Source organism: Allobosea sp., assembly GCF_036675845.1.
Lineage (GTDB): Bacteria > Pseudomonadota > Alphaproteobacteria > Rhizobiales > Beijerinckiaceae > Allobosea.
In genome coordinates this window covers 1-50,130 of record NZ_JAKFED010000194.1, presented here as the reverse complement: position 1 = coordinate 50,130, position 50,130 = coordinate 1, and the positions used below count along the sequence as shown (strand labels likewise).

The following is a 50,130-nucleotide window of genomic DNA, read 5'->3' as shown; positions in this document are numbered from 1 at the left end:
GACAGGGCGTCGGCTTCCGGCAGCGAGCAGGAGACGAAATCGATGCCCGAGCCGGCGAGATCGGTGAGGGCGGTTGCGGCGCCGATGGCCGGTACCCAGGGCACGCTGCGCGGGTCGATCTCGAGCGAGCGGAGCATGCCGGCCAACGCCAGGTGCCAGCCGCCGCCCTGGCCGGCGCCGGAGGCCTTCAGCTTGCCGGGATTGGCCTTGATCGCGTCGACGAGGTCCTTCAGCGTCTTGTAGGGGGACGCGCTGTTGACGTGGATCGCCGCCGGATCGGTGTTCATGAGCGCAAGCGGGGTGTACCCCTTGTAGGTCAGGTCGGTCAGCCCGACCCAGTGCATCATGTTGATCTCGAGGGTGATGAGACCGATCGTGTAGCCGTCGGGCTTTGCCTGCGCGATCGCCTGATGTCCGACGACCCCGTTGCCGCCGGTGCGGTTGACGACGTTGACAGGCTGGCCGAAGTCCTTTTCCAGCAGAGAGGCGACGGTTCTAGATACCGCATCGGTGCCGCCGCCTGCCGCCCACGGAACGATCAATGTGATAGGGCGATCGGGAAAGGCCGCGACGGCTGGCGCAGCCAAACCCGTCACCGCCATTGCCGTTGCGGCCAGGCTTCCCAGTAAAGCTTTCCATCCCAGGTGCATCTGTCCCTCCCAAGAACTTTGTTTTGCAGTCTTGCTGCGATTTGCCGTCATCGATGCAATGTTTGGCGGCGCCGACACTGTAGCAGTCGCCTGAGCGCCTCTGCTTCACAGTGCCTTTGCCCGAGGGGAACAAATCCGGGGCTCGCCCTGCTGGCGCTGATCGGCCAGATTACTGGGCCGTTCGGGCCTGCAAGGACGATTTGCTCAATGTTCAGTTGCGATGTCGTATCATTCGGCGAGCCTCTTCAGCTCAATGAGCGCCAGACCCCGCAGCCCAGCGGCAGCGAGATCATTCTGCGCGTGCTGGCGGCGGGCGTTTGCCACACCGACCTCCACGTCTGGGAGGGTTACTACGATCTGGGCGGCGGGCGCCGGATGAACTTCGCCGATCGCGGTCTCGAGCCGCCGGTCACGCTTGGCCATGAGATCGTCGGCGAGGTGGTGGCTGTCGGCCCGGAGGCGAAGGGGGTTTCGCCCGGGGAAGTCCGTCTCATCTACCCCTGGATCGGCTGCGGGGAGTGCGCCGGCTGCGTCCGCGGCAACGAGCATCTATGTGCCTCCGCGCGCTATCTCGGGATATTCCGTCCAGGGGGCTATGCCGACCATGTGCTCGTGCCCCATCCGCGCTATCTCATCGAGATCGGTGATATCCCGCCGGCGCAGGCTGCGCCGCTCGCCTGCTCGGGTCTGACGACCTACAGCGCCCTGACGCGCGCGGGGCTCGAGACATTGCGGGAAAGCCCGATCGTGATCATCGGGGCCGGGGGGCTCGGGCTGATGAGCCTCTCGATCCTGTCGGCGCTTGGCGGCCGCGGGGCGGTGGTCGTGGATATCAGCCCGGCCAATCGCGCCGCTGCGCTGGAAGCGGGCGCGCTGGCTGCCGTCGATGCGCGGGCAGACGATGCCGCCCGGCAGGTTCTCGAGCATTGCGGCGGCGCGGTCCCGGTGGTGATCGATTTCGTCGGTGCGCCCGCTACCGTCGAACTGGGGCTCGGCCTTCTGGCGAAAGGCGGGCAACTGACGCTTGTCGGATTGTTCGGAGGGGAGTTATCGATCGCATTGCCGCTGATGCCGCTGCGCTCGACCTCGATCGTCGGCTCCTTCGTCGGCTCGCTTCCGGCTCTCAGGGACCTGGTCGCACTGGTGCGCACAGGCAAGGTTCGCCCGCTGCCGATTTCCGAATGCGCGCTGGAGGACGCCAATGATGCGTTGCTGACGCTCAAGCGGGGTGGCCAGGTCGGCCGCATCGTATTGCGGCCAAAGCACGGCGCCTGCGCCTGCGGCTAGATCGGACCGAGCCCGGCTGTCAGGCCGCCGATATTCCGACGACGGCTTCGGCGTGCAGCGCCGCGCTCGGCGCCGGAGAGAATTTCTCCGGGATCTGTCCAAGTCGTTCGACGAGGAAATCCACGAAGCAGCGAATGCGCGCCGGCATGTATTTTTGCTGGAAGAAGACGGCGAATACGCTCAGCGTATCGTTGGGGTGATAGTCGTCGAGGAGCGTGACCAGGCGCCCTTCACGGATGTCGTCGCCGATCATGAAGCTTGCAAGCCGTGCGATCCCGACGCCCGAAAGCACGAACTCGCGCAGGCTGTCGCCGTTATTGGCACAGAAGTTCCCACTCACCGGCAGCGCGAAGGAGCGCCCGTCCTTGACGAAAGGCCATTCGTTCAGGCTCGATTTGAGATTGAAGCCGAGGCAGTTATGCGATGCGAGATCGGCAGGCCGCTGCGGGATACCATGCCTTGCGAGATAGGCTGGGGACGCGACCACAATGCGACGGAAATCGAGGATCTTGCGGGCCCGCAGCGCCGAATCCTGCAATGGCCCGATCCGTACGGCGACGTCGGCGCGGCTGTCGATGAGGTCGACGACCTCGTCCGACATCGACAGATCGAGCTCTATCGCCGGGTAGCGCTGGAGAAACTCCGGCAGGATCGGCAGGAGGTGCTGCCGCGCGATCGGGACCGACGAGTTAACGCGCAGGCGCCCGTGCGGCAGGTTGCGGCGCGCGCCAAGCGTGCGCTCCAACTCGTCGATCTCGCCGACCAGCCTGAGACATTCGCGATAGTAGACCTGGCCCTCGACCGTCAGCCGGATGCTGCGCGTGGATCGATCCAGCAATTGCACGCCGAGCCGATCTTCCAGGCGGCCGACTGCCTTGCTGACGGCGGACGGCGTGAGGCTCAAGGCGCGGGCCGCACTCGAGAAGCTTCCCAGCCCTACGGCGCGAACAAAAAGCTCCATTTCCCCGGATTTGTCGGTCATGGACCATGCGATCCCTTATCCTGTGAATGGCGGTCACAAAGCCTATGCCGTTGCCGGGTCTTCAGCAATTGAGCCCCGGCGTCGATAGTCGTCGGCAATCAGAATCGTGCCGGAAGAAGGTTTGAGTCGATGAAGATTCTAGTGACGGGCGCGACAGGCTACATTGGCGGGTCGGTGGCGGCGAAACTGCTGGCGGCCGGCCACCAGATCATCGGTCTGACGCGCAGCGAGGAGGGAGCGAGCCGCCTCAGAGCGGCCGGCATCGAGCCTCTGTCGGGATCGCTGACGAGCCTACGCCTGCTCGCCGAAGCCGCGCGCGGCGTCGATGCGGTGGTCAACGCCGCCAATTCGGACGATCCGTTCGTGGTCGAAGCGATCCTGCCGGCTCTCGAAGGGACGGGAAAAGCCTTCATCCAGACGAGCGGCTCCAGCATCATCGCGGATCGTGGTGCAGGGGAGGCCAGCGACCTGGTGTTTCACGAGGATACGCCGTTCAAGCCGCTGCCCGAGCGGCAGGGGCGCCTGGCAGTCGAGCAGCTCGTGCTGTCCTATGGGCAGCGCGGCGTGCGCAGCTGCGTGGTGCGTCCGACGCTCATCTACGGCCAGGGGCTCGGCTTGCACCGCCACAGCATCCAGGTCCCGCGCATGCTCAATCTCGCCATCGCCAAGGGCAAGGCGCTGCATATCGGGCGCGGCGAGAATATCTGGTCGCATGTCCATATCGAAGACATGGCAAACCTCTATCTGCTGATGCTGGAGAAGGCCCCGCCGGGATCGCTCTTCTACGCCGAGAACGGCGAGTGCAGCATGCGCATGATCGCGGCAGCGATCAGCCGCGTGCTTGGCTATGGCGGCGGGACGGAAAGCTGGCCCATGGACGACGCGCTGAGCGAATGGGGCATTTCGGCCCAGGCCACGTTCGCCTCGAACAGCCGCGTGAACGCACACAAGGCGCGCAAGATGCTCGACTGGCAGCCGAGCGGGCCGGCCTTGATCGACGATATCGAGAACGGCTCCTACCGCGAGCTGTTGCGCGCGGAAGGCAAGCTGCCGGGCTGATCCGGGCGGATCACGATGGCTTCGGGTCGAAGAGGCCCGCAGCCATCGATAGCGATTTGGCGTGCTGTTCAGGAAGAAGCACCGTCGACGGTGACGAAACGCATCCGCACGGCACCTGCGCGCACGCTGCGGGCGTGCTTGTATTCAGGTGAATCGTACCAGGCGCGGGCAAGGTCCGGACTCGGGAATTGCAGGATGGTCAGCTTCTGAGGGTGCCAGTCACCCTCGAGGGATTGGGCCGCGCCACCCCTGACCAGATACTGGCCCTGATGCAACGCTACGGCATTCGCGCCAAGGGGCCGATATTGCTGATAGGCCGAGTTCTCGATGATTTCCTGGGTTTCTGCGATGACATAGGCCGTCATGATCGACTCCGTAGCGTTGATGGAAGGCCCGGCTGCCTGCGATGCCGTTGCCCTGTTCTACTGATGGCATCCCGGAACGTTCGCTGTGGCGTCCCTCTTCCGCAGCGGGAATTCCGCCGACAGAGCAGATTCCGGTGCGTGCTCGCGATCGGCCCACCGGGCAAAACCTAGCAGGGCCGCACTCCTCGCGGAGCGCTGCGATGGCACATGGCTTGTGAAATTAATTCGTATCGGCTCCGGGTGCCCGGGCGCTTCGCGCGGCGCCTTCGGGCAGCTTGAGCCGTGCCTTGAATGCCGGCAAACGAATGGAAAAGAACGTCGCGAGATTCGACCGTTGCGCGGGCCCTGCCGTCATGGCGAGGAGCGAAGCGACAAAGCAATCCAGGGGGCGTCGAGCGAGCCCTTTTGGATTGCTTCGCTTACGCTCGCAATGACGGGGAGCATAGGGCGCCGGTCAAAGGGGCGCGACCGCTGCTCACGACCAGTCGATACGATCGGTCCTATCGAAGATGGATATCAAAGCTTCGATCCAGAACCACATTGCCTTGCTGAAGCACCGTATAGCTGGCCTGATAAGTGCCTCGGTCCCAACCGGTTGCCGGTTTCCTGAGGCCGGAAAAGACCAGGGTTTGCGCCTGATTTCGCTCAAGCGGTTTGGCTTCATGCTTGGCGATCGCCTGACCCGAGGGGCCTTTCAGGACCAGTGATTGGACGTCGCCGGTCTTGAGGCCGATCCCGCGGACATAGGCAACGAGCGCGGGCGTATCGATGTCCGGCTGCTTTCGCTCGAATTCTCCCGCCTCCAGCGTCGCCATCGTCACGGAGGTGGCAGCAAAGCCGGCATTCAGGACCCAACGCGGCCTGTAGGCGAGCAAAGGCCGCAGCGCGGGCTGCCAGAGCATGCGACCGGCTCCGCATGAATTTGGCGACGCGCCGTAAGCGAAGGGGTCGGCAATCTCGCCGCGATGCCGGACGATGAAATGAAGATGCGGGTACTCGGTCAAGCCCGACAGGCCGATCCGCCCGATCGGCTGACGCGCCTCGACCCGGTCGCCGACGCCCACCCGCAGGCTGCCTCGGGCCATGTGGCAGTATTGCGTTTCCCAGCCATCGGCGTGCTCGATCATGATGGCATTGCCGCATTCGGAGCCCTTCACGGCCTCTCGGCCGCTGTCGCGGACGGACGTATCGGCCATGCCGTCGCGCCGCCGCAGAACCCGGCCGGCGGCCGCGGCCAGCACCTCGACCCCGACCTGCTGGGCGGCCATTGTGGGGAGGCGGAAATCCGTCCCGTTATGGCCGTCATAGGACAGGCTGCCGCACTCATAGTCCCTGGCCGAGGATGCCGGGTCGGCGTCGACATAGTTTTGAATGAAGCAGCTACGCCCCACCTCGCATGCGACCGGCATGTCGAAAAGCGGCGGCTCTTCGGCCAGGGCTCCTGTCGCGAAAACGAGAGGGATGACGGACCAGGCTGCGCGAAAGCAACGGGCCCCGACCACGAGATCAAGCCCCCTCGTGCCGGAATGGATCCAGCTTGATGGATGAATCGCGGGTATTCACTTCGTCCGGGCAAAGCTGATCCCGATACCCGTCGACGAAGGGCGACAATGTCAGAATATAGAGCAGGAAAAACTCGACCTGCCGATTGATGCCAAGCTTGAGCATGATGCGCTTGATATAGGTTCTTACTGTCGCCTCCGTCAGATCCAGCGTCTGACCGATCCTCCAGGACGGCTCACCGCGCAGGATACGGAGCACGATCCTTTCCTCGGCCCAGGGCAGGCCAAAGGCCGTCGCGATCCGCTTGGCCCCCGCCTCCGGGGCGATCTGCGGAATGATGACGAGCGACCGATCCGCATGCCGCTCGGTGGGCGCAGCACCGATCCAGGCGAAGGCAAAGGCGCGGTGGTCCGTCGACAGCGGAATGATGGTGTTCGTCCAGGCCCGCCCGGAGCGCGATGTCATCGTCTCGCGCAGCGCCTGGTGCCGCAGGTTGTTGACGAGCGAGGTCGGACCGACAAGGACGCCATGATCGAGGCGGATTGGCGTCTTCGCCGAAAGCAGTTGCCGGCCGGCATCGTTGGTTTCGAGGACGCGCAGGCGATGATCCACGGTGAAAGCCGGAAAGGCCAGCTCCTCGAGCAGCGTGTCGAAGCTCAAATCCCCGGATCGACGCTGCGTGAGACCCTGCGTCGTCGCCCAGATTGCGCTCGCCGCCCGCGAGACGCAGGCGATCTCCGTGGTCGAGAAGGTAAGCTGCCGCCAGCCGGCCGCGAAAACCAGGTCGCTCCCGTCGCCTGCAGGCAGGCGCCCTGCCAACGCATGCACGGGCTCGTCCTGCTCCCTGCCGAGCAGTTCCGTGGCGAGCGGATCGGCGGGATCGACCGCGAACAGGCTGGCGCCCTGCCATTCCGGCCTTCGTGCCAGACGCGTGATCACATCCGCCGATGGCTGCACCTTGCTGTCGAAGCCGACTCGCACGGCCTGCACCGCAAACCCGCTCGATCGGGAAAGCGTGAGGACAAAGCAGCGCTTGCATTCGAGCAGCCCGAGCATCGCCCGCCCGAAGGCTTCGAGAGCGAGAAGCGTAGCGGCCCTGCCGGGTTGCACCGGCGTGATGGAATCATCCCGCAACATCGGGTCCTCCCTCGCTCGCATTGCCCCCCGGCCGAGCTGTTCAATTCTCCTTGAAGGCTCGCTGCACACGCAGCATCAGCGGCTGCAGCAGGTATTCCGCGAAAGTCCGCTGACCGGTCTCGATGAAGATCTCGACCGGCATGCCCGGTTGAAGCGAAGCGACATAGGAGGTGAGTTCCGGCGTTTGCTGGAGATCGACCTCGGCCTTGTAGAACGCCCTGCCAGTCCTTGGTTCAATGAGCGCATCCGCCGTAACCATGGTGACCGAGCCGGTGAGCATGGGTGCGCGTCTGGAATTGAAAGCGAGAATCTGCACGCGCGCCGCCTGTCCGACGCGCACCTCGTTCCGGTCGGTCGGCCTGACTTCACCCTCTACGATCAAGCGATCCTGCGTCGGAACGATGTCGAGCAGCGTTTCGCGCGGGGGGAGTATAGCGTTCAAACTCCGCGTGTTGAGCCCGACCACTATACCTCTTTCGGGTGCCCGGATCTCACTCCGAAGGAGTATGTCGCGCGCCGCCGTGATACGATGCCTCGCGTCGGCGATCCGTTCGCGAGCGGCGTGACGCTGCTTGGCGATATCCTCGAGCCACATGTAGACGGTCTGTCGGCGCCTATCCTCCAGCTCGGCGATCTTGCCTCTCGATTGGGCCATCGACGAAGCATTCGTCGTGATCCGCGCTTCGGCGTCGGCTTCGGCCCGCTTGAGAGCGAGAGCCTTGGGCTTTCGAGCGAGGCCCTTCGCCAGGAGGAAGTCCGAATCCTTGATCTCCTCGCGGAGGAAAGTGAGCTGTCGCTCCAGGCCTTCGGAGCTGCTCTGAAGACCGCGGATCGCGTCCTCGAGCTGCAGCATCTGCTGGTCGATGAGCTTGTGCTCGCCCTGGAGCGAAGCTGCCCGTGCAGAGAATTCGGAGAGCTGGGACGCCATCGATGCCCGCGCCTCCGGGTGCGTCGTGTTGGCTTGCAGTTCCTCGGGGAACGAAATCGCGGCAGCTCCGGCCTGTTCCGCCGCCAGGCGGGCCTCCATCGCAAGATCGGCGAAGAGCTTCGCTTCGAGGACGCCGAGGCTGGCTGCGATCTGGGTCGTATCGAGCCGAGCGAGGAGCTGGCCGCGTTCGACCCGCTCGCCCTCATGGACGAAGATGGTCTTGACGATCCCGCCTTCGAGATGCTGCACCGCGCGACGCTGGGACAATACCTTCACCACCCCGGGCGCGATGACCGCGCTGGCGAGCGGCACGGTTCCGGCCCAGATGCCGAAGATGCCAAAGAGAAGCACCACGAGCGCAGCCCCCCAGCGGACGAGTGACCGCGTGTCCGCCCGCGGACGTTCCGGCGCCTCGTCGGGGCGGATGCTGATACTCCGGGTCAACGGGGCGGGCATGCCGCCATGCACCACGTTCGGCACCCATCCCGACCGAGGCTGAAGGTCGGAGCCGGGCATCAACGCCTCCCCTCTATGATGTCGGACTTGGCCGACTCATTCGCCACAGGACGCGAATGCCGCATCGGCGTGGCGCCGGCCATGGTCTGCGGGAGCACCTCGCCGGGAGGGCCGAAGGCGACCTGGACGCCGTCCCGCAGGAACAGGATCAGGTCGGCGACCGTGAAGAGCCGTGGGCGGTGCGTGACGATGACGAGCGTCATGCCGTTCGCCTTCGCTTCCCTGATCGCGGCGCACAGGGCCTCCTCGCCATCCGGGTCGAGATTGGAATTGGGTTCGTCGAGCAGGATCAGCTTGCGCTTGCCGAAAAGGGCACGGGCCAGTCCAATGCGCTGGCGCTGTCCGCCCGAAAGCTTGCTGCCATCGCGGCCGATCTCGGTCTCATAGCCGTTAGGCAGCGCCAGGATCATCCGGTGGGCGTTCGCCTGCCTGGCGGCAGCGACCACATCCTCGTCCGTCGCCGTTTCATCGAAGCCGGCGATCGCTTCCGCGACCGTGCCGCCCAGCAACTCGACATCCTGCGGCAGGTAGCCGACATAGCGCCCGAGCTGATCCGGATCCCAGTGATCGAGCGAGGCGCCGTCCAGCCGGATCGCGCCCGCCGTCGGCCTGTCGAGGGCAGCGATCATGCGCAGGAGCGTCGACTTGCCGGCCCCTGTCGGCCCGATGACGACGACGACGCTCGCCGGAGCGCAGCGAAAGCTGATGCCGGCCAGGGCTGCCCGCCTGGCGTTGGGGTTGCGGAAGGTGACGCCGCTGACATCGAGTGCGCCCAAAGGCGGCGGCAGAAGCGTTCGGCGCTGGCTCATCAGGGCGGAGGCGGCCGCATCGCGGACATGAACCCAGGCATCGCGCGCCGAGGTCAGCGTGCGCAACCCCGCGACCAGGTGCTCCATCGGCGCCAGCGTGCGGCTGATGAGGATGGCGCTCGCCATCATGCTGCCACTCAGGACCTCGTTCTGCAGCACGAGCCAGGCGCCGACCCCGATGGCCGCGACCTGAAGCACGATCCTGACCAAGCGTGCGAAGGAGGCGATCAGGGCGACTCGCTCATTCGCCTTGACCACCGGCACCAGCGTCGCGTCGTTGAGCCGGAAGAACTCGCGGATGGCGCCTTGCGTCCATCCCATCGCGCGGACGAGATTGGCGTGCCGGACGATGCCGTCGAGGGTGCGCTGCGTGCGGAGCGCCGTGCCGGACGCCTGCGCCAGTTCGGCGCGCGCGACGCGCCCGCTGACCACGGCCAGCACCACCAGGAGCAGGGAGCCGGCCAGGGCGATCAGCCCGTACCAGGGGTGGATGAGGTACAGCACGGCGATGAAGGCCGGCAGGAACGGAGCGTCGATCAGGGTCGCGGCGGTTCCGCTCGACAGGATGTTCCTGAGCTCGCGCACCCGGACCATGTCATGGGTGCCGGCCTCGCTTCGCCGCGCCGGATCGGTGATCGAAGCCTTGAGCACGAGAGGCGCGAGCAACTGCTCGAAGCCGACCGCAAAGCGGCCGAGCAGACGGCCGCGCAGAATGTCGAAGCAGGCGCTGAAGCCGAGCGCCACGACGGCAAGGGCCGTCAGCCCGACGAGCGTCTCGATGCTGCCGCTGGTGATCACCCGGTCGAAGACCTGGATCGAGTAGAATGGCAGGATCAGCAGGAGCAGATTGATCGCGACGCTGAAGACGAGGACCCACAGCAAGGCCTGCCGTCCCGGGATCGCCATGAAAAGAGTGCGACCTCTCAACAGGGCGGCATCGGCGGCGACGCTGGCGCGGAACGTTGAAGTCGTGCGGCCTGGAGACGCGTCGGACATGTGTCCTCGGACTGGCAGAAGCGTTGATGCGACTTCGCCCGAGCAGGACGCCGATGGGAAGGATCCGATTTTCGGACGAGATCATGCTCTGGCTTGATGGGGAGAGAAGGGACTCGCCCTTCAGAGCGGGCTTCGTCGCAATTCCTGCTGCAGCCATCGGCCCGCTCGTGCCGGGCCGCGCGCCAGAGGTGTCGATATCTGCGATCTTATCGTCGCCCGCGCCACCATCGCCATGATTTCGCCTCCCCTGGTTTACGCCACTCAACCCTTGTTGATTGCTACAGACACCGACACGCCGAGTGCTGCAGCCTCGCTGCCGGCCGGATTTCGGCCGGGACACGGACAGGCGAGGCTAGGCAAGGTTACCTTCCGGCATAATCCCCATTTGGTGACAGAAACGGTTTGCTGCGATCGGCGCACAGGCCCTCGCAATGTAGGGACCTGCTCTCAGGCAGTCAGATGCGTCGGCGTGGGCGGAGCGTAGCACACAGCCCTCGCGAAGACCTTCTCGAACGGGCTGCCGCAGGTTTCGAAGAGTATAAATTTGCAGCGATCTAAAGGTAAATCAAAGGATTCTGCGAAATTGTGTCAGAATAGCGTCAATGTCCTCGGTCTTTTGTCTCCAAATGGGGATTGCGCCACCCCCCTGCCTCTCCGTAGCGTCCGCTGCCTTCGCAGACTTCTCGGTCCGTGACGATCGACCCCAATGCGCACGACTACGCGCAACCGCTGTCGTGTGCCTAGGCGAGGGTTCATTTCGCAACAGGGAGAACTGACATGGCTATCATCATTGGCACACCCGGCGACGATATCATTCCTCCTCCCTCCACCGCTGGTGACGACACCATCGACGGGCTGGCCGGCAACGATACGATCGACGCCAACGGCGGCAATGACACCGTCAACGGCGGGGCGGGCGACGATAATATTCTCGGCGGTGTCGGCACTGACACCCTGAACGGAGATGCCGGCAACGACACGATCAGCGGCGGGACCGGCGACGACGTCATCAACGGCAATGCCGGCAACGACCTCCTGACCGGCGATGGCGGCAATGACACCATCGACGGCGGCTCGGGCGATGACGCCATCGACGGCGGCGCGGGCGAAGATGTGCTGAACGGCGGCGCCGGCGCCGACACGCTGAACGGCGGCGGCGGGGTCGACACGATGGACGGCGGCGCCGGTAACGACACGATGAATGGCGACGGCGGTGCCGACGTCATGAACGGCGCTGGCGGCAACGACCTCATGAACGGCGGCACCGGCGCCGACACGATGAACGGCGGCACCGGCAACGACACGATGAACGGCGAAAACGGTGCCGACACCATGGAAGGCGGCACCGGCGACGACGTCATGAGCGGCGGCGACGGCGGCGACAACCTGAGCGGCGGCGCGGGCGTCGACACGCTGGACGGCGGCAACGGCAGCGACACGCTCAGCGGCGGCAATGACAATGACGCCCTGACCGGCGGCGCGGGCGCCGACACGTTGAATGGCGACGACGGCGACGACACGCTCGACGGCGGCGCCGGCAACGACGCCCTGAACGGCGGCGCAGGCGCCGACACCATGGAAGGCGGCGACGGCGACGACGCGTTGAACGGCGGCCTCGGCAATGACGCGATGAGCGGAGGCGCGGGCGTCGATACCCTGGACGGCGGCGACGGCGATGACGCCCTGAGCGGCGGCCTCGGCAACGACGCCCTGAACGGCGGCGCCGGCGCCGACACGATGAATGGCGACGACGGCGACGACACCCTCAACGGCGGTGACGGCAACGACACGGGGTTTGGTGGCAATGGCAACGACGCCCTGAGCGGCGGCCTCGGCAACGACACTCTGTGGGGTGATGCCGGCGACGATACCCTGGACGGCAATGAAGGCGACGACGCGTTGAACGGCGGCGACGGCACCGACATCCTGAACGGCGGCGACGGTATCGACACGGCGGACGGCGGCGCTGGCAACGACACGCTCAACGGCGGCAATGACAACGACGTCCTGAGCGGCGGCGCCGGCACGGATACGCTGAATGGCGACGCCGGCGACGATACGCTGGATGGCGGCGCCGGCAACGACACGGGCAATGGTGGTGACGGCAACGACACCATGGCCGGCGGGGGCGGCAGCGACACGCTGTGGGGCGACGCCGGGGACGACACGATCAGCGGCGACGCCGGCAGCGACGAGCTCCATGGCGGCGACGGCAATGACGAGGTCGACGGCGGAAACGGCGCCGATGACGTGTATGGGGAAGCCGGTGACGACCTGCTGACGGGCGGTGCGGGCACCGACACCTTCCATTTCGGCGACGGTGCCGACAACCCGTTCGGGGATGACGAGGTCACCGATCTCAATATTCCCGACGAGGACGTCATCGTGGTCGACGTGGTCGATCCCGCGACGACCGTCGTGACGGTCGACGATTCCGGCGGCAGCGTGGTTCTGGACTTCGGCTTCGGCACGATCCAGATCGACGGCGTTTCCGGCGGCGGCACGTTCACATCGATCGAAGATATCAACGACGCGCTGGGATACGACGCCATCACGCTCGTGTGACGTCGCTTTGCCAAGGGTGGCGGCGAACCGCCGCCACCCGAAAGATCCGACCTACGCGTCTCGTTTGCCGACAAACTGCGAGATTGCCAGGAGCAACGAGGTCATCAGGATCATGATCGTGGAGATGGCGGCGATGGTCGGATCGATCTGGTCGCGCAGGGCCAGGAACATCATGCGCGTCAACGTCGCATTGTCGCCGCCCGAAATGAACAGGTTGACCACGACCTCGTCGAAGGAGGTCAGGAAGGACAGCAGGGCAGAGGTGACGATGGCGAAGCCGATCTGAGGCATCGTCACCAAGAGGAAGGCCTGCGTGCGTGTCGCGCCCAGGCTGCGAGCCACGCGCTCCTGATCGAGATCGAAGCTCTTCAGCGCCGAGCCGACGATCATCATCACGATCGGAACCGCCAGGATCGTGTGCGCGAGCACGATGCCGAGAAAGGAATTGACCATCCTGAGCTGCACATAGGCGTAGAACAGGGCGATGCCCACGAGGATGACCGGGATGATGGTGGGGGTGAGCAGCAGCAGGATCGCAAGCCCGGCAAAGCGCAGCCTCGAGGCATGCAACCCATAGGCGGCAAGCGTTCCCAGCGGTGTCGCCAGCAGTGCCGTGCAGAGGCCCGCCTTGAGCGAGGTGACCGTCCCCGCCATCCAGCTCGGCGAGGAGAAATAGGCCTCGTACCAGCGCAGAGACCATTCGCGCGGCGGAAATTCCAGATACTGCGACTGGGAGAACGACATCGGGATGACGATCAGGGTCGGCAGGGCGAGGAAGACCAGCACCAGCGCGCCGAGCCCGTAGAGCCACAACCGGGAGCGGTGGCTGATCTGCGTGTCGCTCGCGGGGCGGTCGAGCCAGCCCATGGTCAGTGCCCCCCTCCGAAAAGCCCGGCACCGCGCGACAGCCTCGCCGCCAGGACGAGGACGGCGAGGGTGATCGCCAGCAGCACCACGCCGAGCGCGCTCGCGGCACCCCAGTTGAAGAACAGCTCGATGTCGTTGGCGATGCGGTTCGAGACCATCGTCACCTTGCCGCCGCCGAGCATGGCGGGCGTCACGTAGAAGCCGAGGCAGAGCACGAAGACGAGCGAGGCTCCGGCAGCGAGTCCGGGCAGCGACAATGGGAAGAACACGGTCCAGAAGCCATGGACCGGGGGCGAGCCGAGGCTCGCCGCGGCGCGCAGGAGATTGCCGTCGATGGCGCGCATCGAGCCGTAGAGCGGCAGTACCAGGAAGGGCAGCATGATGTGGACCATGCCGATCAGCGTGCCGCCGGCATTGTGCACGAGCTGCAGCGGCTCGCTCCACAGCCCGAGCTTGATGCCCCAGGTGTTGATGAGGCCGCTGCGCTGGAGCAGCACGAGCCAGGCATAGGTGCGCACCAGCAGCGAGGTCCAGAACGGCAGCAGCACCGCGATCATGCAGAGATTCGCCGCGCGGCGGGGCAGCTGCGACAGGAAATAGGCGAGGGGATAGCCGAGCAGGATGCAGATGCCCGTGGTCGCCAGGCTGATCTCGAAGGTGGTGATGAAAGTCCGGCCATAGGAAGGCTCGGCCAGCATGCGCCGATAATGCTCGAGGCTCAGCGCCCCGTCGTCGTCGAGGAAGGACAGGCCGAACAGCCAGCCGACGGGCAGCAGCATGGTGACGGTGACGAGCAGAAGTGCCGGCGCGGCGAGGGCGGCGAGGCCGAGCCGCTCGCGCCAGTGGTCCCGCTTCAGGGCGGCGGCATGGAAATCCCCTGGCGCAGCGTCGGCGGCGGAAAGGCCTGCCGCGCTCATGCTGCCCCTCCGGCTTCGTCGGCGAGCAGCACCGTATCGGCGACGGTGATTCCGAGGCGGACGGCCGCGCCGGCCGGCGGCGGCGCGGCCTCGGCTCCTCGCGTCGCCAGCCGCAGCGAGACGGGGCTGCCATCGCCGAGGACGACCTGCAGCAGCAGCGTGTCGCCCTGGTAGATCGCGCCGCTGACCCGGCCCTCGAAGCAGTTCATCCCCTCGCCCTCGCCAGCTGCGAGCAGGCGCAGCCGCTCGGGCCGCAGCACCATGGTGCCGCGCCCCTGCCGTATCGGCAGGTGCGGCGCCAGGATGACGGCGCCGGCCGCCCGGCAGACACCGTCCGTGACCGTGACGTCGAGGAAGGAGGATTCGCCGATGAATTCGGCGACGAAGCGGTTGCCGGGCTCGTCATAGATGGCGCGCGGGGCATCGATGCGGACGATGCGTCCACGGTCGAGGATCGCGATGCGATCCGACATGGTCAGCGCCTCGCGCTGGTCATGGGTGACGTAGACCGTCGTGGTGCCGAGGCGCTCATGGAGCTGGCGCAGCTCGATCTGCATGCGTTCGCGCAACTGCTTGTCGAGCGCGGAAAGCGGCTCGTCCATCAGGATGATGCGTGGCTCGAAGACGATGGCGCGGGCCAGCGCGACGCGCTGGCGCTGGCCGCCGGAGAGCTGGTCGATGCGGCGTCCGCCGAAGCCGCCGAGCTGGAACATCTCGAGCGCCGCCTCGACCCGGCGGGCGATCTCGGTGACGGGCACGCGCCGCAGCCGTAGCGGAAAGCCGACGTTTCGCGCGACATCCATATGCGGGAACAGCGCGTAGTTCTGGAAGACCATGCCGATCTCGCGCTTGTGCGGCGCGAGGCGGACGACCTCGCGCTCGCCGAAGCGGATGCTGCCCCGGTCGGGCCGCAGGAAGCCGGCGATCGCCATCAGCAGCGTCGTCTTGCCCGAGCCGGACGGGCCGAGCAGGGTCAGGAACTCGCCGGGCCTGACATCGAGGTCGACATCCTGCAGCACCGGGACCGCGCCATAGGCCTTGCTCAGCCGCCGGACCGCGATGGGCAGCGCCGTCGCGGAACGCCCCGCCGCGCCGGCCCCGCGGCCCGGTTCCTCGTGATCGTCGGCCTGCCTCATTCGGTCAGCATGTTCTGGTAAGCGGCCGAGGCCTTGGCTTCGAACTTGGTGTACCAGTCCAGATCGATCGGCAGCTGCTTGGCGGCATTGTCCGGATGGGACGGCAGGGTCTTGGCATAGGCGGCATCGATCGCGCCGCCTTCATAGGCCTTCTTGTTGGTCGGGCCGTAGGTGATGTATTTGGTGAATTCGGCCTGATATTGCGGCTTGCTGATCTCGGCGAGGAACTTCATCGCGAGGTCCTTGTTGGGCGCGCCCTTGGGGATCGCGAAGCAGTCATAGTCGGCCAGCCCCTGGTTGAAGGTGTAGGCGACCTTGGCGCCGTCCTTGGCGGCGACGTCGAAGCGGCCGTTCCAGCCGGTGATCATGTCGACCTCGCCGTCCTTCATGAGCTGGGCGTGCTGCGCGCCGGAGCTCCACCAGACCGCGATATGCGGCTTCAGCTCGCGGATCTTCTTGATCGCGCGCTCGATGCCCTCCGGCTGCGACAGAACCTCGTAGACCTTGTTGGGCGGCACGCCGTCGGCCATCAGGGCCGGTTCGAGCGCGCCCGCCACGCCCTTGCGATAGGAGCGCTTGCCGGGGAACTTCTTGACGTCCCAGAAATCGGCCCAGCTCTGCGGACCGTTCTGGCCATAGGTCTTGGTGTTCCAGGCCAGGACGGTCGAGAAGACGTCGCCGCCGACGCAGTAGTCCTGCGCGGTTCCGGGCAGGAAGCTCGACGTGTCGATAACCTTGTAGTCGAGCTTCTCCAGAATGCCCTCGGAACCCGCCCGCGCCGCGCTGCCGGAGCCGCTGGCGACGACATCCCAGGTGACGGCACCGGCCTTCACCTTGAGGCGCAGGTCGGCGATGCTGGTGTAGGTCTCTTCCTTGATCTTGATGCCCAGCGCCTTGGCGGCAGGCTGGAAGAGCGCCTTGCTCTGGCCCTCCTGGTATGAGCCGCCGAAGGACACGACGGTCAGTTCCTGCGCCAAGGCGGGCGCAGCGCTCAACAGGCCCATGACGAGGGCAAGGGCCGTTGTCGTCGGCATCATCAGCTGGCGCGGCATGTGTCGGTTCTCCCTGTTCGGACGGTGCGTTCCCTTGGCGATGTCAGCGCGGTTGGCCGGCCTGCCGGCTTCCGCGCTCCTCCCCTTGTGCAAGGTTTGCCGAAATTGGTCTGGCCATAAGATCCACTCTGAGAATTTGGGGCGGCCAATCCGCCCGTTCAGCGAGCCAGGCGATCACGCCAGCGATAGTAGAGGATCGAAGGCGCGAGGAACCACGGATTGCCGCTGTAGAACGGGCGCGTCTGGAAGGGCAGGCCGTCGAAGGCCGTCCGGCCCTCGGCGAGGCCGAGCACCTGCTGGCCGAGGCGCATGCCGAGATAGCTCGCCATGCCGACGCCCGAGCCGCAATAGCCCATCGCATAGTGCATGCCCTGGTGGCAGCCGATATGCATCAGCTCGTCGAAGCTATAGGCGACGAAACCGCACCAGGAATGGCTGATTCTCGCCGGGGCCAGCTCTGGAAAGATCCCGCTCAGGGCGGCATGCAGCATCGGGCCGCTGCGGCGCGGATCGGTCTCGTTCAGGGACACGCGTCCGCCGAACAGGATGCGCCGCCGGTCCGGCGAGGCGCGGTAGTAGTAGACGACCTTGCGCGTGTCGCTGACGATGCGGTTGCGTGGGATCAACCTGTCGACCAGCGCAGGATCGAGCTCTTCAGTCGCGATGACGTAGCTGCCGATGGGGATGACGCGGCGGCGCAGCCAGCCGGTCAACGGGCCGGTATAGCCGTTGGTGGCGATGACGACGTTCCGCGCCCGGATGGTGCCGCGCGGCGTCGCGACCAGGAAATCCTCTCCGAGCCGCTCGATCCCGTTCGCCGCGCAATGGGGCACGATCTCGACGCCGGCGGCGACGGCACGCTGCATCAGCCCCTGATGGTAGCGTGCCGGATCGACCGAGGCATGGCTCTCATAGACCACGCCGCCATGGTAGAGGTCGGAACCGATCTCCGTGCGCTGCTCGGAGCGGGGCACGACATGGCAGGCGACTTCGAGCCCCTTGGGCTGGCTGTCGACGCTGCGCGCCAGCTCCTCGTACTTGCCTGGCGCATGCGCCGCGTGGAAGCGGCCGACCGCGCCGAAATTGCAGTCGATCTTCTCGTCGCGCACGAAATCGCCGATGAAGCGCAGCGAGTTCCGGCCCTCCTGCAGGATCGCGAAGGCACGCTCCCGGCCATGGCGCCGGGCGAGCTCCGCGAAACCGGGCTTCACGCTGGTCGAGATCTGTCCGCCATTGCGGGTACTGCAGCCAAAGCCGGCGGCTTCGGCATCGAGGACGACGGTGCGGCGCCCGCCGCGCGCCGTCTGGAGCGCAGCGTGCAGGCCGGTATAGCCCGAGCCGATGACCACGACATCGGCCTGTTGCGGCGGCTCGCCCGGCGGCATCTCCGGCCGCGGCACTGCATCCCACCAGTACGGCGCGGCCTTGAAGTCGCCGGTGAACAGTTCGTTCGGCATCGCCACGTCATCCCCCCGGATCAGATCCGTGCCACCACACTCTTGAGCTTGCAGTAACTGCGCAAGCCCGCCATGCCCTTGGCGCGGCCGAAACCGGATTTGCGGTTGCCGCCGAAGGGCATCGCGACGCCACCGGCGAAGAACTCGTTGATGTAGATCTGGCCGGCATCGACGGTTCGCGCGAAACGCCAGGCCCGGGCGTGATCGCGCGTATAGATGCCGGCCACGAGGGCGTAGGAGGTCGCATTGGCGGCAGCGACCGCCGCCTCGAAATCCGGAACGATCTGGACCGTCAGGACCGGGCCGAAGATCTCCTTCTGCACCAGCGGATCGGCCGTATCCCGCGCCAGGACGATGGTCGGCCGATAGAACCAACCGCCTCCGCATTCCTCGGGCGGCACCACCGCCCCTCCGGTCAGGATGCGGTTGCCGGCCGCGCGTGCCCGGTCGACATGGGCCGCCACGCGCGCAAGCTGCGCCGGCGAGTTGATCGGCCCGATCCCGGCATCGCTCAGGCCGTGTCCGGGCCGTAGCGCCTGCGCGCGCCCGACCAGGCGGTCGAGCAGCGGCTGCGCAATCGCCTCCTCGACGACCAAGCGCGAGCCGGCCGAGCAGATCTGGCCGGCATTCTCGAAGATCGCTTCCATCACCCCGTCGACCGCCGCGTCGAGATCGCAATCGGCCAGCACGACGACGGGGGATTTTCCGCCGAGCTCGAGCACCAGCCGCGTGACGTGCTCGGCGGCCGCCCGCATGACGCGCTGCCCCGTCGCGACCGAGCCGGTGAAGGTGATGTGATCGATGCCGGGATGGGCGACGAGGGCCGCACCGGCTTCGGGCCCGGTGCCGGCGACGACGTTCAGGACGCCGTCAGGCAGCCCGGCCTGGTGCAGGAGCTCCGCCAGCATCAGCGTTGTGAAGGGGGTCTGCTCGGCCGGCTTGACGACGAGCGTGCAGCCGGCTGCGAGCGCCGGGGCGATGCCGCGCGCCGCCGTCGACAGCGGATAGTTCCAGGGCACGATCTGGGCGGCGACGCCGACCGGCTCCTCGATCGTCAGGCCGACATGGTCGGGGCCGAGCGGCATGCTGTCGCCATGCAGCTTGTCGGCGGCGCCGGCATAATAGGCGAAGGCCCGCACGACGCCGGCGACGTCGCCTTCGGCTTCCGAAAGCCGCTTTCCCGAATCGAGGGTCTCGACCACGGCGAAGCGCGCCGCGCATTCGGCGATCAGCCGGCTCGCCCGCATCAGGATCTCGCCGCGGGCGGCCGGGCTCAAACGGGACCATGGCCCCGACAGGGCGGAGCGCGCGGCTGCGACCGCGCGGTCGACATCCTCGGCATCGCCAGCCGCGACCTTGGCGAAAGGCTTGCCGCTGCCGGGGTCGAAGCTCTCCATCTCCCGCCCCGAGGCGGAGGCGACGAAGCGGCCGGCGATGAAATGCCCGCGCGGCAGGCCGGCGAGCGTTCCCGTGCGGCGGACCTCCTCGATCAGCTGCTGACGCTCCACCGTCACGCTGCCACCTCGGTGACGTGGTAGGCGGCCTTCTCCAGCCAGGCCGGCTCGATCTCGACGCCCCAGCCGGGCCCGTCGGGGATCGCGACCATGCCGTCGCGCGCCTGTGGCGGGTTGCGCAACAGCCCCTGTTCCCAGGGGTAATAGTCCGGCCCTTCGATCGAGAATTCGACATAGGGGCCCGCATTGGCGAGCGCGCCCATGAGATGCAGCGTGAACACCGTCACCAGCGACTGGTTGGCCGAATGCGGCGTCACCGGCAGGCCGGCCTCGGCGGCCCAGCGCGCCACCGTCAGCATGCGCCCGACGCCACCGATATAGCAGATGTCCGGCTGCACCACGTCGACCACCCGCCCTTCGATCATGGCGCGCCAGACCGCGAGATCGCAATCCTGCTCGCCGCCGGTGACGTCGAGGTCGAGCGCTTCGCGGACCTGGCGCGTCCAGGGGTGCTCCCAATAGGGGCAGGGTTCCTCGAAATGGACGATGCCGTGATCCTGCAGCAGTTTGCCGACGGCGATGGCCTTGACGGGCGAGTAGCCGCTGTTGGCGTCGACGAGGAGCGTGGCGCCGTCTCCGAGCGCCGCCCTGATCCGCGGCACGATCGCCTCGGTCCGCCCCGGCCATTCGTCCCGGTCGCGGCCGCATTCGCGCCCGACCCGGAACTTGAAGGCACGATAGCCATGGGCATCGCGCAGGTGCAGGAAGCGCTCGGCCTCGGCCTCTGGCGTGATCTCGCCGCGCTTCATGCTGGAGGCATAGACCGGGAAGGGACGCGGCGTGCCGCCGAGCAGCTCGCAGACGCTCTTCTTCTCGCTCCGGCCGCGCAGGTCCCACAGCGCCGTGTCGAGCCCGGTCAGGGCGCGGCAGAGATAGGAGCCGGGGAATTTGTGCTCGCGCTCGCAAATGGTCGCCACGAGCTCGTCGACCGCGAAGGCGTCCTCGCCGAGCGCCCAACGCGCGACCTGTCGGTGGAAGACGGTCGCCGTGATGTCGGCGTTGTAAGGGGAGAACTGTCCCCAACCCTGGCTGCCGTCCTCGCATGTCGCGCGGACGAAGCCGACGTCCTGGGTCGAGAAGCTTTCGAGCCGAGTAATCTTCATCGCTGCCACTGCCAGATTCGCGATCGCCGGCCGGCGGAACCACGGGCCGAGTTCGCCGCAAGGAAGGGCTTGAATTGGTCTGACCCCAAGGTCCATTCTAACCAAAGCGACAGTCCACTATCGGACGAATGGAGTGTGCATGGTCAAACGCGAGGAAGGCGCGCTGCTTCAGTCGATCGTCCTCGACCGCGAGGGCGAGCATGGGCTGAGCGTCCAGATCTGTGCCGGTTTGCGGGAACTGATCCTGGGCGGCGCCCTCAAGGTCGGCGAGCGCCTGCCGGCGACGCGTACCCTGGCGCAGGAATTTCGCGTGGCTCGGACGACGATCGTCGAGAGTTTCGAGCGCCTGGCGGCGGAAGGCCTGATCGAAACCCGGGTGGGGTCCGGCACCTATGTCAGCCGGGCGCTGGCGAATGAACGTCCCGCGCCGGCCGCGGCAGCGGTCGCCGTGCCGACCGCGCGCGTCAAGCTGGCGCAGGCGATGAACGCCGCCTCGAAGCTGTTCGGCACGCGCCTGCCGCATCAGCCCCGCGCCTTCACGACGGCGATGCCGGCCTTCGACGCCTTTCCGATGGCGCAATGGGCGCGGCTCTCGGGCAAGTATTGGCGCAAGGCGCGCCACCAGGTGCTCGGCTATCCCGACCCGCACGGCGAACGGGTGCTGCGCCAGGCCATCGCCGCGCATCTGCGGCTCAATCGCGGCATCGCCTGCGAATGGCAGCAGGTCTTCGTGATGGCCGGGGCCCAGCAGGCCTTCCAGCTCATCGCCGCGACGCTGCTCGACCCGGGCGACAAGGTCTGGTTCGAGAATCCCGGCGCGATCGGGGCGCGCAACAGCCTGATCCAGTCGGGAGTCGATCTCGTGCCCGTGCCGGTCGATGAAGCCGGCCTCGTCGTCGAGGAGGGCTTGAGCCGCGCCCCCGAATTCAGGCTCGCCTTCGTCACGCCGGCACATCAGCAGCCGCTCGGCGCCAAGATGAGCCTGGAGCGGCGGCTCGCTTTGCTCGAGGCGGCCGAGGCCAGCGGGGCCTGGATCATCGAAGACGACTGGGATGGCGAATTCTGCTTCCAGGGCGCGCCGATGGCGACGCTCACGAGCATCGACCGCAGCGGCCGGGTCATCTATGTCGGGACCTTCTCGAAGACGCTGTTCCCTTCGCTGCGGCTCGGCTTCCTCGTCGCCCCGCCGCATCTCGTCGAGCAGGTCGGCATCTGCCTCGAAGCCTTCTCGCCCGGCGTGCCGACGGCGCTGCAGGGCATCGTTGCCGACTTCATCGTCGAAGGGCATTTCGCCACCCATGTCCGGCGCATGCGCAAGCTCTATCAGGAGCGCTACCAGGCGCTCGAGGAGGCGGCGCGCACGCATCTGGCGCCGGACCTGGAAGTGGTGCCGACCCAGACCGGCATGCATACCGTCGCGTTTCTCCGGGACGGGCTGGATGCCGTCGCGCTGACGCGCGCGGCCGCCCGGCGCGGTGTGACGGTCGCGCCGATCAGCCGCTTCTGCCTCGAGCCGGTCGCGCAGGATGGCCTCGTCCTGGGATTCAGCGGCTTCCCGCCTGCAGAGATCCGCGCCGGAGTCCTCGATCTGCGCCGCAGCATCGACGATCTCGCCACAGAGGGCGACTGGACTGGTCCTTCGGCGGGAATGGCCCTTAGCGGGGAGCCCAATTCTTCTTAGAGGCGCAAGGGAGGCCAGAGGCGCAAGGGAGGCGCGCTGGCCAGGACTCCTCGCACATCATCGGCAGGACGAGCATCTTGACGGAATGGGACGTGATCATCGTCGGAGCGGGTTCCGCCGGCAGCGTGCTGGCCGGACGGCTTGCGGAAGCCGGTCAGGGATCGATCCTGGTGATCGAGGCCGGGCCGCGCGATCTCAGCCCCTGGATCCACATGCCCATCGGCTACGGCAAGACCTTCTACCATCGCCGCCTGAACTGGATGTACCGGACCACGGCCCAGCCGGGGCTGGACGGGCGGGAAATCTACCAGCCGCGCGGCAAGGTCGTCGGCGGGTCGAGTTCGATCAACGCGATGGTGTACGCCCGCGGCCAGCCCGAGGATTTCGACGAATGGGAGCGGCTCGGCAATCCCGGCTGGGGCTGGGCGGAAGTGCTCGCCGCCTACCGGCGCATGGAGGATCACGCGCTGGGCGCCTCCGCCTGGCACGGTGCCGGCGGCCCGCTCCATGTCGAGGACATCGCGGCGCAGGTCCATCCGCTGACGACGCTTTTTGTCGAGGCCGCCGGCGAGGCCGGTCTCGCCTTCAATCCGGACCTGAACGGGGAAACCAGCGAGGGCGCCGGCATCTACCAGATCACCACCCGCGGCGGCCGGCGCGAATCGGCGGCGCGCGCCTTTTTGCATCCGGCGCGACGGCGGGGTCGCGTGAAGCTGGAGACGGACACCCTCGTGACGCGCATCCTGTTCGAGGGCCGGCGCGCCGTCGGCATCGAAGCCCGGCGCGGCGGCGAGACCCTGCGTTACCGCGCCCGAAGGGAGATCGTCCTCGCAGGCGGCGCCTTCAACACGCCGCAACTCCTGCAGCTCTCCGGCATCGGTCCGGCCGGATTGCTGGCGCGGCACGCGATTGCGCCGCTGCACGACCTGCCGGCGGTCGGCGGCAACCTGCAGGACCATCTCTGCTACGACCATGTCTACCGCTCGAAACGTCCGAGCCTGAACGACGCGCTGCTCTCCTGGCCGGGACGCATCGGCATGGCGGCGAATTATCTGCTGCGGCGGCGCGGCCCGCTCTCGCTCAGCGTCAACCAGGGCGGCGGCTTCTTCCGCAGTCGGCCGGGGCTCCGACGCCCCGACATGCAGCTCTATTTCTCGCCGCTGAGCTATGAGCGCGGCGTCCCCGGCATACGCGCCCTGATGAAGCCTGATCCCTTTGCGGGCTTCAGCCTCAGCGTCTCGCCCTGCCGGCCGCTGAGCCGCGGCCATGTCGCGATCCGCTCGCCCGACCCCCATGCCGCGCCCGAAATCGCACCGAACTACCTCGCCGAACCGGAGGATGCGCGCGCGCTTCTCGCCGGCGCGCGTTTCCTGCATCGTCTGGCGGCGACCCCGACGCTGTCCGCTCTCATCGAAGCCGAGATCAGGCCGGGACCGGAAGCCGCGGACGAAGCGGCGCATCTCGTCGCCATTCGCCGGAACGCCTATTCGGTCTTCCACCCCTGCGGGACCTGCCGGATGGGGCGCGATCCGCGCGATTCCGTCGTCGATGCCCGGCTGCGCGTGCATGGGATCGAGGGGCTGCGCGTCGCGGATGCCTCGATCTTCCCAACCATCCCGTCGGGCAACATCAACGCCCCGGCCATGATGGTCGGCCAGCGGGCTTCCGAACTGATGCTGTCCGAATGAAACTGGATTACCTGCCTGGCCGGCTCAACTTGTTGATCCGGCGCCATCGACCGGAGGAAAGACCATGATCACGCGCCATGAAGTGACCGGACGGCTCAGCAAGGTGGTCGTCGCCAACGGCTTCGCCTTCCTCTCCGGCCTGACGGCCGGCGACCGCAGCGGCGGCGTAGCCGAGCAGACGAGCGACATCCTGCGCCAGATCGACGGCTATCTCGCTGCCGCCGGGACGGATAAGACCCGCATCGTCGTCGCCAATATCTGGCTCAAGGACATCTCGACCTTCAACCAGATGAACGCTGCCTGGGAAGCCTGGGTCGACCCGGCCCAGCCCCCGGCCCGCGCCACGGTCGAATCGCGGCTGGCCGCCGAGAATATTCTTGTCGAGATCCAGGTTCAGGCCCTGGTTTAACCTTGCCAGGCTCCTTCACACCGAGCCGACACTCCCGCAAGATGGGTTTCCCCGTTCGTTAGATCGAGCTTCGAAAGCGGATCAACAGCATGACGCAGCCATACACGCTCGACGATCTGAGGACGGACACTGCGGCAGGCCGCATCGATACCGTTCTCGTCTGCCTCGTCGACATGCAAGGCCGCCTGATGGGCAAGCGCTTTCATGCGGAATTCTTCCTCGAAAGCGGTCACAAGGAGACCCATAGCTGCAACTACCTGCTGGCGACCGACATGGAGATGGAGACCGTGCCCGGCTATGCGGCGACCAGCTGGGCTGCCGGCTATGGCGACTACACGTTGAAGCCGGACCTCTCGACCCTGTGCAGGATTCCCTGGCTGGAGGGGACGGCGCTCGTCCTCTGCGACGTCCTCGACCATCACGGGCATGAGGACGTTCCGCACTCGCCGCGTGCCATCCTGAAGAAGCAGGTAAAGCGGCTGGAAGCCATGGGCCTGAAGGCCTTCATGGCCTCGGAGCTGGAATTCTTCCTGTTCGACCAGAGCTATTATGATGCCCGCGAAAGCGGCTATCGCGACCTCAAGACCGCCAGCGGCTACAACGAGGACTACCACATCTTCCAGACGACCAAGGAAGAGGCGGTGATGCGGGCGATCCGCAACGGCCTGCAGGGAGCCGGCATTCCGGTCGAGAACTCCAAGGGCGAGGCGTCCGCCGGCCAGGAGGAGATCAATGTCCGCTATGCCGACGCGCTGACCATGGCGGACCGGCACGCGATCATCAAGAACGCCTGCAAGGAGATCGCCTGGTCGCACGGCAAGGCCATCACCTTCCTCGCCAAGTGGAGCAACGCCGCCGCCGGCTCGTCCGCCCATATCCACCAGTCGCTCTGGAGCAGCGACGGCAGGACGCCGCGCTTCCTCGACCCGGAGGCGAAGCACGGCATGTCCAGCCTGATGCGCAGCTATGTGGCCGGGCTGCTCGACCACGCCTCCGAGATCACCTATTTCCTCGCGCCCTACATCAACTCCTACAAGCGCTTCGTCGCCGGCACCTTCGCGCCGACCAAGGCGATCTGGAGCTGCGACAACCGCACGGCCGGATACCGGCTCTGCGGCGAGGGCACCAAGGCGATCCGCATCGAATGCCGGGTCGGCGGATCGGACCTGAACCCCTACCTCGCCATGGCAGCCCTGCTCGCCGCCGGCATCTCCGGAATCGAGCGCAAGCTGGAGCTGGAGGAGCCCTTCGTCGGCGACGCCTATGGCGGGCGGGACATCCGCGAGATCCCGAAGACGCTGCGCGACGCCACGGCCACGCTGAAGGGCTCAGGGATGCTGCGCGAAGCGTTCGGCGACACGGTGATCGACCACTATGTCCGCGCCGCCGAATGGGAGCAGGAGGAGTATGATCGCCGGATCACCGACTGGGAGGTGAAGCGCGGCTTCGAGCGCGCATGAGCCGCCCCTCGGTTTGGCCATTTCCCGACCGCCGAGGCCGGCTGCCGCGTTCGCCGTGCCCGACGCCGCCTTCCGACCAACCAACTGGACGTCGATGATGACCATGATCCAATGCGTGTCGCCGGTCGATGGCTCGGTCTATGCCGAGCGCCCGGCGCTGAGCCCGGGGGACGCGGAGGCTGCGGTCCTGCGCGCCCGCAGGGCCCAGAAGAGCTGGGCGCGCCGCCCGCTCGAGGAACGCGTCGCCCTCGTGCTCGCGGGGGTGGCGCGGCTCAACGCAATGGCCGGCGACGTCGTCACGGAGCTCGCCTGGCAGATGGGCCGGCCGGTGAAATACGGCGGCGAATTCAAAGGCTTCAACGAGCGCTCCAACTACATGGCCGCGATCGCCGGCGAGGCGCTGGCGCCGCTCGTCGTCGAGCGCAGCGCCGGCTTCGAGCGCTACATCGCCCGCGAGCCGCAAGGCGTCGTCCTCGTCATCGCACCGTGGAACTATCCCTATATGACCGCGATCAACGCGGTTGCTCCCGCCTTGATCGCCGGCAACGCGGTGGTCCTCAAACATGCGAGCCAGACCCTGCTGGCCGGCGAGCGGCTGGTGCGGGCCTTCAACGAGGCCGGCGTGCCCGAAGACGTGTTCATTAACGCCTTTCTCGATCACGACACGGCCTCGCGCCTGATCGGCGAAGGGCAGTTCGACTTCGTGAACTTCACCGGTTCGGTCGCGGGCGGGCGGGCGATCGAGCGCGCCGCTGCCGGAACCTTCACCGGCATCGGCCTCGAGCTCGGCGGCAAGGACCCGGGCTACGTCATGGAGGATGCCGATCTCGACGCAGCGGTCGACACGTTGATGGACGGGGCGACCTTCAATTCGGGGCAATGCTGCTGCGGCATCGAGCGCATCTACGTCCATGAGAGCCTCTACGACGCCTTCGTCGAGAAGTCGCTGGCCTGGGTCTCGAACCACCGCCTCGGCAATCCGCTCGACCCGCAGACCACGCTGGGCCCGATGGCGCACAAGCGCTTCGCCCGCATCGTGCGCGAGCAGATCGCCGAAGCCGTGGCCAAGGGCGCGCGGACGCTGGTCGACGGCGCGCTTTTCCCGCAGGACGATGGCGGCGCCTATCTCGCCCCGCAGATTCTCGTCGAGGTCGACCATTCCATGAAGATCATGACCGAGGAGACCTTCGGCCCGGCAGTCGGCATCATGAAGGTCCAGGGCGATGCCGAGGCGCTCGCGCTGATGAACGATTCCCGCTACGGCCTCACCGCCTCGCTCTGGACCCGCGATGCCGAGCGCGCGGCCCGCCTCGGGCGGGAGCTCGAAACCGGTACCGTTTTCATGAACCGGGCCGACTATCTCGACCCGGCACTGTGCTGGACCGGCGTCAAGGAGACCGGCCGCGGCGGCTCGCTCTCCGTCATCGGCTTCCACAACCTCACCCGCCCGAAATCCTACCACCTCAGGAAGGCAGGCTGATGCCGATCACCGCGAACTGGAGTTATCCGACCGCCGTCAAGCTGGGCGCCGGACGGATCAGGGAACTGGCCGAGCACTGCAAGGCACTCGGCATGAGGCGGCCCCTGCTGGTCACCGATCGCGGCCTGGCGAGCCTGCCGATCACCGCGAAGGCGCTCGACTTCCTGGAGGCCGGCGGCCTCGGCCGGGCGCTCTTTGCCGAGGTCGACCCCAACCCGAACGAGCGCAACCTGGAAGCCGGCGTCAGGGCCTTCAAGGACGGCGGCCATGACGGCGTCGTCGCCTTCGGCGGTGGCTCGGGCCTCGATCTCGGCAAATGCGTCGCCTTCATGGTCGGCCAGAGCCGGCCCGTCTGGGATTTCGAGGATGTCGGCGACTGGTGGACGCAGGCCTCGGTCGCGGGCATCGCGCCGATCGTTGCGGTGCCGACCACGGCGGGAACCGGCTCCGAGGTCGGCCGCGCCTCGGTGATCACCAATTCGCAGACCCGAACCAAGAAGATCATCTTCCATCCGAAATTCCTGCCGGGCGTGACGATCTGCGACCCGGAGCTTACCGTCGGCATGCCGAAGGCGATCACCGCCGGCACCGGCATGGACGCCTTCGCGCATTGCCTGGAAGCCTATTCCTCGCCCTTCTATCACCCGATGAGCCAGGGCATCGCGCTCGAAGGCATGCGCCTGGTGAAGACCTATCTGCCGCGCGCCTTTGCGGACGGCACGGATATCGAGGCACGGACGCAGATGATGGCGGCCGCGGCGATGGGCGCGGTGGCCTTCCAGAAGGGGCTGGGTGCGATCCATTCGCTTTCCCACCCCATCGGGGCGGTCTATCACACCCATCACGGCACCACGAATGCGGTGGTGATGCCGCCGGTGCTGCGCTTCAACCGCCCGGCGATCGAGGAGCGGATCGATGCCGCCGCGGCCTATCTCGGCATCGCCGGCGGCTTCGACGGCTTCTACGATTTCGTGCTGGAGCTGCGCGCCGGCCTCGGCATTCCCGACAGGCTCGCGGCGCTCGGCGTCGGCACCGACCGTCTCGACGAACTCGCCGAGGCGGCGGTCGCCGATCCGTCGACCGCCGGCAACCCCGTCGAGCTCACCGTCGAGGCGGCCAGGAAACTGCTCAGCGAGGCGATTTGAGACGCCTCGCTCCAATGGGGCAGCTGCCGCCGCCGCGGTTGTCGACCTTGCGCAGCGGTTCGCGTTCGAGCGCGTGGCTCTTCACCGAAGCACGACGACTTTGGTGCCGGTCCTGACCCGGTCGTAGAGGTCGATGACGTCGCGATTGGTCATCCGTATGCAGCCCGACGATACCGCAGCGCCGATCGTATCGGGCTCGTTGGAGCCATGAATGCGGTACAGGCTCGATCCGAGATAGATCGCCCGCGCCCCGAGGGGATTTTCCATCCCACCGGGCATATGGCGCGGCAGATCGGGGCGGCGTTTCAGCATTTGCGCAGGGGGCCGCCAATCCGGCCATTGGCGCTTCATCGTGACGCGTTTGGTTCCCGACCAGCTGAAGCCCTGCCGGCCGACGCCGACGCCGTAGCGAAGCGCCTGCCCATTTCCGAAGACGTAATACAGCCGCCGCTGGCTCGTCGAAATCACGATCGTGCCGGCGGCATGCTTTCCCTTCCAGGGCACGACCTGGCGCGGAACCGGCTGTTCACTGAAGATATTGAGGAAGTCCGCGAGCCCGCGGCTGATCGGATTATCATAGGCACGCGCAGGTGCCGAGAGAACGAGAACGGTAACGACGAGAACAATGGCGCGTAGCATGACTGGCCCTACGACGCCCCCCAGCCAAACTAGCGCGGAAACGGAAAGCGAGGTCAAGAGAGGGGTTGGCCGCGGCGCGAAGCGCGCTTGGACCCGTCACAGGTCCCAGGGCAGGCTTCCTTGAAACCGGCGGCGCCTTACGCAACCGCTTCCTTCGTCAAAGCGGTGCTGTCCAGATCGCGACCGGGAATCGAGGCGAGCAGCGCCTTGGTGTAGGGGTGCTGCGGCTGGCCGAACACCGTGCCGATCGGGCCGGTCTCGACGACTTCGCCGTCCTTCATCACCGCGACGATATCGCAGACCTGCGCCGCGACGCGCAGGTCATGGGTGATGAAGACGATCGACAGGCCAAGCCGGCTGCGCAGGTCCGCCAGCAGCGCCAATACCTGCGCCTGCACGGAGACATCCAGCGCCGAGACCGGCTCGTCTGCGATCAGGACACGCGGCTGCAGCGCCAGGGCGCGCGCAAGCCCGATCCGCTGGCGCTGGCCGCCGGAGAATTCATGCGGGTAGCGATTGGTCGCGGCGGGGTCGAGCCCGACCAACCCGAACAGCTCGCAGGCGCGGGCGAGCGCCTCGGGGCGCGCCATGCCGTGGACGATCAGCCCCTGCGCCACCGCCTCGCCGGCCTTGCGGCGCGGATTGAGCGAGGCGAACGGGTCCTGGAACACCATCTGGATATGGCGTGTCTGCGCCCGCACCTCAGCGCGCGTGAGGCTGGCAAGATCGGTGCCCTCGATCCGGATGGCGCCGCTTTCCGGATCGATGAGCCGGACGAGGCAGCGCGCCAGCGTCGACTTGCCCGAGCCGGATTCGCCGACGATGCCGAGCGTCGCGCCCCGCGGCAGCACGAGCGAGACGTCCCGGACGGCATGGGTGACGCGCTGGCCGCGGCCGAGGAAGCCGCCGGTGCGGTAGGTCTTCGAGACATGCTCGATGGTCAGGATCGGCTCGGAGGCGAGTTCGCGCGGCGGCGGAGCCTTCAGCGGCGGCACGGCGGCGATGAGCTGCCTGGTATAGGCGTGCTGCGGGTTGCCGAGCACGGCCTTTGCCGTTCCCTGCTCGACGACGCGGCCCTGGCTCATCACCGCGACGCGGTCGGCGATCTCGGCGACGACGCCGAAATCATGGGTGATGAACAGGACGGCCGTGCCCTTGCGCTTCTGCAGGTCGCGGATGAGCTCGAGGATCTGGGCCTGGGTGGTGACGTCGAGGGCCGTCGTCGGCTCGTCCGCGATCAGCACCTTCGGGTCGAGCGCGAGCGCCATCGCGATCATGGCGCGCTGGCGCTGCCCGCCCGAGAGTTCGTGCGGGTAGGCCTTCGCGGCCGCCACGGGATCGGGGATGCGGACCTCTTCGAGCAGGGCCTGGACCTTCGCCCTGACCTGCGCCCTGCCGAGATCGGTGTGGAGCTCGAACATCTCGCCGATCTGGTCGCCGATGGTGCGCAGCGGGTTCAGCGCCGTCATCGGCTCCTGGAAGATCATGGCGATGCCGGCACCGCGGACCTTGCGCATCTCCGCTTCGCTCAGGGTCGCAAGATCGCGGCCCTCGAACAGGATGCTGCCGCCGTCGATGGCGACGCCGGGGGGCAGGAGCCGCATCACGGCATTCGCCGTCATCGACTTGCCCGAGCCGGACTCGCCGACGACGCAGAGGATCTCGTTGGCGGAAAGTTCGAGCGAGACCTCGCTCATCGCATGCGGCCGGTCGGCATTGCGCGGCAGCCGCACGCTGACCGCGGCGAGGGAAAGGATCGCGCTCATCTTCCCTTCAGCCTCGGGTTGAGGGCGTCGTTGAGCCCTTGTCCGACAAGCGAGACGGCGAGCACGGTGACGAGGATCGCGACGCCGGGGATGGCCGAGACATACCACTGCACCCGCAGCACGTCGCGGCCGGCGCCGATCAGATTGCCCCAGGAGGCGACGTTCGGGTCGGAGAGCTTGAGGAAGGCGAGGGCGCTTTCGAGCAGGATCGCGATGGCCATCACCACGCTGGCATAGACGATCACCGGGGGCAGGGCGTTGGGCAGGATCTCGCCGAAGATCAGCTTGAAGTCCCGGAGTCCGAGCGTCCGCCCCGCCTGCACGAATTCGCGGTTGCGCAGCGACAGGAACTCGGCCCGCGTGAGGCGCGCCGAAGCCGGCCAGGAGACGATGCCGATCGCGATCGTCACCGTGGTGATGGTCGAGCCGAAGACCGCGACCAGCACCAGCAGCAGGATGAAGTTCGGCAGCGTCTGGAAGGCCTCGGTGACGCGCATCAGCGCGGTGTCGACCCAGTCGCCGTAATAGCCGGCGAAGGCGCCGATGGTGATGCCGATCAGCACCGAGATCGCGGTCGCGACCAGGCCGATCAGCAGCGAGATCCGGGCACCGTGGAAGATCTGGGCGGCGATGTCGCGGCCGGAATTGTCGGTTCCGAGCAGGAAGCGCGGATTGCTGAACGGCCAGATCAGCGGCCGCCCGGCCAGCGCCAGCGGATCGCGCGGGTAGAGCCAGTCGGCCGTCGCCGCCATCGCCAGGACGAGGATGAGCAGGACGAGGCCGATCACCGCCGGCGGACTGCGGAAATAGAGCTTCAGGAAGGCCACCGCTCAGCCCCCCGTCGTGATGCGCGGGTCGAGCCTGGCATAGAGCAGGTCGACGATGAAGTTGACGGCGATGACGACCAGCGCCGAGACGAAGACGATGCCGAGCAGCGTGTTGAGATCGCGCTGGATCACCGATTCATAGGCGAGACGGCCGAGGCCGGGCAGCGAGAACACGCTCTCGACGACGACCGAGCCGCCGAGCATCGTGCCGGCCTGCAGGCCGATCAGCGTCACCATCGGCAGCAGCGCGTTGCGCAGCACATGGCGGACGACGACGCGCGTCTCGTCCATGCCCTTGGCGCGGGCGGTGCGCACGAAGTCGAGCGTCAGCACCTCGAGCATCGAGCCGCGCATGATGCGCAGATAGATCGCCATGTAGAACAGGCCGAGCGTCACCGTCGGCAGGACGAGGTGGCTCGCGATGTCGAGCGTGCGGCGCCAGCCGGTCAGCCCGACCGTGATGTCCTCGAAGCCGCCAGCCGGCAGCCATTGCAGATAGATCGAGAAAACGACGATCGCCATCAGCCCGAACCAGAAGGTCGGCATCGCGTAGAAGACGAGGCCGAGCGTCGAGATCAGCGTGTCGGGCCAGCGGTTGACCCCGCGCGCCGCGGCGACGCCGAAGATCAGGCCGAAGAAGAAGGCCAGCGAGAGCGAGGCGGTCATCAGCAGGATCGTTGCCGGCAGGCGCTCGGCGATCACGGTCGCGACCGGCTTGCCGTAGATCGCCGAAAAACCGAGATCGAGCCGGACCAGGCGCCAGAGATAATTGCCGAGCTGGGCCCAGGCCGAGACGTTGAGCCCGTAATGCTCGCGCAACTGGCGGGCGGTCTCCGCGTCGCCGCCGCCCATCTGCGCCATCAGCGCATCGACGGTGTCGCCCGGCGCGAACTGCAGCAGGACGAAGACGCCGATCAGGATCAGCAGGAGGGTGGGGATCGAGGCGGCGAGCCGCCGCCCCGCAAGTGTCAATACACGCATCGCTCACGCCGTGCGGTTGAAAGAACCAAGCTGCGACATTCGTCGAGATTGATGGAACGGCCGCTCCCAAAAAGCGAGCCCCCATCCTGCGGGAGGCGGAATTGTGCCGCGCCTAGAGCCGGATCCGATCAGATCGAACCGATCTGATCGGTGAATCCGCCTCTAAACATAAGTGAGAGACCGTTTTTCCGATCAGCTTGCGGTGCAAGCTGATCGGAACGGGCTCTAGGGATGAGGGCCCTGCCTGTCAGAGCCGGAGCGTCACTCCGCCAGCCAGAGATCGTGCCAGGAGCTCGAACCCCAGCGCGGCGTGTTGGAGTGGTTGCGCGCCTTGGCGCTGATCGCCGTCAGGAAGATCTGCTCGATCGGCGTCCAGATCGGCAGCTCGCTGTTGGCGCGGCGGACGAAATCGCCATAGAGCGCCTTGCGCTTGGCGGTATCGACCTCGGTCGCCGCGTCGTCGATGATCTTGTCGATCGTCGGGTCGGTCCAGCCCCACTGGTTGGTCCAGGGCGCGCCCTTGGGCTGGCCCGAGCGGTACCACACCGTCGTCGAGACGGCCGGGTCGTTGCGGTACTGGTGCCAGCCCGTGGCGAGATCGAAGGCATGGTCGTCATAGACCTGCTTCAGGAAGCCGCCGCCATCGGTCCGCACCACCTCGACCTTGATGCCGATTTCGGCCAGCGACTGCTGGATGAAGGTGGCGAAGAGCGAGATGTCCTCGCCCCAGGGGGCGGGCAGGAGGCGCAGCGAGAAGCGGGTGCCGCCGGCGCCGGCCTTGAAGCCGGCCTCGTCCAGGAGCTTGGCGGCGAGCTTCTTGTCGAACGCGTATTGCGGGCCGTTATCGGCCGGGTAGAAATCCGTCGAGACCGAGGGGATCGGGCCGGTGCCGGGCTTGGCGAAGTCGCCGAGGAAGTTGTCGATGAAGAACGGGATGTCGAGCGCATGCGCGATGGCGCGGCGCACCCGGATATCGGCGAGCTCCGGACGGCGGAAGTTGAACTCGATCGTGTTGGTGCGGGCGTTGCCCTCATTGCCCTTGGTCGAGACGATGAAGCGCGGATCCTTGCCGAGGCGCGCCGAGTCCGAGATCGTCAGACCCGAGAACGGGCTGTAATGGATCTGCCCGGCCTCCATCTGGGCCGCGGCCGCGGCGCGGTCGGTGACGACGCGCCAGACGATCCGGTCGAGATAGGGCGCGTTCGGGCGCCAGTATTCGGGGTTGCGGTCGGCGATGACGTGCTGGCCGCGCTCATAGGAGACGAACTTGAACGGGCCGGTGCCGATCGGCGCCAGATTGACCGGGTTCTGGCGGATGTCGCCCTTGCCCTCGTAGAGATGGCGCGGCGAGACGTAGCCGAGGTCCGGCAGAGCCCGCAGCAGCAGGCCGAGCGGCATCGGGCGCTCATAGCGGAACACCGCCGTCAGCGGGTCGGGCGTGTCGACGGCGGTGAGGAAGAGCTGCAGCGTGGTGCCGTAGTTCAGGATCTTCTTCCACATCTCCATCGCGGTGAACTGCACGTCCGCTGAGGTGAAGGGCTTGCCGTCATGCCATTTCACGCCTTCACGCAGCTTGAAGGTGATGGTCTTGCCGTCCGGCGCCGCTTCCCAGCTCGTGGCGAGCACCCCAACGGGCTGGCCGGCGGCATCGAGGTCGACGAGCTGCTCCTGGATCTTGCCGCCGATGATGTAGACGCCGGTCGAGGCCTGCAGGCTCGGGTTGAGCTGGCGCTGCTCGGCGCCGTAATGGACGGTGAAGGCACCGCCCTTGCGCGGCGTCTCCTGCGCGAAGAGCGAGCGCATCGGGAAGGCGACGCTGGACGCGATGGCGGCGCTGGTCAGAAGCGCGGCGCGACGGGTCATATCCATGGCAATCTCCGGATGTCTTTTCGTGTCATGCACCGGCTCCATCGGGAGGCCGGCGTGAAAGTCCTGGTTGGTCGGATCGTCAGCGAACGAAGCTCAGGATGACGCCGTTGGCAGCCTCCGCCGGCACGCTGACGGCATCGCCATGGCGGATCGCGGCAGGCCCGAGTGCCGCCCCGGCGCGCTCCAGATCGGAGGTGGCCAGCACGATGGCCGTGGCACCGCCTTGCGCCGCACCGGCGCGCAGCGCCTCAGGATAGCGCCGCGCGAAGCCGGCCGCATCATAGAACAGGAAATCGGCCCGCTTGCCGCCGGAGGGCACGCGCCAGGCGTCCTCCTGCTGCGTCGCCGGCTCGTCGATCAGCCGGCTCAGATGCTCGGCCGCCGCCTTGGGATCGGCGGCCAGGACCTCGAGGCGGACGATGCGCTGCGCGCCATTGGCGTGGCTCTGGAGCTCGGGAATCCAGACCGTGTCGCGGGTCAGATGCTGGCAGGCGAAAATGCGCAGATCGCCGGGGTTTTCATCGAGGGGCCAGCGGAAGACGTTGAACTTCGCCTCGCCGGTGCCGCCACCCGGCAGCTCGACCGGGCGGCCGAAATGGACCGGGCCGAGCGCCTCGAGGCCGCGGCTCTTCAGTTCGGCGGCGCCGGCGGCGGCATCGTCCGTGGTGAAGGCCGCGCGTTCGAGGCCCTCGCGCTCCTTGAGAAAGTCGCGGGTCGGCTTGTTGTGCTCGGTCTCGGCCAGGATGCCGAGCAGCTCGACATAATCCTCGCCGAACATGATCGTGTAATTGCCGCTGCCGAGGATCGGCGAATGCGTGCCGCGCGGCGAAACCGTGAAGCCGAGGCGCTGCCATCGGCCGGCGGCGGCATCGAGATCGCGAACGGTGACCACGACATGATCGAGGCCGAGAACATGCTTGAGCGGCATAACGCCCCCTCCATACAAACCTATCGGGGCTGAATGCATCCGAAAGGACGGCGCGAGGCAACCACCCCGCTCCCGGCATCGATGGCGCCCCGCTGCTCCCCACATAGCCATGAGGGGATGAAAGTTCCAAGAAAAGAATGGGTGCGACCATGATTCAGAAGAACATGTTCGTTCTATCCTTGATGCATGGAATTTTAGTCTCCTCCTGATGCAGCCGATAACTGCGCCGACCTGCCTCGACTCGGCAAGGCGGCAAGGGTAAGCGGGAGATCTGCCGCGCCATCCCCAATGCCGACGGAATGGAGAGCCATGACAGCCGCCGATCCCATCATCTGGCCGCCCTCGCTCTGGGCCGCGACCGCGCAGCCGGGGCCGGCGCTGAGCCCGCTGGAAGGCGACGTCCAGAGCGATGTCGTGGTAATCGGCGCCGGCTTCACCGGATTGTCGACCGCGATCCATCTGCGCGAGGACGGCGTCGAGGTGACCGTGCTGGAGGCGGCCGAGCCCGGCTGGGGCGCGTCGGGCCGCAACAACGGGCAGGTCATCCCGACGCTCGCGGGCCATGATCCCTCGGCCATGGTGAAGCGCCATGGCGAGGCGGGGGAGCGCTTCAACGCGCTGCTGCGCGACAGCGCCCAATACCTGTTCGATCTCGTCCGCAAACATGAAATCCCGGCCGAGGCCGAGCAGACCGGCTGGATCCAGCCGGCCCATTCGCCGGGGCGCTTCAAGCTCGTCGAGAAGCGGGTGCGCGAATGGTCGGCGATCGGCGCGCCGGTCGAATTGCTCGACCGTGCGACGCTTGCCGGCATGCTCGGCTCGGATGCCTGGTTCGGCGGCTTCTGGAACCGGACCGGCGGCCATATCAATCCGCTGGCGCTGTCGCGCGGCCTGGCCGAGGTCGCGCTGAAGCTCGGCGCCACGATCCATGCGCGCTCGCCGGCGATCTCGATGCGGCACGAGAACGGGCGCTGGCTGGTGAAGACGCAAGCCGGCTCGGTGACGGCGCGGGCGCTGGTGCTGGCGACCAATGCCTATACCGGCGAGTTCGCGCCCGATCTCGCCCCCGGGATCGCCGGCGAGGTCATTCCCGTCCTGTCCTGGCAGATGGCGACCAAGCCGGTCAGCGACAACATCGCCAAGACCGTGATCCCCGGCCGGCAGGCGATGTCGGACACGCATCGCGAGCTTTATTTCGCGCGCTGGGACGCCCGCAATCGCCTGGTCACGGGTGGCGCGGCGGTCCTGCCCGGCGCGGGCGGCGCCAATCTGCGGCCGCAGGTCGCGGCCCGGCTGAAGCGTCTCTGGCCGCAGCTCGGCGATGTCGAATTCGACTATGTCTGGTCAGGCTATGTCGGGATGACGCCGGACAACCTGCTGAAGCCGCAGGTGCCGGGCTTTCCGCGCATCCACCGGCTCGGACCGGACGGCTTCGCCTGGGTCGGCTGCAATGGCCGGGCGGTCGCACTCTCGCTCTCGCTCGGACGCGATCTTGCCAGGGCGGTGCAGGGAACCTCGCCGGATTTGCTCGGCCTGCCGCTTTCGGAGCCGAAGCCGCAGCCCTTCCAAAGCTTGGTGCGACGGATCGCGCCGCTGGCCCTGCCGCTCTATCGCAGCCTGGACGCCAGGGAGGTCTAGAATCTGCGGCGCTGGAGCCGGATGGTTTCAGCTGGAACCACGCCGTCATCCTGGGCGAAGCGCAGCTTCGTCCCGGGATCCATCATGGAGCGCCGTCGCTCCCTATGATGGATCCCGGAGCTGCGCCGCTTCGCAGCTTGTCCGGGATGACGCCGGTGGTTCCAAGCAAAACCATCAGGCGCTAGCCGCCGGCCCGCCGAAGGGGCGGCGCGACTTGCAGCCAGCGCCTTTGGGTCGATGAGGCGACCGCGCATTCGATGAAACGCACGCCGCGCGCACCGTCGCCGACGCCCGGAAAATCGGCATCGAGCGGGTCGATCTTCGTGCCGTCCCGCCGGCCCCTGATCTCCGCGAACACGCCGCGATAGATATTGGCGAAGGCCTCGATGAACCCCTCGGGATGGCCGGGCGGCAGCCTCGAGGCGCGGCGGGCCGCTTCGCCGAGCCAGGGCGTGGCCCGCGTCAGGATCTCCGTCGCCGCCTCGCCGCGATGGTGCACGAGCCGGTTCGGCTCTTCCTGCCGCCATTCGAGCGTGCCGCGCTCGCCGGAGACGCGCAGGCGCAGATCGTTCTCCAGTCCGGCATTGATCTGCGAGGCGACGAGCACGCCGCGCGCGCCGCCCTCGAAGCGCAACAGCATGCTGGCGTCGTCGTCGAGCGCGCGGCCTGGCACCAGGGCGCCAAGATCGGCGACGAGCTCTTCGATGCGCAGGCCGGTGACGGTCGAGACGAGGTTCTCCGCATGCGAGCCGATGTCGCCGAGCGCGCCGGCGATGCCGCTGCGGGCCGGATCGGTGCGCCAACCCGCCTGCTTGTTGCCGGTCGTCTCCAGCGCGGTGGCGAGCCAGCCCTGATTGTACTCGACGACGACCTTGCGGATCGTGCCCAGGACACCGGAGCGCACCATCTCGCGCGCCTGCCGGACCATCGGATAGCCGGTGTAGTTGTAGGTCACGCCGAAGACCGTGCCGCGCGCCGCGACCGTCTCGACGAGGGTGTCGGCCTGCGCGCCGGTGTGGACGAGCGGCTTGTCGCAGACGACATGGAAGCCGGCATCGGCGAAGGCCTGCGCGATCGGGAAATGGCTGTCGGTCGGCGTGACGATGACGACGAGATCGACCCGTTCGCCGGCAGGGCGCTTCAGCTCGGCTTCGAGCAGGGCCTGCCAGCCCGGATGGTTGTGCGCCTCCGGCAGCCCGAGCGCGCGGCCGGATTCGAGCGCCCGTTCCGGCGTCGAGGAGAGCGCGCCGGCGGCGAGCCCGGCGAGGCCGTCGAGCGCGATGGCGTGGCGGTGCACCGCGCCGATGAACGCGCCGCGGCCGCCGCCGACCATGGCATAGCGCAGCCGGCGCGGAGTTTCGTTGGTCATCGGCCTACCCGTCGGTGAGGTGGCGGCCGCTCCGGCAACGGAGCGGCCGGAAGTCGAGCTGCGCCTCAGAACGGCGAGTCGGGGAAGTAGAAGTCCTTGGCGTTGTTCTTGTCGATCAGCACCGAGGGGATGATGGTGGTCGCCGGCAGCTTCTCGCCCTTCAGCCGCGCCTCGGCGGTGAGCTTGATCGCGTCGTAGATGAATTTCGGCGAGTAGCTGACATTGGCCTGGATGCGCGGGTCCTTGTTGTCGATGATCAGCTTGACCATGTCCTTGGCGCCGGCGCCGCCGAAGATCACCTTGATGTCCTTGCGCCCGGCCTGGTCGATAGCGCGGATCGCGCCGAAGGCCATGTCGTCATCGGCGGCCCAGAAGGCGTCGATGTCCTTGAACCGGGTCAGGAAGTCCTGCGTCACCTTGAAGGCGTCGTCGCGGTTCCAGTTGGCGTATTTGGCATCGAGCAGCTTGATGTCCGGGTGAGCCTTCAGCACGCCGGCGAAGGCATCCATGCGCTCGTTGTCGAGCGTGGTCGGGATGCCGCGCAGCGCCACAACATTGCCCTTTCCGCCCAGCGCCTTGGCGATGTACTCGGCCGGGATCTTGCCGAAGGCGGTGTTGTCGCCGGCGACATAGGCGTCCTGGGCGGAGGTGTCGGTGAGGCCGCGATCGACCACGGTGACATAGGTGCCCTTGGCCTTCACATTCGCCACCGGCCGGGTCAGCGCCGCCGATTCGAAGGGGAAGACGACGAGCGCGTCGATCTTGCTGACCGTGCTGAGGTCCTGCAGCTGGTTGGCCTGCTCGGTGGCGTTGGCGGCGGTGCGGATCGTGACCTTCAGGTCCTTGTGCTTGGCCTCGAGATCCTTCTTCGCCTGGTTCGCCCAGTAGTTGATGCCGCCCATGAAGCTGTGCGTGGCGGCCGGGATCGAAACCCCGAGATGGACCGGCTCGGCGGCGGCCGGCGCGGCGGTAAAGCCCAGCCCCGCCGCGGCGGCGGCGAGAAGGACGAAACGTCTGTTCTTGGTCGGCATCGCTTCTCTCCCTTTATCGGCGCGCCCTAGCGGCGGCCTCTCTGCAAAAACGCGACGGTGATGATGACGAAGCCCTGCACGGCCGCGTTGAGATAGACGCTGATCAGGCTGGTCAGATTGAGCAGGTTGCTGATGACCGAGAGCAGGATCGCGCCGATGACGGTGCCGGTGATGCTGCCCTGGCCGCCCTTGAGCGCCGCGCCGCCGACGATCACCGCGGCGATCGCCTCCAGCTCCCAGAGCAGGCCGGTGGTCGGCGAGGCCGATCCGAGCCGCGGCACATAGAATAGCGTGGCGATGCCGACGCAGGCGCCGAGCAGCATATAGGTGAGGATCTTGACGCCCTCGACGTCGACCGCCGCATAGCGCGCGACCGTCTCGTTGGAGCCGATCGCCTGGACGTGGCGGCCATAGGCGGTCTTGTTCAGGATCCCCGCGCCGGCGAGCGCCACGACGAGAAAGGCGATGACCGGCACCGGCACGCCGAGCAGGCTGCCATAATAGACCGGCGCATAGAGGTCGGCGAGGCTGTTCTCCAGCGTCAGCGCACCGCCATCGGCGAAATAGGTGAGGTAGGCGCGGTAGATGCCGAGCGTGCCGAGCGTCACGATGAAGGGCTCGATCCGCCCCTTCGCGATCAGCACGCCATGCGCCAGCCCGAAGACGGCGCCGAGCACCACGGCAAGGCCAGCTCCGGCGAGGACCGCCATGAGCGGCGAGCCGAGCGCGCCGGCCGCCCAGTTGATGAACATGATGACGCAGCCGGCGATCAGCGCCGCCATCGAGCCGACCGAGAGGTCGATCCCCCCGAGGATGATGACGAAGCACATGCCCACCGCGATGATGCCGATGAAGGCGGTGCGGGTGAGCACGTTGAGCGCGTTGTCGAGGGTGGCGAAGTCGCTGTTGAGGCCGGCGCCGACAAGGCAGAGCAGGACGAGCCCGACCGCCGGTCCGAGGCTCGCCAGCCGCTCGGCCAGCGGCGTGCCGGAGGCCGGCCGGCGCAGGTCGGCGGAGGTGGCGGCGGCGGTGTCAGGCTGCGACATGGCGCGTTCCCGTGGCGTGAGCGATCATCGCTTCTTCCGTCATCTCCTCACCCTGCACGGTGGCGACGAGCCGGCCGGCCCGCATGATCGCGACGCGATGGGCGAGGCCGATCAGTTCGACGAGCTCGGAGGAGATGACGACGACGGCAAGCCCCTGCCGGGCGAGCCGCTGGATCAGGAAATAGATCTCGCGCTTGGCGCCGACATCGACGCCGCGCGTCGGCTCGTCGAGCACGAGCACCTTCGGCTCCGGATGGAGAACTTTCGCCAGCGCGAGCTTCTGCTGGTTGCCGCCGGAGAGCGCGCCGGCACGCATCGAGAGCGAGCCGGCGCGGATGCCGAACTCGTCGACGGCCTGCGTCAGCGCCTGCCGCTCGGCGGCGTGGTCGAGCCAGGGCCTGGCATAGCGCTCCAGCGCCATCAGGGTGAGATTCGGCGCGAGCGGAAAGCCGACATGCAGCCCTTTGCCCTTGCGGTCCTCGCTCAGATAGCTCAGCCCGTGGCGGGTCGCCTCGCGGAGCGAGCGCAGTGTCACGGGCGTGCCGGAGACCTCGACGCCGCCGCTGCCCGGCCGCAGGCCGAGAATGCCCTCGAAGAGTTCCGTGCGGCCGGCGCCGACCAGGCCGGCGAAGCCGAGGATCTCGCCCGGGCGCACGGCGAAGGAGATGTCCTGCGCCCAGCCCGGCACGCTGAACGCCTCGACCTTCAGCGCCGGCGCTGCCGCTCCGTCGAAGGCGATCTTCTCCGGAAACAGGTCGGCGATCTCGCGGCCGACCATCATCGTCGCCATGTCGTGGCGGCTGAGGGAAGCTGTCGGCGCCCGCCCGACCAGCTTGCCGTCGCGCATCACGATGACCTCGTCGGTGATGCGCTCGACCTCATCGAGCTTGTGCGAGATGTAGACGACGGTGACGCCGTCGGCGCGCATGCGCTCGATCAGCGAGAACAGGCGCGCGACCTCGGACGGCGTCAGCGTCGCCGTCGGCTCGTCCATGATCAGCAGCCGCGCCTTGCGCGAAAGCGCCTTGGCGATCTCGACGAGCTGCTTCTCGGCCACGATCAGGCGCCGCACGGGCGTTGCCGGATCGCGCGCCAGCCCGACCTGCGCCAGCGCCGCCTCCGCCTCCTGCCGCATCGCGTTCTCGTCGAGGAACCAGCCCTTGCGCCGCTCATGGCCGAGGAAGATGTTGCCGGTGATCGACAGATCCTCGGCGAGGTTGAACTCCTGGTGGATCAGGACGATGCCGCGCGCCTCGGCGTCGCGCGAGCCGGCGAAGGCGACCGGCTCGCCGGCGACCAGCAGGCGACCTTCGCTCGGCTGCTCGTAGCCGGCGAGGATCTTCATCAGGGTCGACTTGCCGGCGCCGTTCTCGCCGAGCAGCCCGTAGACGCGGCCCGGCTCGAGCGCGAAGGAGACGCCGTGCAGCACCTCGACCGGGCCGAAGCGCTTGACGATGCCGTCGAAGGCGACGGCGAGACCTGGCTGATCAAGATCTGGCCCTTCGCGTCCGGTCGCGCTCATCTTTGGCTCCCGCTGCGCAAGGCCTCGCGCATCGCCAGCACGCCGGCGCCGATCAGCCCGGTCTCCGGCCCGAGCGGGGCCGAGGTGATCTCGAGATGGCGGGTCGAGAGGGCCAGCGAGCGCTGGCTGACGCTCTGGCGGATGGCCGCGAGGAACATCGGGCCGATGGCCGAGACGCCGCCGCCGATGAAGATGTGCGAGGGGTTGTAGAAGTTGACCAGCGCCGCCAGCACCTGGCCGATCAGCCGCCCGGAGCGGCGGACGATCGCGTCGGCCTCGGCATCGCCGGCGCGGCAGGCGGCGCCGACATCGCTGGCCTCCAGGCGCCCCTTCTCGGTAAGCCGTTGCGCCAGCGCCGGGCTGCGGCCCGCTTCGGCAGCCTCAGTGCCCATCGCGACGATGGCGGGAGCCGCGGCCATCGCCTCGACGCAGCCGCGGTTGCCGCAACGGCAGAGCGGCCCCTCGGGGTCAACGCAGATATGGCCGACATCGCCGGCTGAGCCGGTCATGCCGCGATAGAGCTCGCCATGGCAGACGATGCCGCAGCCGATGCCGGTGCCGACCTTGATGACGAGGAAGTTCTCGATCTGCCGGCGCTGGCGCCAGAGTACGCCGAGCGCCATCAGGTTCACGTCGTTGTCGACGAAGATCGGCGCGTCGATGATCTCGCGCAGGTCGTCGCGGATGGCGTAGCTGTCCCAGCCGGGCATGAGGGGTGGATTGACGAGCTGGCCGGCGGCGAAATTCACCGGCCCCGGCACGCCGATGCCGACCGCGAGCACCTGCTCGCGCGACACGCCGTTCCTGGCGAGCATGGCCGGCAGCAGGGCGCGCAGGCCGGCCATGATCGGCCCGGGCCCGGCCTGGACGTCCGCCTCCTGCGAATGGCGGGCGATGACGCCGAGATCCGGGCGCAGGAGCGCGACGTCGAGACTGGTGGCGCCGATGTCGACACCGATGAGGACGCCGATCCGGCCATGGACCCGCAGCGTCTCGGGGCGGCGCCCGCCGGTCGAATGCTGCACGCCCGCCTCGTCGAGCAGGCCCTGGTCGAGCAGGCCCGCGGCGAGCGCGTTGGTCTTGCTGCGCGAGAACTGCAGCGTGTCCGACAAGGCATGACGCGCGGCGCCGCCGGCCCAGAACGCGGCCTCGAGCAGCGCGAGCTCGTCCGGACTCAAGCTGTGCCAGGGCAGCGCGATGACAGCCTCCCGATTTCCTCGCCTGGCCTTGTTCCGGCCTATTGGGTGCAGGCTAGTGGCGGACGGAGATTCCACTCAAGACCGAACTTCGGCCCGTTTCAGGCAAAAGATCAAACGAAGCGACCTTGCGAAAGCCGGGCGGGACGGTCTGGACCTGGCGTGCCGGCTTGCGCCATCGTCGGCCGGAACGGGAGGAGCAAGGTTATGCCGAAGACGATGAAGGGCCCGGCGATCTTTCTGGCGCAGTTTGCGGGCGACCGGGCGCCGTTCGACAGCTGGGCCGCTATCACGCGCTGGGCGGCGGAGCTGGGCTATCGCGGCGTCCAGCTGCCGTCCTGGGACAGGCGTTTCATCGATCTGGCGCAGGCGGCCGCTTCCCAGGACTATTGCGACGAACTCCTCGGCGTCGCCCAGGGAAGCGGCGTCGCGATCACCGAGCTCTCGACCCATCTGCAGGGTCAGCTCGTCGCGGTCCATCCTGCCTATGACGCGGCGTTCGACGCCTTTGCGCCGGCCGAGTTGCACGGGTGCCCGGCCGAACGCCAGGCCTGGGCGGTGGAGCAGGTCAAGCTCGCGGCGAAGGCCTCGCGGCGCCTTGGCCTCGACGGCTCGGTCAGCTTCACCGGCGCGCTCGCCTGGCCCTTCCTCTATCCCTGGCCGCAGCGCCCGCCCGGCTTGGTGGACGAGGCCTTCGGCGAGCTGGCGCGGCGCTGGAAGCCGATCCTCGATGTCTATGAGGAGCACGGCGTCGATGTCGGCTTCGAGATCCATCCCGGCGAGGACGTGTTCGACGGCGCGACCTTCGAGCTGTTCCTCGACCGGCTGGGCGAGCATCCGCGCTGCCGGATCAATTACGACCCGTCGCATTTCCTGCTGCAGCAGCTCGACTATCTCGCCTTCATCGACATCTACCATGAGCGGATCAGCGCCTTCCATGTGAAGGATGCCGAATTCCGCCCGAATGGCCGCCAGGGCGTCTATTCCGGCTTCGCCTCCTGGCTGGAGCGGGCCGGGCGCTTCCGCTCGCTCGGCGACGGGCAGGTCGACTTCAAGGGGATCTTCTCGAAGCTGGCGCAATACGGCTTCGACGGCTGGGCAGTGCTCGAATGGGAATGTGCGCTGAAGCATCCCGAAGACGGCGCCCGCGAAGGCGCGCGCTTCATCGCCGACCAGATCATCCGCGTGACGGAGGTCGCCTTCGACGACTTCGCCGGCGGCGGCGATCCCGGGCTCGCCCGCCGGATGCTCGGGCTGCCCTGAACACACCGGCGCCGAGGTTGGCGCGCATCCTGCATCCGGGAGGCGGTCCTTTTCCGCACCGGGCAAGATGGCGAACAGCATCAAGATCCTGATCGTCGACGCCAACCCTGTCCGCGCCGCGATCATCGAGGAGGGCCTGCGCGAGGCCGGATCGCACGAGATCGTCATGATCGGCGGCACCAGCGGCCTCGTCGCGGCGATCGAGCTGCACGATCCCGACGTCGTCGTGATCGATCTCGAGAATCCAAGCCGTGACGCGCTGGCCGACATGTTCCTGGTGAGCCGACATGTGAAGCGGCCGATCACCATGTTCGTCGACCAGTCCGATGCCGCCTCGATCGAGGAGGCGGTCGAGGCCGGGGTCTCGGCCTATATCGTCGACGGGCTGAAGAAGGAGCGGCTGAAGCCGATCCTGCAGACCTGCATCAGCCGCTTCAACGCCTTCCGCCGGCTGCGCGAGGAGCTCGACGAGGCCCGCTCGCAGCTCGACGAGCGCAAGACGATCGACCGCGCCAAGGGCATCGTCATGCGCCTGAAGGGCCTGCCCGAGCAGGAGGCCTACGCCCTGCTGCGGAAGACCGCGATGAATGAGAAGCGCAAGCTCGTCGATATCGCACGTTCGATCATCACGGCTGCCGAGGTGCTGAAATGACGTTGCATCCTAGGGCAGACCTCTATCTCTCTCTCCGCGGTGATGGCCGAAGGGGCGCCATGTTCGATCTGCCTCATTTCAAGGCAGCCATGCCCGGGTGGAATTTCTGCACGTTTCTTGTGCGAACGCAGATAAATTGTGCGTCGCAGCATTCGGTGCCCTGACCCGCCGCAGCGCCGAAAATCGGTCCTAAGTAACTGAGAAACAAGCGCCGATCGCACATGCTGGCGGCTGGCACGCTCCTTGTAGGGTTCTAGCGACGCGGCCAAGGTTGCCCGCGCCGACTTCCTGACCAAACGCACAGCAACGCTGCTGTCGAACGTGCCTCACGGATGCTTTCGCGCGGCGTTTTCGTCCTGGCGGCGCACCCGACTTCGATCCGGCATTTCCACGCGAGAGGCGATTGATGAGCGAGACGATCGAGACCAAGGCCAAGGCCAAGGCCAAGGCAGGCGGGACCAGGATCGGCGGAATCGGCCGCCGGCAGCTGCTGCAGCTTTCGGGTGCGGCGGCGCTGCTCGCCGCCGCCAGGCTGGCGCTGCCGTCGGGCGCTTTCGCGCAAGGCGCCGGTCCCGAGGTCAAGGGCACGCGCCTGGGCTATATCGCGCTCACCGACGCCGCGCCGCTGGTCATCGCCAAGGAAAAGGGCCTGTTCGCCAAATACGGCCTGCCCGACATGGACATCGCCAAGCAGGCCTCCTGGGGCGCGACGCGCGACAACATGGCGCTCGGCTTCAAGGCGAACGGCATCGATGGCGGCCACATCCTGAGGCCGAAGACGCATCTCTATGCCACCGGCAAGGTGATGCAGAACGGCCAGAAGCTGCCGATGTACACGCTGCTGAACCTCAACGAGGACAGCCAGGGCATTTCGGTCTCGAACGAATACAAGGATCTCGACGTCCGGAAGGATGCCTCCGCCCTGAAGCAGGCCTTCGAGCGCAAGAGGGCGGCGGGCAAGGAACTGACCGCCGCGATGACCTTCCCGGGCGGCACGCACGATCTCTGGCTGCGCTACTGGCTCGCCGCCGGCGGCATCGATCCGGACAGCGACATCAAGCTCATCACCGTGCCGCCGCCGCAGATGGTGGCGAACATGAAGGTCGGCGCAATGGATTGCTTCTGCGTCGGCGATCCCTGGCACGAGCAGCTGGTCAACCAGAAGATCGGCTACACCGCCCTGACCACCGGCGAGCTCTGGTTCAGGCATCCCGAGAAGATCCTCGGCATGCGCGCCGATTTCGTCGATGCCAACCCGAGGGCGACGCAGGCCATCCTGATGGCCGTGATGGAAGCCCAGATCTGGGCCGAGAAGCTGGAGAACAAGCAGGAGCTGGCGGAGATCGTCGGGCGCCGGCAATGGTTCAACGTCCCGGTCGCCGACATCGTCGGCCGGCTCAGGGGCGACATCAATTACGGCAATGGCCGCGAGGCCAAGGGCACCAACCTGCTGATGAAGTTCTGGGGCGAGGGCGGCTCTGCCTCCTATCCCTGGAAGAGCCTCGATACCTGGTTCGTGGCCGAGAACATCCGTTGGGGCAAGTTCGAGCCGACGCTCGACATCAAGGCGCTGGTCGACCAGACCAACCGCGCCGATCTCTGGCGCGAGGCGGCCAAAACGCTCGGCGTCGCCGGGGCTCCCACGGGCGACTCCCGCGGCGTCGAGACCTTCTTCGACGGCGTGAAGTTCGATCCGGCGGCGCCGCTGGATTACCTCAAGGCCCTCAAGATCAAGCGGGTGGCGTGAGCCGATGGCGACGCGCTTTCACCTTGGCAGCGAACAGCCGACCTCTCCGTCATTGCGAGGAGGCGCAGCCGACGAAGCAATCCAGGGGCGGCAGCATGAGCCGTTGCGGCAGGTCTCCCTGGATTGCTTCGCTTCGCTCGCAATGACGGCGGAGGGCTGAGCCATGGCCGAGCCGCTCGTCATCGTCGGCAAGGGCATGGCCGCGACCAGGCTTGTCGACGAGCTCAGCCAGCGCGCGCTCGGGCGCTATTCCATCGCGGTGATCGGCGCGGAGCCTCGCCTCGCTTACAACCGCGTCCTGCTCTCGCCGCTGCTGGCGGGCGAGATCGGCGAGCCCGAGATCGAGCTGAAGCCCGCCGCCTGGTGGCAGGCGCGCGGCGTCTCGATGCTCTACGGCAAGCCGGTCACCGGCATCGACCGGGCGGCGAAGTCGGTCATGCTGGCCGACGGCCTGACCCTGCCTTACGGAAAGCTCGTCCTCGCCACCGGCTCGCGCCCCCTGATGCCGCCGGTGCCGGGTTTCGAATTGCCCGGCGTCGCGACGTTCCGCGATGTCGCCGATGTCGCGCTCTTCCGTACCGCCGCCGCGACCGGTGCGCGCGTCGTGGTGATCGGCGGCGGACTGCTCGGATTGGAGGCAGCTTACGGGCTGGCCAGGATCGGCGCCCGGGTCACGGTGCTGCATCTGGCCGACCGGCTGATGGAGCGCCAGCTCGACCGCGAGGGCGCCAGCCTGCTCGCCGCCGAGATCGCCGCGCGCGGCATCGACATCCGGTTGAATTGCACGGCCGAGCGCTTCGTCGGCGGGGGGCGGGTCGAGGCGGCGGAGCTGACCGATGGCAGCGCGATCCCGGCCGATCTCGTCGTCGTCGCCATCGGGGTGCGCCCGCGCGTCGATCTCGCGGTGGCAGCGGGGCTCGACGTCAATCGCGGTGTCGACGTCGATGACGGCCTTGCCAGCAGCGATCCGGCGGTCTTCGCCATCGGCGAATGCGCCGAGCATCGTGGCCTGGTCTATGGTCTGGTCGAGCCGGCTTATGAGCAGGCCCGCGTGCTGGCGACGCGACTTGCGGGCGGGACGGCGCGCTACACCGGCTCGCTGCTGGCGACCAACCTCAAGGTCAGCGGCGTCGGCGTCTTTTCGGCCGGCGAGTTCGAGGCTGGCGAGGGCGACGAGACCGTCGTGCTGCGCGACCGTGCCGCCGGGATCTACCGGAAATTCGTGCTCCGGGACGGCAGGCTCGCCGGCTGCGTTCTCGTCGGCGATACGCTAGGGGCGCTGTTCTATCTCGGCCTGATCCGCTCCGGCCAGGACATCTCGGCGATCCGCAGCGATCTGCCCTTCGGCGAGCCCTATTGCGTCAGGAAGGCCGCCTGACATGCACCATGATGCCGCCCTCTTCGGCCTGCCCGCGACCAGCACCACCTGCCCTTATTGCGGGGTCGGTTGCGGCGTGCTGGCAACGCCGGACGGCAAGGGCGGCGCCGCGATTGCAGGCGATCCCGCTCACCCCGCCAATCGCGGCCGGCTCTGCTCCAAGGGCTCGGCGCTCGGGGAAACGCTGGAGCTCGACAGCCGCGTGCTGCATCCGCTGAAGCGCAACGCCGCGGGCGGCTATGACCGGGTTTCGTGGGATGTCGCGCTCGATGCGGTCGCCGCCGGGCTGAACGCGATCATCGAACGCGACGGCCCGGAAGCGGTCGCCTTCTACCTTTCCGGCCAGTTGCTGACCGAGGATTATTACGTCGCCAACAAGCTCGCCAAGGGCTTCATCGGCACGCCGCATGTCGACACCAATTCGCGGCTCTGCATGTCCTCGACCGTCGCCGGCCACAAGCGCGTGCTCGGCTCCGACACGGTGCCGGGCAATTACGAGGACCTCGACAGCGCCGATCTCGTCGTGCTGGTCGGCTCCAACACCGCCTGGTGCCATCCGGTGCTGTTTCGCCGCATCCAGCAGAACCGCTCGGAGCGCGGCGCCAGGGTCGTGGTCATCGACCCGCGCGTCACCGCGACCGCCGAGGAGGCCGACCTCGTCCTTCGCCTGAAGCCGGGTTCCGACAGCGTGCTCTTCGCCGGGCTGCTGGTTCAGCTCGCCGATGCCGGCCTGCTCGACCGAGACTATCTGGCGCGGCATGTCAGCGGCTTCGAGGAGGCGCTGGAGAATGCCCGCGCGATCGCGCCGAATCTTGCTGCCACCGCCGAGCGGACGGGGCTGGCGGCGCCGGATATCGCCGCCTTCTATGCCCTCTGGGGTGCTACGCCCGCCGTCGTCACCGCCTGGAGCCAGGGCGTCAACCAGTCGGCGCAGGGCACCGACAAGGTCGCGGCGATCCTGCATTGCCATCTCGCCAGCGGCCGGATCGGCCGGCCGGGCTGCGGCCCCTTCTCGCTGACCGGCCAGCCCAATGCGATGGGCGGGCGCGAGGTCGGCGGCCTCGCCAACATGCTGGCCGCCCATATGGGCTACACCGCCCCCGAGATCGACCGCGTCCGCCGGTTCTGGAGTGCGCCGAACATCGCCCGGCAGGAGGGGCTCAAGGCGGTCGCCATGCTCGATGCCGTCGCCGAGGGCCGGATCAGGGCCTTCTGGGTGATGGCGACGAACCCGGCCGTCTCGCTGCCGCGGGCGGACCAGGTTCGGGGGGCGCTTTCGGGTCTCGATCTCTTCGTCGTCTCCGAGAACGTGCTGTCGAACGATACGCTCTCGGCCGGACCGCACCTCATCCTGCCAGCCGCCGCCTGGGGCGAGAAGGACGGCACGGTGACCAATTCCGAGCGCCGGATCTCGCGCCAGCGCGCCTTCCTGCCGCTTCCAGGCGAGGTGAAGCCCGACTGGTGGATAATCTGCGAGGTCGCCAGGCGTCTCGGCTTCGGCGAGGCCTTCGGCTATTCCGGCCCATCGGAGATCTATGCCGAGCACGCCGCGCTCTCGGCCTTCGAGAACCA

40 protein-coding genes are annotated in these 50,130 nt (G+C 67.5%); 15 read left to right on the top strand and 25 right to left on the bottom strand.

Going from position 1 to position 50,130, the window contains the following annotated elements:
- A partial coding sequence (locus V6M56_RS20735; protein WP_332686554.1) for a Bug family tripartite tricarboxylate transporter substrate binding protein occupies positions 1 to 650 on the bottom strand: 650 nt, incomplete at its 3' end.
- Between the two features lie 207 nt (positions 651 to 857).
- Here V6M56_RS20735 and V6M56_RS20730 point away from each other — a divergent pair.
- Positions 858 to 1,937: an alcohol dehydrogenase gene (locus tag V6M56_RS20730; protein WP_332686552.1), complete on the top strand. Its 1,080-nt coding sequence runs from the start codon at positions 858 to 860 to the stop codon at positions 1,935 to 1,937.
- A 19-nt stretch (positions 1,938 to 1,956) separates the two neighbouring features.
- Here the strand turns inward: V6M56_RS20730 and V6M56_RS20725 are convergent, their stop codons facing one another.
- The gene (locus V6M56_RS20725) at positions 1,957 to 2,919 is read right to left on the bottom strand and encodes a LysR family transcriptional regulator (protein WP_332686550.1); all 963 of its coding nucleotides are present in this window, start codon (positions 2,917 to 2,919) and stop codon (positions 1,957 to 1,959) included.
- Positions 2,920 to 3,048: 129 nt separating this feature from the next.
- On the opposite strand from V6M56_RS20725, the gene V6M56_RS20720 reads away from it, so the two are divergent.
- Positions 3,049 to 3,978 (top strand): NAD-dependent epimerase/dehydratase family protein, encoded by a 930-nt coding sequence (locus V6M56_RS20720; RefSeq protein ID WP_332686548.1) that lies wholly within the window; start codon positions 3,049 to 3,051, stop codon positions 3,976 to 3,978.
- A gap of 68 nt (positions 3,979 to 4,046) precedes the next feature.
- On the opposite strand, the gene V6M56_RS20715 is transcribed toward V6M56_RS20720, so the two are convergent.
- The 5 genes from V6M56_RS20715 to V6M56_RS20695 all read right to left on the bottom strand — a co-directional run bounded on the left by V6M56_RS20715 (position 4,047) and on the right by V6M56_RS20695 (position 10,118).
- Positions 4,047 to 4,343, bottom strand: a complete 297-nt coding sequence (locus tag V6M56_RS20715) for a DUF1330 domain-containing protein (protein ID WP_332686545.1) — start codon at positions 4,341 to 4,343, stop codon at positions 4,047 to 4,049.
- A 500-nt stretch (positions 4,344 to 4,843) separates the two neighbouring features.
- Positions 4,844 to 5,845: a M23 family metallopeptidase gene (locus tag V6M56_RS20710; RefSeq protein WP_332686543.1), complete on the bottom strand. Its 1,002-nt coding sequence runs from the start codon at positions 5,843 to 5,845 to the stop codon at positions 4,844 to 4,846.
- A 4-nt stretch (positions 5,846 to 5,849) separates the two neighbouring features.
- Positions 5,850 to 6,983, bottom strand: a complete 1,134-nt coding sequence (locus tag V6M56_RS20705) for a helix-turn-helix transcriptional regulator (RefSeq protein ID WP_332686542.1) — start codon at positions 6,981 to 6,983, stop codon at positions 5,850 to 5,852.
- Positions 6,984 to 7,023: 40 nt separating this feature from the next.
- Positions 7,024 to 8,427 carry an HlyD family type I secretion periplasmic adaptor subunit gene (locus V6M56_RS20700; protein WP_332686541.1) on the bottom strand — a complete coding sequence of 468 codons (1,404 nt, stop codon included), beginning with the start codon at positions 8,425 to 8,427 and terminating at the stop codon, positions 7,024 to 7,026.
- Positions 8,427 to 10,118, bottom strand: coding sequence for a type I secretion system permease/ATPase (locus V6M56_RS20695; protein ID WP_332686540.1), 1,692 nt, complete (start codon positions 10,116 to 10,118; stop codon positions 8,427 to 8,429). Before V6M56_RS20695 ends, V6M56_RS20700 begins: the two co-directional genes overlap by 1 nt.
- An 891-nt stretch (positions 10,119 to 11,009) precedes the next feature.
- On the opposite strand from V6M56_RS20695, the gene V6M56_RS20690 reads away from it, so the two are divergent.
- The gene (locus V6M56_RS20690) at positions 11,010 to 12,797 is read left to right on the top strand and encodes a calcium-binding protein (protein ID WP_332686538.1); all 1,788 of its coding nucleotides are present in this window, start codon (positions 11,010 to 11,012) and stop codon (positions 12,795 to 12,797) included.
- A gap of 51 nt (positions 12,798 to 12,848) precedes the next feature.
- On the opposite strand, the gene V6M56_RS20685 is transcribed toward V6M56_RS20690, so the two are convergent.
- The 7 genes from V6M56_RS20685 to V6M56_RS20655 all read right to left on the bottom strand — a co-directional run bounded on the left by V6M56_RS20685 (position 12,849) and on the right by V6M56_RS20655 (position 20,843).
- Positions 12,849 to 13,664, bottom strand: coding sequence for an ABC transporter permease (locus V6M56_RS20685; protein ID WP_332686536.1), 816 nt, complete (start codon positions 13,662 to 13,664; stop codon positions 12,849 to 12,851).
- Between the two features lie 2 nt (positions 13,665 to 13,666).
- A complete protein-coding gene (locus tag V6M56_RS20680; RefSeq protein ID WP_332686534.1) occupies positions 13,667 to 14,581 on the bottom strand; it encodes an ABC transporter permease in 915 nt (304 codons plus the stop codon).
- Entirely contained in the window at positions 14,578 to 15,717 is a 1,140-nt protein-coding gene (locus tag V6M56_RS20675) for an ABC transporter ATP-binding protein (RefSeq protein WP_332686532.1), read from the bottom strand. The genes V6M56_RS20680 and V6M56_RS20675 overlap by 4 nt, the downstream gene beginning before the upstream one ends.
- On the bottom strand, positions 15,714 to 16,769 hold the full coding sequence (locus V6M56_RS20670) for an ABC transporter substrate-binding protein (protein WP_332686530.1): 1,056 nt from the start codon (positions 16,767 to 16,769) through the stop codon (positions 15,714 to 15,716). The genes V6M56_RS20675 and V6M56_RS20670 overlap by 4 nt, the downstream gene beginning before the upstream one ends.
- Before the next feature lie 158 nt (positions 16,770 to 16,927).
- On the bottom strand, positions 16,928 to 18,226 hold the full coding sequence (locus V6M56_RS20665) for an NAD(P)/FAD-dependent oxidoreductase (protein ID WP_332686528.1): 1,299 nt from the start codon (positions 18,224 to 18,226) through the stop codon (positions 16,928 to 16,930).
- A 20-nt stretch (positions 18,227 to 18,246) separates the two neighbouring features.
- Complete coding sequence (locus tag V6M56_RS20660; RefSeq protein WP_332686526.1) at positions 18,247 to 19,740, bottom strand: aldehyde dehydrogenase family protein; 1,494 nt, start codon at positions 19,738 to 19,740, stop codon at positions 18,247 to 18,249.
- Entirely contained in the window at positions 19,737 to 20,843 is a 1,107-nt protein-coding gene (locus tag V6M56_RS20655) for a mandelate racemase/muconate lactonizing enzyme family protein (RefSeq protein WP_332686524.1), read from the bottom strand. Before V6M56_RS20655 ends, V6M56_RS20660 begins: the two co-directional genes overlap by 4 nt.
- Before the next feature lie 139 nt (positions 20,844 to 20,982).
- On the opposite strand from V6M56_RS20655, the gene pdxR reads away from it, so the two are divergent.
- From pdxR to V6M56_RS20625, 6 genes are all read left to right on the top strand, one after another.
- Positions 20,983 to 22,524 carry a MocR-like pyridoxine biosynthesis transcription factor PdxR gene (gene pdxR / locus V6M56_RS20650; RefSeq protein ID WP_332686522.1) on the top strand — a complete coding sequence of 514 codons (1,542 nt, stop codon included), beginning with the start codon at positions 20,983 to 20,985 and terminating at the stop codon, positions 22,522 to 22,524.
- A gap of 92 nt (positions 22,525 to 22,616) precedes the next feature.
- Positions 22,617 to 24,212 carry a GMC family oxidoreductase gene (locus tag V6M56_RS20645; RefSeq protein ID WP_332686520.1) on the top strand — a complete coding sequence of 532 codons (1,596 nt, stop codon included), beginning with the start codon at positions 22,617 to 22,619 and terminating at the stop codon, positions 24,210 to 24,212.
- A gap of 64 nt (positions 24,213 to 24,276) precedes the next feature.
- Positions 24,277 to 24,621 carry a RidA family protein gene (locus V6M56_RS20640; protein WP_332686518.1) on the top strand — a complete coding sequence of 115 codons (345 nt, stop codon included), beginning with the start codon at positions 24,277 to 24,279 and terminating at the stop codon, positions 24,619 to 24,621.
- A gap of 89 nt (positions 24,622 to 24,710) precedes the next feature.
- A complete protein-coding gene (locus V6M56_RS20635; protein WP_332686516.1) occupies positions 24,711 to 26,081 on the top strand; it encodes a glutamine synthetase family protein in 1,371 nt (456 codons plus the stop codon).
- A gap of 97 nt (positions 26,082 to 26,178) precedes the next feature.
- Positions 26,179 to 27,561 (top strand): aldehyde dehydrogenase family protein, encoded by a 1,383-nt coding sequence (locus V6M56_RS20630; protein WP_332686556.1) that lies wholly within the window; start codon positions 26,179 to 26,181, stop codon positions 27,559 to 27,561.
- The gene (locus tag V6M56_RS20625; protein WP_332686514.1) at positions 27,561 to 28,706 is read left to right on the top strand and encodes an iron-containing alcohol dehydrogenase; all 1,146 of its coding nucleotides are present in this window, start codon (positions 27,561 to 27,563) and stop codon (positions 28,704 to 28,706) included. Before V6M56_RS20630 ends, V6M56_RS20625 begins: the two co-directional genes overlap by 1 nt.
- An 81-nt stretch (positions 28,707 to 28,787) precedes the next feature.
- Here V6M56_RS20625 and V6M56_RS20620 read toward each other — a convergent pair whose 3' ends face one another.
- The 6 genes from V6M56_RS20620 to V6M56_RS20595 form a co-directional block, all read right to left on the bottom strand.
- Positions 28,788 to 29,345, bottom strand: a complete 558-nt coding sequence (locus V6M56_RS20620) for a L,D-transpeptidase (protein WP_332686512.1) — start codon at positions 29,343 to 29,345, stop codon at positions 28,788 to 28,790.
- Positions 29,346 to 29,482: 137 nt separating this feature from the next.
- Positions 29,483 to 31,111 (bottom strand): ABC transporter ATP-binding protein, encoded by a 1,629-nt coding sequence (locus tag V6M56_RS20615; protein ID WP_332686510.1) that lies wholly within the window; start codon positions 31,109 to 31,111, stop codon positions 29,483 to 29,485.
- Entirely contained in the window at positions 31,108 to 31,938 is an 831-nt protein-coding gene (locus tag V6M56_RS20610; protein ID WP_332686508.1) for an ABC transporter permease, read from the bottom strand. Before V6M56_RS20610 ends, V6M56_RS20615 begins: the two co-directional genes overlap by 4 nt.
- Positions 31,939 to 31,941: 3 nt before the next feature.
- A complete protein-coding gene (locus V6M56_RS20605) occupies positions 31,942 to 32,919 on the bottom strand; it encodes an ABC transporter permease (protein WP_332686506.1) in 978 nt (325 codons plus the stop codon).
- 261 nt (positions 32,920 to 33,180) lie between these two features.
- A complete protein-coding gene (locus V6M56_RS20600; protein WP_332686504.1) occupies positions 33,181 to 34,788 on the bottom strand; it encodes an ABC transporter substrate-binding protein in 1,608 nt (535 codons plus the stop codon).
- Between the two features lie 79 nt (positions 34,789 to 34,867).
- Positions 34,868 to 35,716, bottom strand: coding sequence for a VOC family protein (locus tag V6M56_RS20595; RefSeq protein ID WP_332686502.1), 849 nt, complete (start codon positions 35,714 to 35,716; stop codon positions 34,868 to 34,870).
- Positions 35,717 to 36,025: 309 nt separating this feature from the next.
- Between V6M56_RS20595 and V6M56_RS20590 the strand changes: the two genes are divergently transcribed.
- Positions 36,026 to 37,354 carry an NAD(P)/FAD-dependent oxidoreductase gene (locus tag V6M56_RS20590; protein ID WP_332686500.1) on the top strand — a complete coding sequence of 443 codons (1,329 nt, stop codon included), beginning with the start codon at positions 36,026 to 36,028 and terminating at the stop codon, positions 37,352 to 37,354.
- A 181-nt stretch (positions 37,355 to 37,535) separates the two neighbouring features.
- On the opposite strand, the gene V6M56_RS20585 is transcribed toward V6M56_RS20590, so the two are convergent.
- The 5 genes from V6M56_RS20585 to V6M56_RS20565 form a co-directional block, all read right to left on the bottom strand.
- Entirely contained in the window at positions 37,536 to 38,723 is a 1,188-nt protein-coding gene (locus V6M56_RS20585) for a Gfo/Idh/MocA family protein (protein ID WP_332686498.1), read from the bottom strand.
- A gap of 65 nt (positions 38,724 to 38,788) precedes the next feature.
- On the bottom strand, positions 38,789 to 39,754 hold the full coding sequence (locus V6M56_RS20580; protein ID WP_332686496.1) for a substrate-binding domain-containing protein: 966 nt from the start codon (positions 39,752 to 39,754) through the stop codon (positions 38,789 to 38,791).
- 26 nt (positions 39,755 to 39,780) lie between these two features.
- A complete protein-coding gene (locus V6M56_RS20575) occupies positions 39,781 to 40,800 on the bottom strand; it encodes an ABC transporter permease (protein ID WP_332686494.1) in 1,020 nt (339 codons plus the stop codon).
- Positions 40,787 to 42,322: a sugar ABC transporter ATP-binding protein gene (locus V6M56_RS20570; protein WP_332686492.1), complete on the bottom strand. Its 1,536-nt coding sequence runs from the start codon at positions 42,320 to 42,322 to the stop codon at positions 40,787 to 40,789. Before V6M56_RS20570 ends, V6M56_RS20575 begins: the two co-directional genes overlap by 14 nt.
- Positions 42,319 to 43,500, bottom strand: coding sequence for an ROK family protein (locus V6M56_RS20565; RefSeq protein WP_332686490.1), 1,182 nt, complete (start codon positions 43,498 to 43,500; stop codon positions 42,319 to 42,321). The genes V6M56_RS20570 and V6M56_RS20565 overlap by 4 nt, the downstream gene beginning before the upstream one ends.
- A gap of 225 nt (positions 43,501 to 43,725) precedes the next feature.
- Between V6M56_RS20565 and V6M56_RS20560 the strand changes: the two genes are divergently transcribed.
- From V6M56_RS20560 to V6M56_RS20540, 5 genes are all read left to right on the top strand, one after another.
- A complete protein-coding gene (locus V6M56_RS20560; RefSeq protein WP_332686488.1) occupies positions 43,726 to 44,781 on the top strand; it encodes a sugar phosphate isomerase/epimerase family protein in 1,056 nt (351 codons plus the stop codon).
- A gap of 67 nt (positions 44,782 to 44,848) precedes the next feature.
- Entirely contained in the window at positions 44,849 to 45,433 is a 585-nt protein-coding gene (locus V6M56_RS20555) for an ANTAR domain-containing response regulator (RefSeq protein ID WP_332686486.1), read from the top strand.
- A 406-nt stretch (positions 45,434 to 45,839) separates the two neighbouring features.
- The gene (locus tag V6M56_RS20550; RefSeq protein WP_332686482.1) at positions 45,840 to 47,180 is read left to right on the top strand and encodes a CmpA/NrtA family ABC transporter substrate-binding protein; all 1,341 of its coding nucleotides are present in this window, start codon (positions 45,840 to 45,842) and stop codon (positions 47,178 to 47,180) included.
- A gap of 163 nt (positions 47,181 to 47,343) precedes the next feature.
- Positions 47,344 to 48,558: an NAD(P)/FAD-dependent oxidoreductase gene (locus tag V6M56_RS20545; protein ID WP_332686480.1), complete on the top strand. Its 1,215-nt coding sequence runs from the start codon at positions 47,344 to 47,346 to the stop codon at positions 48,556 to 48,558.
- Position 48,559: 1 nt separating this feature from the next.
- Positions 48,560 to 50,130, top strand: a 1,571-nt coding sequence (locus tag V6M56_RS20540; protein ID WP_332686478.1) for a molybdopterin-dependent oxidoreductase, incomplete at its 3' end; no start/stop codon positions are given.

Bases quoted from the DNA above. Each gene is read 5' to 3' on its own strand.
- V6M56_RS20730 (WP_332686552.1), top strand. From the start codon at position 858: ATGTTCAGTTGCGATGTCGTATCATTCGGCGAGCCTCTTCAGCTCAAT.
- V6M56_RS20725 (WP_332686550.1), bottom strand. From the start codon at position 2,919: ATGACCGACAAATCCGGGGAAATGGAGCTTTTTGTTCGCGCCGTAGGG.
- V6M56_RS20720 (WP_332686548.1), top strand. From the start codon at position 3,049: ATGAAGATTCTAGTGACGGGCGCGACAGGCTACATTGGCGGGTCGGTG.
- V6M56_RS20715 (WP_332686545.1), bottom strand. From the start codon at position 4,343: ATGACGGCCTATGTCATCGCAGAAACCCAGGAAATCATCGAGAACTCG.
- V6M56_RS20705 (WP_332686542.1), bottom strand. From the start codon at position 6,983: ATGTTGCGGGATGATTCCATCACGCCGGTGCAACCCGGCAGGGCCGCT.
- V6M56_RS20700 (WP_332686541.1), bottom strand. From the start codon at position 8,427: ATGCCCGGCTCCGACCTTCAGCCTCGGTCGGGATGGGTGCCGAACGTG.
- V6M56_RS20690 (WP_332686538.1), top strand. From the start codon at position 11,010: ATGGCTATCATCATTGGCACACCCGGCGACGATATCATTCCTCCTCCC.
- V6M56_RS20685 (WP_332686536.1), bottom strand. From the start codon at position 13,664: ATGGGCTGGCTCGACCGCCCCGCGAGCGACACGCAGATCAGCCACCGC.
- V6M56_RS20680 (WP_332686534.1), bottom strand. From the start codon at position 14,581: ATGAGCGCGGCAGGCCTTTCCGCCGCCGACGCTGCGCCAGGGGATTTC.
- V6M56_RS20675 (WP_332686532.1), bottom strand. From the start codon at position 15,717: ATGAGGCAGGCCGACGATCACGAGGAACCGGGCCGCGGGGCCGGCGCG.
- V6M56_RS20670 (WP_332686530.1), bottom strand. From the start codon at position 16,769: ATGCCGCGCCAGCTGATGATGCCGACGACAACGGCCCTTGCCCTCGTC.
- V6M56_RS20665 (WP_332686528.1), bottom strand. From the start codon at position 18,226: ATGCCGAACGAACTGTTCACCGGCGACTTCAAGGCCGCGCCGTACTGG.
- V6M56_RS20655 (WP_332686524.1), bottom strand. From the start codon at position 20,843: ATGAAGATTACTCGGCTCGAAAGCTTCTCGACCCAGGACGTCGGCTTC.
- pdxR (WP_332686522.1), top strand. From the start codon at position 20,983: ATGGTCAAACGCGAGGAAGGCGCGCTGCTTCAGTCGATCGTCCTCGAC.
- V6M56_RS20640 (WP_332686518.1), top strand. From the start codon at position 24,277: ATGATCACGCGCCATGAAGTGACCGGACGGCTCAGCAAGGTGGTCGTC.
- V6M56_RS20635 (WP_332686516.1), top strand. From the start codon at position 24,711: ATGACGCAGCCATACACGCTCGACGATCTGAGGACGGACACTGCGGCA.
- V6M56_RS20630 (WP_332686556.1), top strand. From the start codon at position 26,179: ATGACCATGATCCAATGCGTGTCGCCGGTCGATGGCTCGGTCTATGCC.
- V6M56_RS20625 (WP_332686514.1), top strand. From the start codon at position 27,561: ATGCCGATCACCGCGAACTGGAGTTATCCGACCGCCGTCAAGCTGGGC.
- V6M56_RS20620 (WP_332686512.1), bottom strand. From the start codon at position 29,345: ATGCTACGCGCCATTGTTCTCGTCGTTACCGTTCTCGTTCTCTCGGCA.
- V6M56_RS20615 (WP_332686510.1), bottom strand. From the start codon at position 31,111: ATGAGCGCGATCCTTTCCCTCGCCGCGGTCAGCGTGCGGCTGCCGCGC.
- V6M56_RS20605 (WP_332686506.1), bottom strand. From the start codon at position 32,919: ATGCGTGTATTGACACTTGCGGGGCGGCGGCTCGCCGCCTCGATCCCC.
- V6M56_RS20600 (WP_332686504.1), bottom strand. From the start codon at position 34,788: ATGGATATGACCCGTCGCGCCGCGCTTCTGACCAGCGCCGCCATCGCG.
- V6M56_RS20595 (WP_332686502.1), bottom strand. From the start codon at position 35,716: ATGCCGCTCAAGCATGTTCTCGGCCTCGATCATGTCGTGGTCACCGTT.
- V6M56_RS20590 (WP_332686500.1), top strand. From the start codon at position 36,026: ATGACAGCCGCCGATCCCATCATCTGGCCGCCCTCGCTCTGGGCCGCG.
- V6M56_RS20585 (WP_332686498.1), bottom strand. From the start codon at position 38,723: ATGACCAACGAAACTCCGCGCCGGCTGCGCTATGCCATGGTCGGCGGC.
- V6M56_RS20580 (WP_332686496.1), bottom strand. From the start codon at position 39,754: ATGCCGACCAAGAACAGACGTTTCGTCCTTCTCGCCGCCGCCGCGGCG.
- V6M56_RS20575 (WP_332686494.1), bottom strand. From the start codon at position 40,800: ATGTCGCAGCCTGACACCGCCGCCGCCACCTCCGCCGACCTGCGCCGG.
- V6M56_RS20570 (WP_332686492.1), bottom strand. From the start codon at position 42,322: ATGAGCGCGACCGGACGCGAAGGGCCAGATCTTGATCAGCCAGGTCTC.
- V6M56_RS20560 (WP_332686488.1), top strand. From the start codon at position 43,726: ATGCCGAAGACGATGAAGGGCCCGGCGATCTTTCTGGCGCAGTTTGCG.
- V6M56_RS20555 (WP_332686486.1), top strand. From the start codon at position 44,849: ATGGCGAACAGCATCAAGATCCTGATCGTCGACGCCAACCCTGTCCGC.
- V6M56_RS20550 (WP_332686482.1), top strand. From the start codon at position 45,840: ATGAGCGAGACGATCGAGACCAAGGCCAAGGCCAAGGCCAAGGCAGGC.
- V6M56_RS20545 (WP_332686480.1), top strand. From the start codon at position 47,344: ATGGCCGAGCCGCTCGTCATCGTCGGCAAGGGCATGGCCGCGACCAGG.